Here is a 56,006-nt window from a genome sequence, read left to right on the forward strand (position 1 = left end):
TGGTTGCGGGGACAGGATTTGAACCTGTGACCTTCGGGTTATGAGCCCGACGAGCTGCCAGACTGCTCCACCCCGCACTCGAATTATAAGGGCAAACGGGCGGCTTAGGCAATAGCTATCTCAACTTCGCCTGCAATAGAGCCATTTAATTTCAAAGTCCGGCCAATTGCCGATTGGCATTGTGTCCGCCCGTCACGCCACACAGCGCGCAATCGGTGTACAGTAAGCGTTACACTAGACATCCATTTTCCTAAGCCTGCCCATGAAATTCTGCTCCGAATGCGCCCATCCTGTCAGCCTGTCCATTCCGGAAGGCGACAACCGTCCCCGCTATGTGTGCGCCAACTGCGACGCCATCCATTACCAGAACCCGAAAATGGTGGTCGGCTCGATTCCCGTCTGGGAAGAGGATGGCCAGTTGCAGGTCTTGCTGTGCAAGCGGGCCATCGAGCCGCGCCTCGGCTACTGGACCCTGCCGGCCGGCTTCATGGAAAACGACGAAACGACGTCCGACGCGGCCGAGCGCGAAACGGTGGAGGAAGCGGGCGCGAATATCGAGCTGGGTCCCCTGTTTTCGCTGCTCAACGTGCAGCGCGTGCACCAGGTGCACCTGTTCTACCTGGCCCGCCTGCGCGACCTCGATTTCGCGCCCGGCATCGAAAGCCTGGACGTGCGCCTGTTTACGGAAGCGCAGATACCCTGGGATGACCTGGCCTTCCCCACCATCCGCGCCACCCTGGAACTGTTCTTTGCCGACCGCGTGAAAATCCGCGAAGGCGGCAGCTACGGTGTGCATACGGGCGACATCACGCGCCCGATGGCGCGCACGGATGCCGAGTAAGCCCCCATCACCTGCCATTTTTGACGCCGCATGATTCCCTGGCTCGACATCCACACCCCGTTCCCCGACGTCTCGCGCGCCCTCACCGACGAAGCGCCCGGTCTGCTGGCGGCCGGCGCCGACCTGTCGCCCGCGCGCCTGCTCGACGCCTACAAGCGCGGCATCTTCCCCTGGTTTTCCGAGGGCCAGCCCATCCTGTGGTGGAGCACCGATCCGCGCATGGTGCTGATGACGGAGGACTTCAAGGTGTCCGACAGCCTGGCCAAGGCGATCCGCAAGGTCGAGCGCAGCGCCGCCACGGACGGACGCTGGCAGCTGCGCTTCGACGGCGATTTCGACGCCGTCATGCGCGCCTGCGCGGCGCCGCGCAAGGATGGTCCGGGCACCTGGATTTCCGACGACATCATCGCCGGCTACACGGGCTTGCACAAGCTGGGCTATGCGCACTCGTCGGAGCTGTGGCTGGACGGCGAACTGGTGGGCGGCGCGTATGGCGTGTCGATCGGGCGCATGTTCTACGGCGAATCGATGTTCGCCCGCGTTTCGGATGGCTCGAAGATCGCGCTGGCGCACCTCGTGCGCTTTTTGCGGGCGCACGGCGTGGCCATGATTGACTGTCAGCAAGAAACGAAACACCTGGCCTCGCTGGGCGCGGCGCCCATTTCGCGCGCCCGCTTCCTGGCCCATGTAAGGATCGCCATTGAAGCAGCGCAAATCACCGATTGGCATGCTGCGCCGCCGGCGTAAAAAAGCTATGATATCTCCAGGCACACCGCCAGGCACATTTCGATTGCTGCGGACAGACCAGACAGGATCAGCATGACGCACCTGAACGAACTACCGTTTGCCACCCTGCAGTTCTACACGACGGCACCGTATCCGTGCAGCTACCTGGACGATCGCCAGGCCCGCTCCCAGGTGGCCACGCCTTCGCACCTGATCAACAGCGACGTGTATTCGGAACTGGTGCGCAACGGCTTTCGCCGCAGCGGCATTTTCACCTACCGCCCGTATTGCGACGGCTGCCAGGCCTGCATCCCCGTGCGCGTGGTGGCCGGCGAGTTCACGCCGAACCGCAACCAGCGCCGCGCGTGGAGCCGGCACGCCGACCTGCAGGCGGGCGTGGCCACCCTGTCCTTCCTCGACGAGCACTACGAACTGTATCTGCGCTACCAGAGCACGCGCCACGCGGGCGGCGGCATGGACCAGGACAGCCGCGACCAGTACGCGCAATTTTTGCTGCAAAGCCGGGTCAACACGCGCCTGGTGGAGTTCCGCGATGCCGAAGGCACGCTGCGCATGGTCAGCATCATCGACGTGCTGGCCGACGGCCTGTCATCCGTCTACACATTCTTCGATCCCGACGTGCCGGGCGCCTCGTACGGCACCTACAACGTGCTGTGGCAGATCGCCCAGGCGCAGGAACTGGGACTGCCCTACATCTACCTGGGCTACTGGATCGCGCAAAGCCCGAAGATGGCCTATAAAATCAACTTCAAGCCGCTGGAAGCGCGGATCAAGGGGCAGTGGGTCGTCCTGTAAAATCGGGTAGGTCGGATTAGCGGCGGTACACCGCGTAATCCGACACTGCAAAGCCAACAATGGTGTCGGATTACGCTGCGCCTCGGCGGCGCCGCTAATCCGACCTACGCCTTGTTACCTGCTCTTGTCCGGAAACACCGGACGTGCCGGCCGCACGGGCGGATTCTTCGCCAGTTCGGCCTGGATCACCTCGATCGCCTTTTCCAGCTGGGGATCGCGGCCGGCGATGACGTCGGCCGGCGTTTGCTCGACTTCGATATCGGGCGGCACGCCTTCGTTTTCCACGCCCCAGCCGTTTTCGCGCGTCCAGAACGCCAGGTTCGGCGCCGTGATCGTGCCGCCATCCATCAGCACGGGGAAGCCGAGGATGCCCACCAGGCCGCCCCAGGTGGCCTTGCCGATCAGCGGGCCCATGTTGTTCTTGCGGAACATCCACGGCAGCAGGTCGCCGCCCGAGCCGGCCGTCTCGTCGATCAGCATGGCGCGCGGCCCCTGGATCGAGGCGGACGGCGTCTTCATGTCGGCGCCGTAGCGCATGGTCCACCAGGCGATTTCCTTCTTCTGCAGGATCTCGATGTAGTAATCGGCCACGCTGCCGCCGCCATTGAAACGCTCGTCGACGATGATGGCCTGCTTGTCCGCCTGCGGGAAGAAGTAGCGCTTGAAGTAGGTGTGGCCCAGGCCAGCCGTATTCGGCACGTACACGTACGCCACCTTGCCATTGGTGGCCGCATTGACCTTGCGCATATTGCCTTCGATCCAGTCGCGGTTGCGCAAGGCATCTTCCGTCGGCACGGGCACCACGGTGATCGTGCGCGCGCCCTTGCCGTCGGCCGATGGTCCCACGGTCAGGTCGATGGCCTTGCCGGCCGTGTTTTCGAAGGCGCTGTAGATATTCGTCGGCGGCGCCAGCGGGCGGCTGTCGACGGCCAGCAGGTATTCGCCCGCCTTCACGTTCAGGCCCGGCTCCGTCAGCGGCGCGCGCAGGGCCGGATTCCAGTTCAAGCCGCCATACACCTTCTTGAAGCGGTAATGGCCGTCGCTCACTTCGTAATCGGCGCCCAAGAGTCCCCCCGGCACCTTCTTCGCCTCGATGAAATCGTCGCCGCCACCGCCGCGGTGGTGGCCAACGGCCAGTTCGCTGCACATCCACTGGATCAGGCGGTTCAGGTCCGCGCGGCTGGACAACTCGGGCAGGAAGACGGCGTACTTGTCGCGCATGGTCTTCCAGTCCACGCCATGCATGCCCGGGTCATAGAAATAATCGCGATTGATGCGCCACACTTCATTGAAAATCTGCGCCCACTCGGCGCGCGGATCGGCTTTCACTTCGATGGCGTCGACCTTGATCTTGCCTTCGCCCGGCGCCAGCAGCTTGCCCGTGGCAGACCCCATGGCCCAGTTGTCCTTCTGGCGGTACAGCAGCTTCTTGCCATCGGCCGATACTTCGAAATCATCGGCTTCCGCCACCACGGTTTCCGCCTTGCGCTCCTTCAAGTCAAAACGCTGCACGGCCTTCTTGCCGTCGCTTTCGCGCAGCAGGAAGATCTGCCCGGCGGCGCCGGCGGTCAGGCTGGAAAACTGCGCGGCCGGCAGCGGCAGGTCGACGATGCGCGTGGCGATGCCGTCGAAATCGATGTGGATCGGCACCACGGGCGCCACCGCCACTTTCGGGTCGTCGCGGCCCGTCTTCGGATCGATCTTCGGATCGATCTTCGGCTCGTTCTTCGGCTCCGCTTCCGCCTTCGCCGTGTCTTTCCTGCTCTCCGCGCCGGCGGCCTTTTCCTCGTCGCTTTCCTTGATCAGCGGCGACGGCAGGTCGCGCCGCAGCACGGCCATCCACACGGTGCGCGTCACCAGGTTGTCTTCGTTCTGCTGCGAGAACCAGTTGTTGCTGGGGCCCGCATTCGTCGACGCGAAGAAGTACAGGTATTTGCCGCTCTTGTCGAACACGGGCTGGGCCACGTCGGACAGGCCATCGGTCACGGGCATGGACTTGTTCTGCTCGACGGAATAGATGTAGGCGCTGCGCGTGTAGGTGGGCGAATTGAGCGTGTAGGCCAGCCAGCGCGAATCGGGCGCCCACGCGGCGCGCATGCTCTTGTCGACGCCATACATCGGCTCCGTGGCGATTTTTTGCACCTTGCCGTTGCCGATGTCGATCACGTACATGCTCCAGCCATTGTCGGCAAACGCGATCTTCCTGCTGTCGGGCGACCAGACGGCGTTGTCATAGAAGCCGCTGCCATTGAGCTTGAACTTGCGCACGGCGCCCTTGCCGTCCTGCGCGCGCACATGCAGCTCGTATTCGCCCGACTCGTCCGAGAAATACGCGACGGAGCGGCCATCGGGCGACCAGATCGGCGTGCGCTCGTGGGCGCCGGCCGTCTGCGTCAGGTTGCGCACGTCGCCCTTGTCGGCGGGGATGGTGACGATCTCGCCCCGGTATTCGAAGGCGATGCGCGCGCCCGACGGCGAAATCGAGGCGTCGCGGATGTATTTCGCGTTCTTCACCCAGCGGGCGCGCGTCTGTCCCAGGTCGCTGGCCACGCCGATGGTCAGCTTGCGCGCCTGGCCGCTGGCGATGTCAAACGAGTGCAGATAGCCGGCCTGCTCGTAGACGATGGTGCCGTTCGCGGCCGACGCGTTCAGCACGGGGAAATCCTTGTGCCGCGTCAGCTGGCGCACGGCTTTCGTCTTGACGTCGTAGGCAAACAGGTTGAATTCGCCGTTGCGGTCGGAGCGGAAGTACACGGTGTCCTTGATCCACATGGGGTCGACGTCGTTCGAGCGCGTGGTCGGCTGGGGGATTTTTTCGATCGACTTGTCGCTGGACGAAAACAGCCACAGCCAGGAATTGGTGCCGCCCCGGTAGCGCTTCCACTGCTTGAAGGCAGGCATCAGCGGGTTGTAGGCGATGCGCTTGCCATCGGGCGAATACGTGGCGCGCGACGCGTTCGGGATTTCCAGCTGCGTTTCCACGCCGCCCGCCACGGGCACCGTAAACAGCTTCTGGAAGCGGTTGTTGAAGGCGGCGCGGGGCGAAGTGAACATCACGGCCTGGCCATCGGGCGTGAACGATTGCGCCAGGTCGGCGCCCGGGTGGAAGGTCAGGCGGCGCGGCACGCCGCCCGCCGCCGCGATCACATACACGTCGACATTGCCGTCGATGTTCGCGCTATACGCGATCAGGCTGCCGTCGGGCGAAAACACGGGGTTCGATTTGTCGCCCAGGTCGGAAGTGAGACGCCGCGCGCCGCCGCCGTCGAGGTTCGATAGCCATACGTCGCCCGCATAGATGAAGGCGATGTGGCGGCTGGAGACGGCCGGTTCACTCAGCATGCGGGTGTCCTGCGTATTGGGCAAGGCCAGGGCCGGGTGGCTCAGCAGCAGTGCGCTGGCGGCCGCGATGGCGGTCAGGATGCGTGTCTTTTTCAATCGATGTCTCGCTTATGAAGTGAAGGGAACAGGGAAGAAACAGGAAAGTCCGCGGCCGGATGCGAATTAGCAAGGACTCAATATTGCATCAGACCAACAAGAACTATACACCCGGCAGCCGCGCGGAACACGGTAAAATACGGCACTTATTTCGCGCGCCGCCAGCCCTTCCCGGCAGCCCGCATACCTACTCAAAGCGCCCCATGTCTGAAAAATTCCTGTACTCCCTCGCCCGTCCCCTGCTGTTTTCGATGGATGCCGAAGCGGCCCATCATTTCACCTTGCCCGCCCTGAAACGCGCCAGCGCGCTGGGCCTGACGAAGCTGGCCGGCAAACCGGCGGCGGACCCGCGCACGGTGATGGGCATCACCTTCCCCAATCCAGTAGGCCTGGCCGCCGGCCTGGACAAGGATGGCGCCTACATCGACGCGCTGGCCGACCTGGGTTTCGGCTCGATCGAAGTGGGCACCGTCACGCCGCGCGCGCAGGCGGGCAATCCGCAACCGCGCATGTTCCGCCTGCCGCAGGCGCAGGGCATCATCAACCGCATGGGTTTCAACAATGGCGGCGTGGACGCGTTTGTTGCCAACGTGCAGGCGTCGAAGTTTTACCAGGAACGCGCCGGCGTGCTGGGCCTGAACATCGGCAAGAACGCCGACACGCCGATCGAGCGGGCGGCCGACGACTATCTGCTGTGCCTGGAAAAAGTCTACCCCTACGCCAGCTATGTGACGGTAAACATCTCGTCGCCGAACACGAAGAATTTGCGCCAGCTGCAGGGCGCGTCGGAACTCGACGCCCTGCTGTCGCAACTGAAGGACGCGCAGGCGCGCCTGGCGGACAAGCACAAGCGCTACGTGCCGCTGGCCCTGAAGATCGCCCCGGACATGGATGGCGAGCAGGTGAAAAGCATCGCCGAGTCGCTCACGCGCCACCAGATCGACGGCGTCATCGCCACCAACACGACTCTGTCGCGCAGCGCCGTCGAAGGCATGCCGCACGGCGCGGAAGCGGGCGGCCTGTCGGGCGCGCCCGTGTTCGAATTGTCGAACAATGTGATCCGCCTGCTGAAAGCGGAACTGGGCGACGCCTTGCCCATCATCGGCGTGGGCGGCATCATGCAGGGCAAGGATGCTTTGGCCAAGTTCGAGGCGGGCGCGCAACTGGTGCAGCTGTACAGCGGCCTGATTTACGCCGGTCCCGCCCTGATCAAGGATTGCGCGCGCGCGCTGCGCGGCAAACAGGCGGCATGATAGACAAGGTCAGACTCGGTTCCAGCAGCCTGGAAGTGAGCGGGATCTGCCTGGGCACGATGACCTTCGACGAGCAGCTTAGCGAAGCCGAAGCGCACAGCCAACCCGACTAGGCGCGCGGCGTCAACTGCATCGATATGGCGGAAGCGGTAATGCGAGGTGCCTGGAAAACGCCAGGGTAGCACTGATTCATTCAATTTCTGGAAATTTGCCGCTTTAGAAATCCCAAACCCCTACATGAATTTCAAGCGAAAATCCGAACGAATCAGCCACTCACTCAGCGTTCCAGGTCCTGTTCGCGATGGGCGGTGCGGTGGCAGAGGGAATACCAAGTTCTCCTTGCCGCCAAGCCAGGCATATTCTTTTCCAGGCATCACCGCCACATTATAAACACATTCCACGTTCAAAAAATCATCATTAATGAAGGGGAGCTGCCAGTGATTCTTCCGTTGCAACGGTACCTATGATGAGTTGAGGCTTTACGTTAGGCCTGGCAAGACGTTTTGCGTAGCCACTGGTCGTAGGGTCTTTATAATTTCTCCCTACTACAAGCTTAATTGCCGCCCAATCATTATGATCTTTAATGACACCTCCTACCGCATGATCAGAAATAAATTTTTGATAAGTAGATGTTTCTTTCATATTATTTGCATTCCAATCGCCATAGACGCCCGGATCCGCACCACGTCCGATATAGGCATTTTCATCGACAGCATATTCATCTAAACTACCTCCACTTCCATCCGAATAATCAATCTTCATATTCGGGGTACTGCAAGGACCATTAACCAAATTACAAAGTCCAAATGAACCTTGCCTATAATATCCAGGCACAGCATAATTGTAGCCAACTATTTGATTACCGATACGTATTGCGTTGACATTTGTAGAGTAGTTATTCCGCGAATGATAGAAACGCTCCAGTACACCAATCTCTTTGGCCGAAGATGGCAATCCATTAAGCTGATACAAATAATTCATGACACTAAAATAATTTGGTTTACGGTGATCATGAACGTCGCCCCCATGACGTAATCCAAGCGTATGGCCCAATTCATGCATGATCGTGCTAGCCTGGGTATTTATTCGAAAATTAAGATACTCCTGACCTGCAGGAAAGGCGCCAGGAAGCAAGTCTGTCATTGTCACCTGAAATTTATTTCCAGGAAGTTCGGCAAGGCCAGAAGCAGTTGAGACCGTAGGTTTATTCTTGCTGGCCATTAAAGCATATCGAAAGATCGCTCTGCGACGTACATCCACGGCACTGGAATAGGCATATAAATTTTTGCAGCCTGATTCAAGTGCGTTAAGACCATAAACAGAATCAGCAAGTGGTGATGTAAGTTGAGTGCAGGGATCAAGGCGCTGCTCATGCGATACATTACCAGACAAATTATAATTTACCGCATCAAACGTCGGGGAGAACTTATTTCCAGCATCAAAATGCACAGAAATCTTACGCTGATTCGCCTGAAAAGCATCTACAATATTTTTTAGTGCGGCGCTCTGCAAGTCGATGATTGGATTGCTCGGATCCAGCATATAGCCGATGTGAATAAATAGATCTCTTTGCCCCGGACGCGCGCCCATACCATACAAGTCCAGGCCCGCAAAAGTTCCACCATTGACCTTCGCGGAATCTGGAATCCCATCTTTATCACTATCCGTTGCAGTTCCGTCCACGTCGTTTTTGCCGCCAGGGGTGGGAAACCCCACCAAGGTCCAGTCATTGTTTGTACCCGTTGTCCTGAGTTTATTGCTCAGTCGCACTATTGACGCACTGTTATGATCAAGGGGATCGAACGAGAAACTTACTTCATGGGTTATTCTTTCCGGGAACGCTGCGACATTTTCTACACTCTTAACGCTGCCATTATTCCAGAAATTGGCCGTCACCGGACTAGTCATTTCCGTTCCAAATCGGACAAAATCGGCCGTTTTCACATTATTGGCATCTGTTGCATCAAGTAGTTCCACAAAGCCAGTCGCATCGGTCCAATAAGGAACATACTTTCCTGTAGCGTCAATAATATAGGCGTGGCCTGTCTTATTGGCTGTAATATATTGCTGTTCGGCATCGGTCAAGCCCGTATAATCTCTTCCTGCCAAGACAAAATACCCGCCTGCAGGAATCATTATTTTCGGCAGGTTAAATATCACAGGCACCGGGCTTACGTCTATGGAGGACAATGAATTTTTGTACAATTGGGAGTAGTTAGAAACATTCAGCCCCCCTGATCGCAACTTGTAGGCACTCAAATCAATTGCTGTGCTCGAGTTATTATATACCTCAAGCCATGCGGAACCCTTATCGCGTCTATAGTTTGCGGCAACTTCGCTGATTAACAATCCTTCTTTTGCGGCAATAGGTGCACCCCGGGCAGCTAGTTGCGATTTAACTTGAGCTCCCGGCTCCGCTCCTTTTTCAGCATCGCCTCCGCAGCCGTTTAAAATACCGGCAATGGCAAATACCGTACAACTCATGAGAAATACTCTCAGTTTAATCATTTCATTTCCTTTTTTTACTTATATGAAATTAAATTTAAAACCTTCACCTCAACCCGGCGCCATTCCTCCTTTCATTTAAGATACTTTAGTATTGCGTGTGAAATTCCAAGGTCAAAATTTCAATATGCGACGTAGGGACCTACCGTACCGGCAGCGTCCATTCCTTCAATCGCAGTGTAGACTGTACGGCCAAAGAAAAAAGAAAGTCCCCAGATAAAATCCCTAGCGTCTACGCCTATTCCGGTTTGCTTACCAAACACAGTACTGTTTCCCGTAGCCACATCAAAATTAATAGAACCGCTGCGTCCGTTGGCTCCGGTATTGACCGCACTACGACTCAAGCTGGAACTCGGGCAGTAAAATACCAACATTCTGGCTGCATTGTTGCAAACAGCTATGGCGGGATCGTCGAAAAATAAAGCATTCGAACCTGTATCAAAATATCCTTGCAATACTCGCCCCTGATATACTGTTTCAAGATTTCCCACACTGCTTAAGGTATAGATGTTGGCGCTACCCAGAGAATTATTTGATTGTGTGCCGATGCCAAAAGTCAAAAGGCCGGTAGCACTGGCAACACCCTTGGCATCAATTTCTGGCAATTGCAACACTATGCCATTGTTATTTTTTTGAAATGATGCGACTGGATTGCTTACCTGCTTGGCTAACGGCATCGCCGTGGATCTGCAATCTTGGTCCGAGCAGGCGTAATACCATCCCTCTACATTGCGATCGGCGCAATTCGCTCCGCAATCCTGCACGAATGACGCGACGCCAAGCACCCCATTGGCATGAAAAGTTTCCACGGTGTTTTGTGGGTTTAGGGCACTGGAGCAGCCACTAGGTACAGAGGGAAAGGTATTATCGCCAATGATCTGTATTGGAATGTTGCGGCCGACCTCGCCAGCCATACGCACATCTGCCTGTTTCACGGAGCCCCAACTGTAACCATCGGCAAATTTGGTGCACTCTGCGATAGGTCTGCCTTCTGTATTAAGCATCGCTGGCAGCGGTACATTTGCAGCGAATGCCGAGGAAATTATTCGCAGACCGATTGAGCCTGTATCAAGCAAGATATGATCAATCGTTTGACATTGCGTGGAACTGCCAGGCACGCAAACAGTGATTGAAACGTAGGGCGTATTGATTGCATTGATTGATTTTCCAGAAATCAAGGGGCCGCTATCGACCACCACTGCAACGGTGTTTGCGGGAAGTTCAACGGTATTTGTGGATGGCGGCGCCGTGTTCCCAACGCGATTTTCGTTACCGCAAGCCTGCAGCAGCAGGAACAACGCTAATATCAGGAAGCGCATTATTTTCTTCCTGTTAGCGAATATCGTCTGAAGTCACGCCTTGCGGCAGCAGGCCCGGCACATATGCACTTCCAGCGAACGAACGCATATGACCTCCGGAACGGAGTACTAATTGGTCGGACTGAATTGCAACACCACGCTGACCTGATTTCCGCTGGCTAGCGGCAAACGCATATTGATCGGCATAGCTGCCCAGCAACTGTCGCAGGTCTGGCATGTTTGGCCCTTGCCAGCTGACAGCGAATACAACATTACCGGCATTGATGTATTCCCGCACCGTAGTGCCTGATTGGTCTATTTTTTCGTTAATCGCATAATTGCGATAGTTGCTCATGCGGCCGCTAACCTTGGACTGCGCTCCATTTCCCGCTTTAGCGTTACTAGCCGGCGCGACCACAGGAGCACCTAGCGTCGCAAATGCTGGCGTCGATTGCAAAAACAGCGACACACATGCGGGCCCGGAAAATATAAAAAACTTCATAGATTCGACTTTTCCTGAATATTGTTATGGATCGCCGCGACCACTCTGAACGCGGTGTATATTTTTATCCAAAAAATTAAACTTCCACGGATATTGCGCGCCTTGTCAATGTTTCCGATCTGCGGAATTTCTGATTAATTTCGTTTTTCCTTTTAAAGCCCCACGCAAGTATTTTTTTCAAAACCACGCTCATTGAATTATTTAAATAAACCGAGTTTTGAAATTATTAATTAATTAGCGTATTGAATTGTCGAATTCCAAATAATTTCCGCCAATCGGCACCATTAATTGTCATTTGAGCACTTACAGACTAATGTGAAGTTGGCATCAAAAAAATAGGACCAGTCCTATTTTTGATCTCTAGCGGGGCTCTGTTGCACAAATCCTACGCGGCGTTGCCTGAGTCAACGTTCAGGAAGAGTGTCAGGATGAACACACCGGCCAAACCGAAGCGCTACTCGAAAAGCCTCCCCAGTTCCGGCATGATGTCGTCGGAGCATTTCTGATCTCCCCTGGCCGTGATGGGCAAGCTGAGCGACCAAAGCAAGATCGTCCACATCGGCGTGTCGAACGAGGCGCCGTGAGGCGTGTGCGAATACTTCAAGCAAGCCGAGCTGAAAGACTTGCCGCGCATCGTTTCCGTCCAGAACCTGTACAAGCTGACGCACGCCATGTCGAGACGAGCTGCTCGATGGCAGCTGACGGCGAAATACCTCTGCCATCATCGGCGTCACCAGCGTGTAACAGTGGCGGCAGAATATGCACGCGCATCCAGTCGCGCTGTCGCCGGAACTGGCGGGGACGGTGAACGCCACCTATGCCAGTGCGCCTAATCCGGGGCAGCAGGCGCCCGGCTCTCCTATACATAGTCGCTTTTATACAACAGCTGCCAATTTACTGCTGTGCAGCATTGCGGCCTTGCCTTGCCCGGCCGTATGCTGGAAACGAGGCCATATGCGCTACGCGCACCATGTTGACGTCTTTCAGATATTTATTGCATATCGATAGACAGAACGATTCGTAAGCACGCCGCGTGCCCACTGTTAATCTGATTGCATCACCGGACCGCCATGGTCCGCGCAACCACCAACCGAAGAGATATCGTCGATGAGTTCAAGCAACGCCCGCTCCCAGCTTCCCGCCCTCCCCGTAAAAACCGTCATCGCCGCCAGCCTGGTCGCCTGCTTCAGCCTGCCGATGCAGGCGCAAGCGCAGCAAGAGCTGCCGGCCGAAGGCGAATTGCAATCGGTGGTGGTCACCGGCACCTTCGCCAAGAACCGCCGCACCATCGATTCCGAATCGCCGATCGACATCCTCACTTCGCGCGACCTGCAAAGCACGGGATCGGGCGAACTGGCCACCGTGCTGGCGCGCCTGCTGCCGTCGCTGAACTTCGCCCGCGCCACGGGCGCCGACGCCAGCGACGCCGTGCGTCCGGCCCAGTTGCGCGGCCTGTCGCCCGACCAGACCCTGGTACTGGTGAACGGCAAGCGCCGCTACACCTCGGCCGTCGTCAACGTCAATGGTTCGCTGGGCCGCGGCTCGGCGCCCGTCGATCTGAACGCCATCCCCTTGGCCGCCATCGACCACGTGGAAGTGCTGCGCGATGGCGCCGCGGCCCAGTACGGCTCCGACGCGATCGCCGGCGTGATCAACATCATCCTGAAAAAAGGCGCGGCCGGCGGCGATGTCGAAGTGGGCTATGGCCAGACGCAGGAACGCGACGGCAAGCAAAAATCCATCAAGGGTTCGGCCGGCTTCGCCCTGGGCGACGACGGCTGGGTGCGCGTCTCGGCCGAAGTGGCGGAACGCGACCCGACCAACCGCGCCGGCGCCGACTTCCGCAATCCGCTGGAGCCGCGCTACGGCAAGGTCAACCAGCGCTATGGCGACCCGGAAAGCAAGCCGGCAACGATTTTCCTCAACAGCGAATACCGCATCAGCGACAATCTCGACTGGTATGCCTTCGGCAACTACGGCAAGCGCGACACCTCGGCCGCCGCCACCTGGCGCACGGCGCTGATCCAGGATTCCAACACCAAGGTGTACTCGCAGCGCACGCCGATCTTCCCGGAAGGCTTTTTGCCGCTGCAAAACAGCACCCTGACGGACCAGTCCTTGGTGACGGGCTTGCGCGGCGAAGCGGCCGGCTGGCGCTGGGATGCCAGCCTCAATTACGGCAGCAACAAGTTCGAACTGGACCTGGACAATACGGTCAACCAGGCGCTGGGCGCCAACAGCCCCACGCATTTCTATGCCGGCTCGCTGAAGAACGAGCAGACCGTGTTCAACCTCGATGCGGCACGCGAATTCCCCGTCGCGTTCTTTTCCGGTCCGCTGACGGTGGCCGTGGGCGCCGAGGCGCGCCATGAAAAGTACACGATCGGCGCCGGCGATGAAGCGTCGTACACGGGCGGCGGTTCGCAAGGCTTTGCCGGCTTCCGTCCTGTCAACGCGGGCAGCCACTCGCGCCACAACGAGTCGATCTATGTGAACCTGGAAGCGGAAGCGACGAAGAAACTGTCGGGCGGCGTGGCGTTGCGCCATGAGCGCTACAGCGATTTCGGCAGCACCACCTCGGCCAAGGGCTCGGCCCGCTATGCGTTCACCGATGCGCTGTCCCTGCGCGGCACCGTGTCGAGCGGCTTCCGCGCGCCATCCTTGGCGCAGCAGTACTACACCATCACCACCACCAACTTCCAGGTCATCAACGGCAACAATACGGCCATCGAGACGGGCACCTTCGCCGTGAATACGCCGCAGGCGCGCGCCCTCGGAGCGCAAGACCTGAAGCCGGAAAAGGCCCGCAACTACAGCCTGGGCCTGCAGTTCCAGCCCAGCCGCAACTTCACCACGACGGTCGACGCCTACCGCATCGACATCGACAACCGCATCCTGTTCTCGGCCAACCTGGCGCTGAACGACAAGCTCAAGGCCCAGCTGGCGACGCAAGGCTCGACCGTGGGCGCGGCGCGCTACTTCACCAACGCCGTCGATACGCGCACGGAAGGCGTGGACATCGTCAGCACCTACCGCATCGACCTGCAGGACAAGGACCGCCTGGACCTCACCGTGGCGTACAACCACAACAAGAGCACGGTACGGAAAATCGCCGACAATCCGGCCATCCTGACGGCCAACAACCTGAAACTGATCGACCGCCAAAGCATCGACCGCATCACGGTGGCGTCGCCGAAGGACAAGTTCAGCCTGGCCGCCGACTACGGCTTCGGCATCTGGAATGCGCACGGCGTCGTGACGCGCTACGGCAGCTTCACCGTGCCGCAAAACGACGTCAAGCTGGACCAGACGTATGACCCGCAATGGGTGCTGGACGTCTCCGGTTCCGTGAAACTGGGCAAGAACTGGCGTCTGGTGGCCGGCATCGACAACGTCACCAACCGCTATCCGGCGCAAGTGACGAGCGCGGGCAACCTGAACGTCAACGGTACCCAGCCGTACAGCATCTTCGCGCCGAACGGCTTCAACGGCCGCTATTACTACGCCAAGGCTGGCTATAGCTGGTAAATCCCCCCCTGCCATGCAAAAAGCCCGGAACGCATCGCGTTTCCGGGCTTTTTTTCATGCTTTAGCACAAGCGCCCGCAGGCGCCTCAGGCTCAGGCGCGGCGGCGGCGCGCGACAAAACCGACCAGGCCCAGGCCCAGCATCAGCATGCCGTAGGTCGCTGGCTCAGGCACGGCCGATACCGAACTGTAGGCGCGGAAATTGCTCAGGCCGCGCGGCAGGTTGGCAATGCTGAAAACCGTATTCGCGGCCAGCGGCGTGTCCCAGTGGAACAGCAGTTCGCCACGGCCATAATGCACGGCCAGGTAGTCGAAGCTGGAGTTGACGGTGAACGAACCGGACTTGCCGCTTTCCAGGTCGCCCTGGGCGGCAAAGACCAGCGAGCCGGTACCGCTGGAAGGCAGACCAAACTTGCTGCTGACCAAGCTCTGGATGGCGGCCGCGCTTTGCGCGCCGGACGGGTTGGCGCCGTCATAGACCCAGACCGAGTCCGCTGCCACGCTGCCGTAGGTGACGGTCTTGCCGCCCACCGAGAAGCCGCTCATGGCGGGATCGGTGATTTCCACCCAGCTTGCGGCCTGGGCCAATGGCGCCAGGAAAGCCGAAACGCTCAGGCACAGACCCAGCAGCGCATGTTTAGTCGTATTCATAATTTCCCCTATTGATAAATTTCAAAAATTACAACGTTGATTATATTTTTGTTATATTTCTTTGCGATTGGACAAAAGATATCATTCAAGAAACCAAAGTGCAATAAAAGAAACAAATTTTACCATTGGCATTTTCAATCGGCCCCATCAGTTTCTTACCGAGAACGGCTATCACGGGGCGTGCTACCATCCTTGCCGCGACCGGACGCCGCTTCAGGAAGCAAGATTGTTGTAGATCGGCACATCCCAAGCGGTGGTGTAGCCCTGCGGCAACCAGCATGAAGGAAGGCGTGGTCATCCTGACACGCAATCGGCTACCATGGGTTCACTCTTCTTGATATCGGATAACCATGCCCAGCTGGCACCTGGCCGACGCAGCCGACCTGGCGGCGCGCGCCCCCTCCACCATCTATAAATCGCCGCCCGAGGCCATCGCCCACAACACGCAACCATGCATGGCGGTGGACGAATGACGACAGATGAACTGAAGGAATTTTGCGCGGCCCTGCCCGGCGCGCAAGCCGTACTGTACGGTGCGCCGTCGAACATCCTCATGTATGAGGTAAGCGGCAAGAAGTTTGCCTATTTCAAGACCAGCGCGCCGGAACAATGGCGCTTCAGCCTGCGCGTCAGCGCCGGGCGCTTCATCGAACTGACGGACATGCCGGGCGTGAAACCGGCCCGCTACATGGGCCGCTTTCACTGGATCACCATCGTCGACGTGGCGCGCTTCCCGGCCGATTACCTGGCGGAACTGGTGCAGGATAGCCATGCGCGCGCCGTGGCCAGCCTGACCCGCGCACAGCGGGCCGCGCTGGCTTAAAGAGCGTCCTCGCCCGCCATGGCGCGGTCGATGTCTTCGCGCGTCAGGTCCGGCGCCAGCTGCAGGATGAACTCGTAGGCGTAGGCGCGCAGGTAGGCGCCGCGGCGCACGGCCAGGCGCGTCGTATTGGTGGCGAACAGGTGCGATGCTTCCACGGCCCGCAGCCCCTTGTCGCGGCCATGGTCGAAGGCCATTGAGGCGACGATGCCCACGCCCAGCCCCAGCGCCACGTATTGCTTGATGACGTCGGAATCCATGGCCGTGAGGATGATGTCGGTCGTCACGCCCGCCTTGGCGAACGCATCGTCGATATGGCCGCGGCCCGTAAAACCCTTGTCGTAGGTAATCAGCGGGTATTTCGCCAGGTCTTCCAGGCGGATCGGCGAATGTTCGAGCAGCGGATGGCCGTCCGGCACGACGATCAGATGGCTCCAGCGGTAGCACGGGAACGACACGAGGTCGGGGAACTGGCTCAGGCCTTCCGTGGCGATGCCGATATCGGTCTTGCCCGAGAGCACCCATTCCGCGATATGTTCCGGTGCGCTTTGCTGCAGCGCGATGCGCACCTCGGGGAAGGCGGCGCGGAAACTCTGCACCACTTTCGGCAGCGCATAGCGCGCCTGCGTGTGCGTGGCCGCCACCGACAAGGTGCCGCTGGTCTGGCCGCTGTATTCGAGGCTGGCCTGCTGCAGGTTTTCCGCCTCGATCAGCAGGCGGTCGACGATTTTCAAAATGCCCTTGCCCGGTTCCGTCAAGCCCGTCAAGCGCTTGCCGTTGCGCTCGAAAATCACCACGCCCAGCTCGTCCTCGAGTTCGCGGATCTGCCGGCTCACGCCCGGCTGCGACGTGAACAGGGCATTCGCCACTTCCGTCAGGTTATAGCCGCGGCGGGCCGCTTCGCGGATCGAACGCAGTTGTTGAAAGTTCATATATTTTCAGCCTTTAGGTTCTTGTTGGTTCAACGAACACGTGGAGGCGTTTCGGGCGGACAACCAGCGTTTCGCCTTCCTTCAGCTGCAGATGGGTAAAACGCTCGTTCGACATCACCGCTTCGATCAGCTCGCTGTTATCGACGCGCTGCAAATCCAGCTGGGCCAGCGGGCCGATCGCATGGGCGCGGCTCAGCTTCACCACGATGCCTTCGGCGCCCTGCGTGTAGCGGTCGATTTCCAGGTCGTGCGGACGCACATAGGCCGTGCCCTTGCTGTCGCTCACGCCCGCGTAATCGGGCACTTCGAAGCTGGCGTCGCCGGTCGCCATCACGCCGTCATGCACGCGGCCGTGGAACAGGTTGACGTTGCCCAGGAAGCCATACACGAACGGCGAGGCCGGGTGGTTGTAGACTTGCTCAGGCGAACCCAATTGCTCGACCGTGCCCTTGTTCATCAACACGACCTGGTCGGCCACTTCCAGCGCCTCTTCCTGGTCATGCGTCACAAAAATGCTGGTGACGTGCAGATCGTCATGCAGGCGGCGCAGCCAGCGGCGCAATTCCTTGCGCACCTTGGCATCCAGGGCGCCGAACGGCTCGTCGAGCAGCAGCACGCGCGGCTCGACAGCCAGGGCGCGCGCCAGGGCGATACGCTGGCGTTGTCCGCCCGACAGTTGCGGCGGATAGCGGTCGGCCAGCCAGTCCAGCTGCACCAGTTCCAGCAAATCTTTCACTTTACGGCGGATCTGGTCTTCCGACGGGCGCTCGCTGCGCGACTTCACGCGCAAGCCAAAGGCCACGTTCTCGAACACGGTCATGTGCTTGAACAGCGCATAGTGTTGAAATACGAAACCGACTTGCCGCTCGCGCACGTGGCGGTTCGACGCGTCTTCCGCATCGAGCAGCACCTGGCCGCTGTCAGGGTGTTCCAGACCGGCTATGATGCGCAGCAAAGTCGTCTTGCCGCAACCCGACGGGCCCAGCAGGGCCGTCAGTTCGCCGGCGGGAAAGTCCAGCGAGATATTGTCGAGGGCGACGAAATCACCGAAACGTTTATTGATGTTTTTAACTGCGATGGTCATATCAGTGCTCCGTGGAACGTAAGGCGGAATCGTCGGCGTCGCTCTCGTTCAAACGCCACTCAATAAAGGCTTTCAGGGCCAGAGTCACCAGCGCCAGCAGGGCCAGCAGGGAGGCGACGGCAAACGCGGCGGCGAAGTTGTACTCGTTGTACAGAATCTCCACCTGCAGCGGCATGGTGTTGGTTTCGCCGCGGATGTGGCCGGACACGACGGACACGGCGCCGAACTCGCCCATGGCGCGGGCGTTGCACAGGATCACGCCATACAGCAGACCCCATTTGATATTTGGCAAAGTCACGCGGCGGAATGTGTTCCAGCCCGAGGCGCCCAGCACGATGGCGGCCTCTTCCTCTTCACTGCCCTGCGACTGCATCAGCGGGATCAGTTCGCGCGCCACGAACGGGAAGGTAATGAAGATCGTCGCCAGCACGATGCCGGGCACGGCAAACAGGATCTTGATGTCGTGCGCCTGCAGCCACGGGCCGAACCAGCCCTGGGCGCCGAACATCAGCACATAGATCAGGCCGGAAATCACGGGCGAGACGGAGAACGGCAAGTCGATCAGGGTCAGCAGGATGCTCTTGCCGCGGAAGTCGAACTTGGCGATGCACCAGGAAGCGGCCACGCCGAAGACCAGGTTCAGCGGCACGGCGATGGCCGCCGTGATCAGGGTCAACTTGATGGCGGAAATCGCGTCCGGATCGATGATGGCGGCGATATACGCTTCCCAGCCCTTCTTGAACGCTTCGGCAAACACGGCCACCAGGGGCACGATGAGGAATGCCGTCAGGAACAGCAAGGCGATGGTGATCAATACCGTGCGCACCCACAACGGTTCCAGCACGACGGGGCCGACATTCGGCTCGAAGCGGCGCGCTTTTGGCGGCGCAGTGTCCACGCCAGCGGCGGCAGTCGTATTCGTACTCATGATTTCTTCGCCTTTCCGCGCGTCCATGCTTGCAGCAGGTTAATCGTCAACAACAGCAGGAAAGACACCACCAGCATCACCACGGCGATGGCCGTGGCGCCTGCGTAATCGTATTGCTCCAGCTTGGTAATAATGAACAGCGGCGTGATTTCCGACACCATCGGCATGTTGCCGGCAATAAAGATCACGGAACCGTACTCGCCCGTGGCGCGGGCAAATGCCAGCGCAAAGCCCGTCAGCAACGATGGCAGAATCGTGGGGAAGATGACGCGGATAAACGTTTGCAGGGAATTGGCGCCCAGGCTGGCGGCCGCTTCTTCGAGTTCCTTTTCCGCGTCTTCCAGCACCGGCTGCACGGTGCGCACGACAAATGGCAAGCCGATGAAGGTCAGCGCCACCACCACGCCCAGCGGCGTGAACGCCACCTTGATGCCCAGCACGCCTTCGATGAACTGGCCGAACCAGCCGTTCGACGAATACAGGGCCGTCAGGGTGATGCCGGCCACGGCCGTCGGCAAGGCGAACGGCAAGTCGACGAGCGCGTCGATGATGCGCTTGCCGGGAAACTTGTAGCGCACCAGCACCCAGGCCAGGATGCCGCCAAACACCACGTTCAGCAGGGCGGCGATCAGCGAGGCGCCGAACGTCAGGCGGTATGACGCCATCACGCGCTCGGACGTGACGGCGCTGAAGAAGGCGTCCCATGTCATGGTGAAGGTTTTCAGGAACACCGACGACAAGGGAATGAGGACGATCAAGGCCAGGTAAAAGAGCGTGAAGCCCAGTGACAGCTTAAACCCCGGCATGACCCGAAACGGCGCTCCGCGCGCCTTGGGCGGCGCTAGTGTTGCTTCAGACATGGATACCCCTTCTTATTACATTTTTGAGTTATAGGGCGCAATAATCACATGCAATCGTTATAAAAAGAACTAACCATTTCTCATTTGCTTAGATGGATTTTGCATACTTGCCAGCAGAATCTGCAGGCGAAAAAAAACGCACCGGCGAGGTGCGTTTTTGTGGAAACAAGAGTGCCGAATAAAACGTTCAGGGCTAGGCGCGTTGCCGAAGACAGTACGAATGTACGGCGAGGCAATGCAACAACGCCATGGACGTTTTTTCGGTGCTCTTACTTGTTCGGCTGCGGCGTCAAGCGCAAGTATGGCTTGGCGGCCGTAAAGCCCTTCGGATATTTCTGCTTGATCACCTCCGGGTCTTGCACGGTCAAGGGAATGATGACGTCGTCGCCATCCTTCCAGTTGCCGGGCGTGGCCACCGTGTAACCGTCCGTCAGCTGCAGGGCATCGATGACGCGCAGGATTTCATTGAAGTTGCGGCCCGTGCTGAGCGGATACGTGAGGATCAGCCGCACTTTCTTGTTCGGGTCGATGATAAAGACGGAGCGCACGGTGGCCGTGACGGACTGTTCAGGGTGGATCATGTCGTACAGCACCGACACTTTCTTGTCGACGTCAGCGATGATGGGGAAGCCCACCACCGTGTTTTGCGTCTCTTCGATATCCTTGATCCAGCTCTTGTGCGACTCGGCCGCGTCCACGGACAGGGCGATGGCCTTCACGTTGCGCTTGTCGAATTCCGGCTTGAGCTTGGCCGTCAGGCCCAGCTCCGTCGTGCACACGGGCGTAAAGTCGGCCGGGTGGGAAAACAGCACCACCCAGGAATTGCCCGCCCATTCGTGGAACTTGAGCGGGCCGATCGAGCTGTCTTGTTCAAAATCAGGGGCGACATCGCCCAGGCGTAAAGTCATCGTGATCTCCTTGAGAGGTTGTGTGGCAGGATGTTCGTCGTATCAGGCTGCCTGACGGTGGCGCTTGTCGCTTTGCGCCAGATCAAACAGCGTTTGCAGTTGCGCCTGGCCGTAGACCCAATCGCCAAGGCGCGACTCCGCGTTGATATGGCCCAACGCACCGCCATCAATATACTTGCAATTCCAGCGCCGCGCCCACTGCGCCGCGTGTTCGGCCGTCATCCACGGGTCCGTCTGGCTGGCGATCAGGATGCCGGGGCAAGGCAGCCGCTTTTGCGGCAATGCCTTCGCCACGCCAAACTTGTCGGGGTCGGCCGGCCCCACCAGCAGCACGCCGGCCACGCCCTGCGGGTCGCGCGCCAGGCTGTGCGCCGCCGTCAGGCAGCCGAAGCTGTGGGCGACGATCAGGGTAGGACGCGCATCCTGCCGCCGCACCTGGTCCAGGCGCGCCGACCAGGCGGCCAGGTCAGGCGCGTTCCAGTCATCCTGCTCGACCCGCTCGAATTGCGGATACAGGCGCTGCCAGCGGCTCTGCCAATGCTCGGGACCGCTGTTATGCAAGCCCGGCACGATCAGTACCCGGTAGTCGGAAAAGCTGCGCAGCGCCATGATGGTTCCTTTTAGTAACGGTCTGGCAATCGTGCCATCCGGTATTACTTAGGCTGGTAGATCTGGTCGAAGATGCCGCCGTCGGCAAAGTGCGCCTTCTGTGCCGCCGTCCAACCGCCGGCCACTTGCTCGATGGTGAACAGGTTGACCTTGGCGAACTGAGACGCGTATTTCTTCGCCGCCTTGTCCGTTGCCGGACGGTAGTAATTCTTGGCGATGATGTCTTGCGCTTCGTCCGTGTACAGGTAGTTCAGGTAAGCCTCGGCCACCTTGCGCGTACCATGCTTGTCGGCAAACTTGTCGACGACGGCGACGGGCGGCTCGGCCAGGATGCTGACGGACGGCGTGACGATGTCGAACTTGGTCGGGCCCAGTTCCTTGACGGCGAGATACGCCTCGTTTTCCCAGGCGATCAGCACGTCGCCGATACCGCGTTCGACGAAGGTAGTGGTGGCGCCGCGCGCGCCGGAATCGAGCACGGGCACGTTTTTATACAGTTTGCCGAGGAAATCCTTGGCCTTCGCTTCGTTGCCGCCCGGCTGGCGCAAGGCGTAGCCCCAGGCTGCCAAATGGTTCCAGCGGGCGCCGCCCGAGGTTTTCGGATTCGGCGTGATGACGGACACGCCCGGCTTGATCAGGTCGTTCCAATCCTTGATGCCTTTCGGGTTGCCCTTGCGCACCAGGAAGACGATGGTCGAGGTGTAAGGCGAGCTGTTGTGCGTCAAGCGTTTTTGCCAGTCGGCGGCCAGCAGCTTGTGCTCGGCCAGGGCGTCGATGTCGTAGGCCAGGGCCAGCGTGACGACGTCCGCTTCCAGGCCGTCGATGACGGCGCGCGCCTGCTTGCCGGAGCCGCCGTGCGATTGCTTGATCTTGACGTTGTCGCCCGTCTTGCCTTTCCATTCCTTGGCAAACGCCGTATTCACATCCTGGTACAGCTCGCGCGTCGGGTCGTACGACACATTGAGCAGGGTGATATCGGCAGCCTGCGCCGTTTGCAGAATGGCAAACGCGCTGAGGGCGGCGGCAATGATGATTTTTTTCGACAGCATCTAAGATCCCCGTATGGTTGAACTTTCAGAGCCACCAGATTACGGCGCAACGGCCGCAAAGAGAACGAAGCGTTTCGCCGTTCGATATGCGATTTTCGCATATCGAGGCCGCGCAACGGGGATTTAGTGCTTAATAAAAACGGTTGAACAGCACCACAGACCACGTGGCGAAAGCCAGGATACACGTGAGCAGCACGGCGGCGCTGCCGAAGTCCTTGGCGTTTTTCGACAGCGGATGGCGCTCGAGCGAAATGCGGTCGACCACGGCCTCGATTGCCGAATTGATCAGTTCGACGATCAGCACCAGCAGCAGCACGCCGATCAGCACCAGTTTTTCAAACGCGGAGATGCGCAGCAGCAAGGCGATCACGGTGCCGACGAGGAACAAGCCCAGTTCCTGGCGGAACGCGTGTTCGTGGCGCCAGGCCGCTTTCAAGCCGTCGAGCGAATAGAAAAAGGCGGAAAAAATCCGTTTCAAGCCGCTTTTGCTCTTGAATTCATTTACAGGTTGCATAGTTTTCCATGATTCAAAGTCCATCCAGCCGCCAATTATGACGGCCAACATGAGAATTGTGACAATTTATTCGCTGAATATCTCGGAACATTTCACTATTTTTTCACATCATGGTATAAAGATGCATGAATACTGCATTGCACCAAATCCATCATGAAAATTGAACCGGTCGCAGCCCCGAAGACGACGATCCAGGTGATCGAACGCATGGTCGCCCTGCTCGATGCCCTGGCCAAATATTCCGACCCGGTCAGCCTGAAGGAATTGTCGAAAGTATCCGGCCTGCATCCCTCGACGGCGCACCGCATCCTCAACGACATGGTGCTGACGCGCTTCGTCGACCGCATCGAACCGGGCACCTACCGCCTGGGCATGCGCCTGCTGGAACTGGGCAATGTGGTGAAAAGCCGCCTCAGCGTGCGCGAAGCGGCGCTCGATTTCATGCGCCAGCTGCACAAGAAAACCCAGCAGACCATCAACCTGTCCGTGCGCCAGGGCGACGAAATCGTCTACATCGACCGCGCCTTTTCCGAGCGCTCAGGCATGCAGGTGGTGCGCGCCATCGGCGGCCGCGGCCCGCTGCACCTGACCTCGACGGGCAAGCTGTTCCTCTCCGTCGACGAACCGAAAGCCATCCGCGCGTATGCCACGCGCACGGGCTTGGCCGGACACAACAAGAATTCCATCACGGATCTGCAAAAGCTCGAGCGCGAGCTGAGCCTGGTGCGCGAACGCGGCTATGCGCGCGACAATGAAGAGCTGGAACTGGGCGTGCGCTGCATGGCCGCCGGCATCCGCGACGACTCGGGCAAGCTGATCGCCGGCCTGTCCATTTCCGCCCCCGCCGACCGCCTGCAGGATGAGTGGCTGGTGGACCTGGTCGAGACGGCGAACCAGATTTCTGTCACACTGGGATTCATTCCCCAGGAGTAAAGAGACAGGGCAGCAACGCTGCCCTGAATACCTTATCCGCCGGGCAGGCTCATATTGGCGGGTTTCAATGCCTCCAGCCACTTGCGCATGCGTCCCGCATCGGCCGTGCGCGACTGTTTCCCCTTGGAATCAAGGAAGACCATGATCACGGCCCGTCCTTCGATGACAGCCTGCATCATCAGACAACGTCCCGCCTCATTAATGAAGCCCGTCTTTTGCAGGCCGATTTCCCAGCCCGGATTGGCCACCAGGTGATTCGTATTGCCAAACTGCATGGGCTGGCCGCTGGCTTCGACGATGGCTTTCGGGTCCGTCGAGTATTCGCGCAGCAGCGGATGGCGGAAGGCGGCCATGGCCAGCTTGCCCAGGTCGCGCGCGCTGGCCACGTTCATTTTCGACAAGCCGCTGGAATCGACGTAATGCGTATCCATCATGCCCAGCTGGCGCGCCTTGCTGTTCATGGCGTCGACAAACGCCGGCAAGCCGCCCGGATAATTGCGCCCCAGCGCAGAGGCGGCGCGGTTTTCCGAGCTCATCAGGGCGATGTGCAGCATATTTGCGCGCGTCAATTGCGAACCCACTTTCAGGCGTGAGCTGCTGAACTTGGCGCGGTCGACGTCCTCGTCCGTAATCGTCAGCACTTCATCCATGTCCTGGCGCGCTTCGACCACGACCAGGCCCGTCATCATCTTGGTGATGGAGGCGATGGGCAGGGCGACATTGGAATTCTTTTCAAACAGCACTTCCGAATTGGCCTGGTCCAGCACCAGCGCCACGCTCGACTTGAGGTCGAGCGGATCGCGCGTCAGGTTCAGGCCGGCCAGGTCACCCATGGTGGGCATCGGTGCGGCCATGGGCACGGCCACGCTGCTGACTTTTTGATAGATGACCTTGCGTTTGCCGCGCACCATGACGACCCGGCGCACGCTCTTTTCGCGCGGCGCGGCCGTCGCGCCCTTGCGCAGCACGACCTTGACTTTCTTGGTGTTGTGTTTCTTCGCGGCTGAGGATTTGCCGTTCGCATCCCTGGCGTGCACGGCCGCAGCCGGCGCCAGTGCAAACAGCAGGGAAGCCAGGACACCCAGCGCCAGTTTAAACTTAGCCATTCGATAATTCCCCGTGAAGCTGTTGCCTTATTGCAGTGTAGCGAAATGCAGAGTAATCGCAAGCCCATTTAACAGTTGGGACAGTATTTATTGCAGCAATGAAATACAAACCGTTGGCGATCCGCAAACAAGCTCATCCTTAAGCGGCTGTTTGCCGGTGCCCATCGCTGGTAATGTCTATTTGTCCATGAATTTAACAAAGCCGGCCAGCGGCTCGCGTTCCGTGCTCAAGCGGTTCTCGATCTTGTCCGGGTCGGCATAGCCGAGGGCCATGCCGCACACCAGCATTTCGCTGGCCGGTATGTCCAGCTCGTCGCGGATGATGTCATGGTAGTGGATGAAGGCCGCTTGCGGGCAGGTATCGAGGCCCCGCGCGCGCGCCGCCAGCATGATATTTTGCAAGAACATGCCGTAATCGAGCCAGGAACCCTGTTCCAGCACCCGCTCGATGGTAAAGATCAGGCCCACGGGCGCATCGAAGAACTGGAAGTTGCGTCCATGCTGGGCCGCCATGCCGGCCGTGTCGCCCCGCTCCAAACCCAGCAGTTGGTACAGGTCCAGGCCGATCTTGCGGCGGCGTTCGATGAACGGCGCCGTCCACTGGCGCGGGTAATAGGTATACGACGCCGTGCGCGCGGGCGCATCGGGCGCCTTCGGCGCATCATAGGCGGCCAGGATGCGGCGCGACAGGCGCTGGCGCGCCTCGCCCGACAGCACGTACACTTTCCACGGCTGCATGTTGGCGCCCGAAGGCGCGCGCGCCGCCACTTCCAGGATGCGCGCGATATCGTCCTGCGCCACCGGCGTGGGTAAAAAGGCGCGGATCGAACGGCGCGACAGAATGACGGCGTCCACGGCTTGCTGCGCCGACGGTGTTTCCAATGCGTGCTTGCTCACTGCCCTGCTCCCTGCTATTTCTTGACGACGAATACCACGCCGACCACGGCCACCAGCATGCCGGCGATGCCCAGCATATTAAACGCTTCGCCAAACATCAGCCAGGCCATCACGGCCGTCGTGGGCGGCGTCAGATACAGCAAGCCCGTCACTTTCGTCGCGTCGCTGCGGCGGATCAGGGCGAACAGCAGGAAGATGGCGCCGATGGACAGCACGAGTACCGACCACAGCAAGGCGCCGATGAAATTCGCCGTCCATTGCACGTTGCTGAAATGCAGGTCCAAGCCTTCGTAATACAAGGCGAATGGCAACACCACGATGATGGAAGCGGCAAACTGCACCACCGTGCCGGTGCGCAAGTCGAACTGGGGACAGTGGCGTTTTTGGTACATGGTGCCGGCCGTCATCGACAGCAGGGCAAATACGCACAGCAGCACGCTTTCCACCGTCAGGCCCACGAGGTTGATCTTCGCATACACGACGAGGGCCACGCCCAGCAAGCCGAAGAACAGGCCCAGCCACTGGCGCGGACGCACGGATTCGCCGATCAGGGGGGCGGCGCAGGCCGTCAGCACGGGCTGCATGCCGACGATCAGGGCCGACAGACCGGCCGGCATGCCCAGCTTGATGGCGCACCAGACGCCGGCCAGGTAGCCGGCCTGCATCAGGATGCCGGCCACGGCGATCTGGCGGAACTGCCCCACGGGCCATGGCGCGCGCAACAGCAGCACCAGGGGCAGCAGGATCACCAGCACGCCCAGGAAGCGCAGCAGCAAAAAGGTCAGCGGCGGCGCGTACGGAAGGCCGAACTTGGCGACGATAAAACCTGTGCTCCATAACAACACGAAGAAGGCGGGCAAGGCCATCGGTGTCGCAGTGGTCAGGAAAGTGGCTTTGCCGCTGGCGCCAGCCGCGGCGGGAAGATTGGACATGGTATCAACTCGGGAAACGGGATCGGCACCGGGGCGCTGCGCCAGTGCGGGAGGCAAAGTCTAGCATGCTGCGCCGCGATCGTCCCCGCCCCCCCCTGGAAACGCTAGTTTAGGTTCAAACCATTGACACCTAGAAATCAAATATTTCTCTTTAGAAACAACGGCTTTTGATGCAAATCTATTCAATTGTTGCATCGCACAAGAATCGCTTGACTTCGTTTTTTTTCGCCGTAGAATAGGGTTTGTTGCGTTGCACAATTCTTGTTCAGCTTGAAAAATTTAGATTCACCTGCTTTCCCAAACGGTACACGCAGCATCAAATTAACCAGATTTCGATTTTTTGGAGATTTATATGTTTTCAATTCCTGAGCAATTTTCGTCCGCTACCAAAGCCAACCTGGAAGCCCAATTCGCCCTGTTCTCGTCGCTGACGGGCAAAGCCTTCGAAGGCATCGAAAAGATCGTCGAACTGAACCTGACCGCCGCCAAGGCAACGCTGGAAGAATCGACCGCCGCCGCCAAGCAATTGCTGTCGGCAAAAGATCCACAAGAATTCTTCTCGCTGAGCGCCGCTCAAGCGCAACCTAGCGCCGAAAAAGCCATCGCTTACGGCCGTCACCTGGCTGCCATCACGTCGGGCACCCAAGCCGAGTTCAGCAAAGCAGCTGAATCGCAGATCGCTGAAACCAACCGCAAAGTCCTGTCCCTGGTGGAAGAAGTCACCAAGAACGCGCCAGCCGGTTCGGAAAACGCCGTCGCCATCCTGAAAAGCGCCATCGGCAACGCCAATGCAGGCTACGAGCAGTTCTCGAAAACCAGCAAGCAAGCCGTCGAAGCCATCGAAGCGAACCTGACCTCGGCCGTGAACCAGTTCACGCAAGCGGCTGAAAAAGTCGTGCCGCGCGCTGCCGCCAAGTAATTCCTGCGCGACCGCCAAGGCGGTCCGCTAGTAATCCTCGGGGGTTACTTTAGTACCAGCTCCTCCAGGCATCCATCCCGCACTTCCCTGACGGATGCCATTATGCCCCAGCCCAGCTGGGGCATTTTTTATGCGCTTTTACTTTCCCGCCCTTACTCCCCCAGATACGCCGCCTTCACGCGCGGGTCGTCGAGCATGGCCGCCGCGTTGCCGCCCATGGTGACCAGGCCGGAATCCATCACATAGCCGCGGTGCGCCGCCTGCAGGGCCAAACGGGCATTCTGTTCGACCAGCAGGATCGTGATGCCTTCGGACGACACCTTGCGGATCACCTCGAAGATTTTCTCGACCATGATGGGCGACAAGCCCATCGATGGCTCGTCGAGCAGCAGCAGCTTCGGATGGCTCATCAGGGCGCGCGCCATGGCCAGCATCTGCTGTTCGCCGCCCGACAGGGTGCCGGCCATCTGCGCCGCCCGCTCCTTCAGGCGGGGAAAGACGTCGAACCACTTGGCAATGTCATCCTCGACGCCGGCCATGTCCGTGCGCGTGTAGGCGCCCATCATGAGGTTTTCACGGATCGACATGCGCGTAAACACGCCCCGCCCTTCCGGCACCATGGCCAGCTTCCGCTCCACCAGGTGAAACGACTTGCTCCCCTTGAGCGATTCGCCCAGGTAACTGATCGTGCCTTCGACTTTGCATGCAGGCAAGGTGCCCGTGATGGCTTTCAGGGTCGTGGTCTTGCCGGCGCCGTTCGCGCCGATCAGGGCGATCAGTTCGCCCTCATTGACTTCCAGGTCGATGCCTTTCACCGCCTTGATGCCGCCGTAAGCCACGTGCAGGCCCGCCACCTTCAATATATTGCTCATGCGTGCGATCCCCCCAGATAAGCCTCGATGACGGCCGGGTTTTGTTGTATTTCGGCCGGCAAGCCTTCGGCGATGCGCTTGCCATACTCGAGCACCGTGATGCGGTCGCACAGTCCCATCATCAGTTTCACGTCGTGCTCGATCAACAGCACGGTCTTGCCTTCGGCCTTGATTTTCACCAGCAATTCGCGCAAGGCCAGCTTTTCCGTCGCATTCATGCCGGCCGCCGGCTCATCCAGGGCCAGCAGTTGCGGATCGGTGGCCAGCGCGCGGGCGATTTCCAGGCGCCGCTGGTCGCCATACGACAAGAAGCGCGCCGTGCGGCTTGCGAACTGGGCGATGCCGACGAAGTCGAGCAATTCCATCGCCCGCCGGCGGATGGACGCCTCTTCCTCGCGCGCCGCCTTGTGGCGGAAGATGGCGCCGAACACGCCCTGGTGCGAGCGCACGTGGCGTCCCACCATGACGTTTTCCAGCGCCGTCATGTCGCCAAACAGGCGGATGTTCTGGAAGGTGCGCGCAATGCCCGCCTTGGCCACCTTGTGCGGCGCGGACGGCGAATACGGCTTGCCGGCCAGCTCGAAAGTGCCCGTGTCGGGCTGGTACAGGCCCGTGATCACGTTGAAGAAGGTGGTCTTGCCGGCGCCGTTCGGGCCGATCAAGCCGTAGATCTGGCCTTGCCGGATGGTAATGCCCACGTCCGTCAACGCCTGCAGGCCGCCGAAACGCTTGTTCACGCCGGCGATATTGAGAATGATCTGTTCGCTCATGGTGCGTTCCCTCCCTTAAGCGGACACGACGCCGGTGGATTTATTCGGCTGGTCGACGTCGTGGTCGGGCCGGTCTTCGTGCTTCGGCGAGGGCCACAGGCCGGCGGGACGGTTGAGCATGATCAAGACCATGGCCAGGCCGTACAGCAGCTGGCGCAGCACTTCCGCCTCGATCACCACATGGCCGAACAGCGCCTGCTGGGCCGGTTCCACCACGTGGCGCAGCACTTCGGGAATGGATGCCAGGATCACGCCGCCCAGGATGACGCCGGGGATGTGGCCGATACCGCCCAGCACCACCATGGCCAGCACGGCGATCGATTCCGTCAAGGAAAACGATTCCGGCGAGACAAAGCCCTGGAACGAGGCAAACATGGCGCCGGCCACGCCGCCGAACGAGGCGCCCATGGAAAAGGCCAGCAATTTCACGTTGCGCGTATTGATACCCATGGCCTTGGCGGCGATCTCGTCTTCGCGGATGGCGACCCAGGCGCGGCCCAGGCGCGAATGCTGGAGGCGCTTGGTGACGAACACGACAGCGATGCACAGGAAGAGGAACAAAAAGTAATACGCATTCACGGACGGCATGGAAAAGCCGCCCAGCATCACCGTGCTGTTGCTGCCCGCCTCGCCCGCCAGGTTGACGCCGAAGATGCGGATCGGGTCGATCAGATTGATGCCTTGCGGGCCATTCGTGAAATTGATCGGGTCGTTCAAATTGTTCATGAAGATGCGGATGATCTCGCCAAAGCCCAGGGTCACGATGGCCAGATAGTCGCCGCGCAACTTGAGCGTCGGCGCGCCCAGCAGGGCGCCGAACAGGCCGGCCACCGCGGCGGCCAGCGGCACGATGAGCCAGATCGACAAATGGATGCCGTTTTCACGGATTTCCGGCCCCATCAGCTGCACCAGCGTTTCGCCCAGCACGGGATATTGATTCACCACCGATTCGAGCAGGATGGCGAACTGGGGCGAGGCCAGCAAGGCCGTCAGGTAGGCGCCCACGGCGTAGAAGGCGATGTAGCCCAGATCGAGCAGGCCGGCGAAGCCGACGACGATGTTCAGGCCCAGGGCCAGCATGATGTACAGCAAGGCCATGTCGATGATGCGCACCCATGAATTGCCGAACTGGGCGGCAAAAAACGGAAACACCACCAGCAGCGCGGCTAGGCCCAGCATGCCGGCGTAGGCTTTGGTCGGATTTTTCTTAGCGTCGAAATCGAGTAATGCCATGATTTAATCTCCCAGTGTCACATCAGGCACGGTCGGCCACGCGTTCGCCCATGATGCCGGACGGGCGCAGGGTCAGCACGATGATCAGCACGACGAAGGCAAAGATATCCTGGTAGTGGCTGCCCAGGAAGCCGCCCGTGATGTCGCCGATATAGCCGGCGCCCAGGCTCTCGATAATGCCCAGCAAGATACCGCCCAGCATGGCGCCGTAGATATTGCCGATGCCACCCAACACGGCCGCGCAAAAGGCCTTCAGGCCGGGGATGGCGCCCATGGAAAATTGAATCGAGGCATAGTTGGCGCCCCACATCACGCCCGCCACGGCCGCCAGCGCGGCGCCGATGGCAAAGGTGGCGACGATGACCTTGTCGGAATCGACGCCCATGAGGCCCGCCACGCGGGGGTTTTCCGCCGTGGCGCGCATGGCGCGGCCCATGCGCGTTTTTTCCACCAACAACACCAATCCGCCCATCGACAAGGCGGCCAGGGCCAGCAACAGCACTTGCGTCTGAGAAATCACGGCGCCGCCTATGTTGATGGGGTCGGTCGACAGCAATTGCGGGAAGGGCAAGGGATTGCGCGTCCAGATCATCATGGCGAAGGTTTGCAAGAGGATGGAGACGCCGATGGCGGTAATCAGGGGGGCGAGGCGGGGAGCGTTGCGCAGGCGGCGGTAGGCGACCCGCTCGATGATGATGTTGACCAGAATACAGATGGGAATGGCGCCGAGGATGGCGGTGGCCAGTTTCAGATAGCCGGGCCAGTCCGGCACATAGATGCCCAGCAGCTTGAGAATGCTCAAGCCCACCATGGCGCCGATCATGAGTACGTCGCCGTGGGCGAAGTTGATCAGGTTCAGCACGCCGTACACCATGGTGTAACCGAGGGCGACTAAGGCATACATGCTGCCCAACACCAAGCCGTTGATGATCTGCTGGATGAATGTATCCATGATTGCCCTATCAAATATGCATTTTTCGGGAACAACTTCCACCGGAATATGTCGCTGATACAAAAACGGCACCGGAGGAAGAATTCCTGCAGTGCCATCCCTGGACCGTTCTCACCAGCATGGTGCACGCACTCAAAATGGGCGTGACCTTGCTTAGTCATAACGACAACATATTCAAGCTTGAGGCAATCATAACGATCTTTTGCAAAAACTAAGCTTGGAATAAATCGATCATTTCCGAATTAAATTCGGTTTTGAGGTAACTCCTCATCGATACTCAATCGTCCCGCAGGCTCAGGCGACGTCGCGCTTGATGCCATCGAGGCCTTTCGGCATCGGGAAGGTGACGGCTTCCTGCACGCCGTCGAGGGGCCGCACGCTCTTCACGCCGCACGCTTTCAGGCGGTCGATGACGGCTTGCACCAGCACCTCGGGCGCCGAGGCGCCAGCCGTCACACCCACGCGCAGCTTGCCTTCCAGCCAGGCGGGGTCGATCTGCGAGGCATTGTCGACCATGTAGGCAGGCGTGCCCATCTTCTCGGCCACTTCGCGCAGGCGGTTCGAATTCGAGCTGTTCGGGCTGCCCACGACGATCACCACTTCCACTTGCGGCGCCATGAATTTCACGGCTTCCTGGCGGTTGGTGGTGGCGTAGCAGATGTCGCCTTTTTTCGGCTCGGCGATATTCGGATATTTCGCTTTCAAGGCCGCAATAATGTCGCTGGTGTCGTCAACTGACAACGTTGTTTGCGAAACATAGGCCAGGCGATCCGGATTGGCGACCTGCAATTTCGCCACATCTTCGAGCGTTTCCACCAGATGCATGCCCATATCCGCCTGGCCCATCGTGCCTTCCACCTCCGGATGGCCGTCATGGCCGATCATGATGATCTCGCGGCCTTCGCGACGCATCTTGCCCACTTCCATGTGCACCTTGGTGACGAGCGGGCAAGTCGCGTCAAAAATGCTCAGGCCGCGCGATTCCGCCTCGGCGCGCACGGCTTTCGACACGCCATGGGCGGAAAACACGAGCGTATTGCCAGCAGGCACGTCATCGAGGTCGTCGATGAAGATGGCGCCCTTGTTGCGCAGATCGGCCACCACATAGGCGTTGTGGACGATTTCATGGCGCACGTAGATCGGTGCGCCAAATTGCTGCAAGGCGCGTTCGACGATTTCGATCGCCCGGTCGACGCCAGCGCAGAAACCGCGGGGCTGGGCCAGTAACAGTTCTTTATCCATCGCTATTCCTTACAGGACCGAAATGAGCTTGACTTCAAAACGCAGCGGCTGGCCCGCCAGCGGATGATTGAAGTCGAACAGGGCGGAGTCCTCGCGCATTTCGCGCAGCACGCCGGCAAAGCGGCCGCCGCCCGGCGCGGCGAAGTCGACCAGGTCACCGATCTTGTAGTCGGCACCGGGCACGGAGTTTTCGTCCAGGGTCGCGCGCGAGACGGATTGCACCAGCTCGGGATTGCGCTCGCCGAAGCCTTCGCCGGCCGCCAGCTCGAACGTCTGGTGCGTGCCTTCAGGCAAGCCCAGCAAGCGCTGCTCGAGGAACGGCGCCAGCTGGCCCTGTCCCAGCATCAAGGTCGCAGGATTGCCGCTGAAGGTCGTGACAATATCAGTACCGTCAACAGTAGCAAGACGATAATGCAGGGTGAGGTAAGCCGCTTCGGTGACGACTGCTGGTTGCTCGTTGGACATAGTAGTTTTCAAGTAACTGGTGCAAAACGATATTGTAAGCCACACTGAGCCAGCGCGCCCCATGCCATCTCGGCGCGGCCATGCTTTTGTCAAAAAACATGGCCGCGCAACACATCCGACGTCTGATCAGCGAATCAGACGTTGACGTAGGTCAACCCGCCAGGCGTGCTGGCATGATTGCCGAAGCCCGAACTGTCTTCCAGGTTGCCATCGAGCTTCCAGCGTCCCACGGGCCGGTTCACGATGCCATATTGGCCATAGTCATACACTTCCTTCGGCGTCAGCACGCGGTCGTACAGGATGACGTCCGACAACTGCCAGGCGGGCGCGCCCTGCTCCAGCGCATGCACGTTACGGCCGATCACCAGGGGTGTACCCATAGCGTTCACGAATGGCTGCGACATCTTATTCCCTTGGTACATGAGAAAATCGTCGACGTACAGGCTGATCGAGCCATCATGCTTGACGGTGTAAGTGCAGCGCAGCCAGCGGTTGGCGATATCCACTTCCACACCGTGGCCATTGTTGTTCGAGCTCACGGCATTTCCCCCCCATAACTGGAGGTAGGTGCTCAGATAGTTTTGCGTAGTAATAAACTTTTGCAGCAGCGCCCAGCCTTTGCTATTCGATTGACGCTTGATGAAAGCATGGTCGATATCCTTGGTCGAGGTTAAAGCCTGCTGCCGGATGCAATACGACAGCGAGAAATCCGCACTCTCGTAGCGCAAGGACGACGGCACGGTGAGCAACAGGCCAGGCTGGAACTGCAAGGTCTTCGTCACGCCGAAGCAGGGCGTGGGCGGCGCCGGCCGCATGGCGTCTTCGCCCCGCAAGGCGTCCCAGACCGCCTTGCGTCCGTTGCTGTAGGCCGGTGTCTCCACCAGGTTCAGACCTTCGTCTTCCATCGGCTTGCCCCCATTCCAGTCCCAATAGCACGCCAGTTGCACGCCCGTACGGCGTATGGCGCTCAGCAACGCGTGCAAGTTGTCTTGCCGCTCGGAATCTTGCAACGCCAGCTCTTGCTTTTTCGACAGGCAAAAGCTGCCAAGGTAATACGGTTTGCCCAAGTTCTTGGCCGCGCGCTGCATCACTTGCAGATAAGCGAGCGAAGACGAAACGAAATCGGATGGCAAATCCGCGCCGGCAGTCAGGCCGCTGCTGACATATTCGTTACCCGGGAACAGGTTTTCGCAAAGACAGTCGACCGGATCCGGATTCAGGAATGGCAGGGTTTCCGAGACGTATTGCTGCAAGGAGCCTTGACGGGGCGAAGTATGGGCAATGCCCGCATTGCCGGACGAAATCATGCGGGCCAGGGCATCGTTGTCGCGCAGCAATTGCGCCGTCTCCTGGATGATTTCGCGGGTGACATTCAGGTCAATCTCGGTCACGGCCATCAGTTCCTGCGCAGCCATCCAGGCGGCGATGCCGGCGTGGTTGCTGTAGCGTTGCGCAAAAGCCTGGGCAAAGGCACGCATGTAGCGGCGTGTTTTCGACTGTGGATTGATCAGTGCGAGCCGCGCGGCTGCGGCCTGCTCGTCTTTGGTAGCGCCCTCAGGGCCCGCTTCCCCCACCAACTGCGGCACGGCGTAGGGATTCCAGAATGGGCAGGCGATGATGCCGATGCCATTGGCCAGCGCGCAATCGAGCAGCGTCTGTACCGCAGCCCAGTATCCGGGCTTGATATTGAGCGCGGTTAGCGTATTGTCGGTTGCGAACTTTGGCTCGCCCACAACATAGCCCCAGTTCCAAGTGCCAGCCTTGCCATTGAAAGGCGCCAGCATCACCTGGATGTACTTGAAGCCATTGGCGGCAAGATACGGCAAATCGGTGCTGTAATCGGGATACATCGGGTCCGGAACGAGCGGTGCGGTGTCACTCCAGTTACGGTGTTCCAGATACGCGTGCGAATTGAGGCCGATGCCGCTGACCTTGCCCGTATTGACGCCGGCGGCGTTGAACTCTTGCATGACTCCATTGATAACTTTGATGTACGGCATGACTACTCCTGTCAAACAAGTGGAAGACATCGAGTTCAGGGCCCTGACTCCCCGCCGCTGCAACTTGCATGGAATGCAACGGCAGGCAAATGATAGCGCTTGAAAATGGCCGGGCCGGGCATCTTGGCTTTTGTTTTTTTACCATGATCTGACAGGAAGACGAGCTAGCGCAGCATGGCCGCCCGGGGAAGGCGCGACAATCGTCGGCAGGCGCCACGACGAGCTGGGCGCGACGGGGAGGCAGCATGGGCATCAAGGATTGGCCGGCCGGCGAACGGCCGCGCGAGCGCCTGATCGAGGATGGCGCGCAGTCGCTGTCGGACGCGGAATTGCTGGCTGTGTTCCTGCGCACGGGCGTGCGCGGCAAGAGCGCCGTGGAGCTGGCGCGCGACACGGTCGAGCACTTCGGCTCCTTGCGGGGCCTGTTTGGCGCCAGCCTCGTGAGTTTTTCCGCCGTGCACGGCATGGGCAGCGCCAAGTTCGCCCAGCTGCAAGCCGTGCTGGAGCTGGCGCGGCGCGCCATCATCGAGGACTTGCAGGCCGGGCAAGCCCTCAATTCGCCGCAGGCCGTCAAAGATTATCTGCGCCTGACCCTGGGCCACCTGGCGCATGAAGCATTCCACGTGTTGTTTTTGGACGTCAAGAACCGCCTGATCGCGACCCAGGAAATGTTTCGCGGCACCCTCACCCACACCAGCGTGTATCCGCGCGAAGTGGTGAAACAGGCGCTGCTGCACAACGCGGCCAGCGTCATGCTGGCCCACAATCACCCGTCCGGCACGCCGGAACCGAGCGAATCGGATCTATTGCTGACGCGCGCGCTGGTGCAGGCCCTGTCGCTGGTGGACGTGCGCATCCTCGACCATTTCGTCGTGGCCGGACGGCACGTGCATTCGTTCGCGGAACACGGCCAGATCTAGGCCAATACCGCCCTGGCCGCAGTTAACCATGTGTAAACAAGGACATACGTGACAGCAGCGGGACGCTTATCTAACAGTAAACAGCGCTGTTTACCAGTGCTTTCCCCTAGGGAGAAGGGTAAAAGTCAAATTGTTAAATAAATCCAATACAACATGACACAATTGTTTTTCGCAAGTCATTGATAAATCTGCTTATTTTGGATATACTCTCGTTTTTCCAATTTGGAATATCTTTAAGGAGTGCGCCATGGCACGTGTTTGCCAAGTCACTGGGAAGAAGCCGATGGTCGGCAACAATGTTTCCCATGCAAACAACAAAACCAAACGTCGTTTTTTGCCTAACTTGCAGAATCGTCGTATTTTTGTTGAATCTGAAAACCGCTGGGTCTCCCTGCGTTTGTCCAACGCCGGTCTGCGCGTCATCGATAAAGTCGGCATCGACGCCGTATTGGTCGATATGCGCGCTCGTGGCGAAAAAGTCTAATTAGCAGAATAAGGGAGCTATCATGGCAAAATCAGGCCGCGACAAAATCAAGTTAGAATCGACCGCCGGTACGGGTCACTTCTACACGACTACCAAAAACAAGCGTACGACGCCTGCGAAAATGGAGATCATGAAATTCGATCCTAAAGCACGCAAGCACGTCACGTACAAAGAAACCAAGATCAAGTAATTGATATTGTGTTCTGTAAAAAGAGCCGCTCCGATGAGCGGTTTTTTTTCGCCCTGATTTTCATCTCGCCGCTCTCCCCTTGTGCCGGGACGAAAAAAAGGCCCTGGAAATCAGGGCCTAGATATGGCGCAACAATTTACTCAGGCATAGCTGCGCAGGCGCAAGGAGAAATCCTGCAGCGACTTGATGCCCGACGCTTCGGCGCGCGTGCACCAGTCTTGCAGCTTCTGCAGCAACTGTTCCCGCGTAAAGTGCGAGCGCTCCCAGATGGCGCCCAGTTCCACGCGCATGTGGTGCATGGTTTCCAGTGCCTTGCTGTGCTGGAACAGTTCCGACAGCTGCTCATGGTGCGCATCGGCCAGTTTGCCCGGTTCGCGCTGCATCAGCTTGCGCGACGACTTCAGGAAACGCTTTTCCAGTTCCGCCTTGTGCTTCAGGTGTTCCAGTTCTTCCTTCCATGCATGCTTGATCGATTTCGCGTACTTGGCCATCACGTCGTAGCGGTTGGCGATGACCGATTGCAAGGTGTCGAAGTCCGCTTCCAGCTTACCGTGAGAGAACTTCGGCGCCGGCGCCAGTTTTTTGACCTTGGCCAGGCCCAGCATTTCCAGCGCGCGGATATACGCCCAGCCGATATCGATCTCATACCATTTCGACGACAGCTTGGCCGACGTCGCATACGTATGGTGGTTGTTATGCAACTCTTCGCCACCGATCAGGATGCCGAAGGGAATGATGTTGGTGGCCGCGTCGGCGCAGTCGTAGTTGCGGTAGCCCCAGTAGTGGCCGATGCCGTTGATGATGCCAGCCGCCGTGATGGGGATCCACATCATTTGCACGGCCCACACGGAAATGCCGATCACGCCGAACAACACGAAATTGATGACGAACAGCGAGACCACGCCCAGCCAGCTGTATTTGGTGTACAGGTTGCGCTCGATCCAGTCCGTCGGCGTGCCGTGGCCATATTTCGCCATGGTTTCCATGTTCTTCGATTCAGCGCGGTACAGCTCGGCGCCTTCCCAGAACACTTTCTTGATGCCGCGCGTCACGGGGCTATGCGGATCTTCTTCCGTATCGCACTTGGCATGGTGCTTGCGGTGGATGGCCGCCCATTCCTTGGTGACCTGGCCCGTCGTCAGCCACAGCCAGAAACGGAAGAAATGGCTGGGAATGGCGTGCAATTCCAGCGCCCGGTGGGCCTGGTGGCGGTGCAGGTAGATTGTGACGCTGGCGATCGTGATGTGGGTGACCACCATGGTGTACAGGAACACTTGCCATGCGGACAGATCGGTAATGCCAGTGGCCATGAACTGCAAAACGTCGTGTAAAACGGAACTCAATGTCATTACTGCTACTCCAAGTGGACAGGGCGTGCGCACGGTCGCTCCAGTGACTCTGGAGGTCCGGCAGAGTTAATTTTAGGCGTGATTGTACGCCCTAATGGGTGCTATCAGGCAAAATCGGAGGCAGGCAGCGAGGTTATGGCTGGGTGCCGGATGGCGGGGACTCACCGTCTGCCGCGCTGGCGAGCGGGGCAGGAGGCGTACCAACAATACGCAATTCGCGTTGCGGAAACGGTACAGTGACCTTATGTTCCTGCAAGGTGCGCCAGATGGCGCGGTTCACATTCGACTTCACGCCGCCGGTGCCGTTTTCCGGATCCGCGATCCAGAAGCCGATCTGCACATCAAGGCCGTCGGCGCCGAAACGCACGAGCGTCGCCGAGGGCGGATTGCTTTGCGACACACGCGGCACCTTGGCCGTCGCCGCTTCCAGCAAGGGGAAGATGACATCGAGATCCGTTTCATAGCCCACCGACACGGCCGTCGACAGCCACACCATGCGGTTGCTCAGCGACATGTTCTGCACGCCGCCGGAAATCAGCATTTCATTCGGCACGATGGATTCCACGCCATCGCCACCCAATAACACAGTATAGCGCGTATTGATCTGCGTGACCTTGCCCGTAAATTGACCCACCGTGATCATGTCGCCAATGGTGAGGCTGCGGTCGAGCAGGATGATGAAACCGGACACAAAGTTCGCGGCGATCTTTTGCAAGCCGAAGCCCAGCGCCACGCCGAAGGCGCCGCCGAACACGGACAGCACCGTCAAGTCGATGCCCACCAGCGACAGGCTGACCAGCACGGAGACAAGGATCAGCACGGCGCGGCCCATGCGCGACAGCACCACGCGCAGGGAGGTGTGCAAGCCCTGCATTTTCATCAGGCGCTCGTCGAGCGAGGTGCCGGCCCACATGGCCAGCACCAGCAGCACGGCGACGGAAATAGCGGCTTGCAAGATGGCAGCCACCGACACCTTGTTGCGCCCCAGCGGCACGACGATGCTTTCCAGGAAAGCATGCAGTTCCGGCCACAGGCCCGTGATGTACAGGGCCATGCCGGCCCACACCACCACCGTGAAGATTTTTTCCAGCAACAACATGGTGGGGCTGACGTTGCCATGGTGGGCAAAAATGCGGCGCAGCACATAAAAACCGAAGCGCACCAGCGCCATCGAGGTGCACAGGGGGATGGCAATGCTGAGCAGGTTCACCGACTGGAACTTGGCCAGGAAATGCTGCGCAATGCCCAGCAGCATGGCCGCCAGCACGGGCGTCAAAATGCGGATGAAACTGTCCGTGCGCTGCAGGGTTTCCGGCGTGGCGGGCGTGGCCGCCGCTTCCGCCCGTTTGTGCAGGAACACGCGCAACTGCCGCACCAGCAGCCAGCTCAGCGCCAGGCAGGCGACGATGACCAGCGCCTGCCACAGGATGGCCGGTTGGCGGAAATCATCGACAAAATCAGTGATCAGGTTGAGCAGCGGGGTTTCATTCATGGCGGATGCGGTCCGGAAGGTGGGGCGAAGGTGGTACGGATGGGGAGTGCTCCCATGCCGCCAGGCGGGCTGGCGGCATTGAAGGCCGCCGCTGCAGGGTGCAGCGGCGGCCCGTGACAGGCTTACTCGGCTGGTTCAGCGTCAACGTCGTCGGCCGGTTTTTCATCGGCGTAGACTTTTTTCGGCATGACCTTGCGCTCGAACACGGCGGCGAAGAAACCGTCGGTCTGGTGCAGGTGCGGCAGCAGTTTCAGGTAGTCGCCCATTTCCAGCTCGATCTTCTGTTCGGCCAGCACCTTGCTCATCGGCACCAGCGTGAAGTCGGGGTTGGCAGCCAGGAACTGTTCGGCGATCTGATCGTTTTCTTCGTTCAGGAAGCTGCAGGTGGCGTACACGAGGCGGCCGCCGCCCTTCACCAGGCGCGCCGCGCCGGCCAGGATGGCCGCCTGCTTGGCTTGCAGCTCAACGATGGAATTCGGTTGTTGGCGCCATTTCACGTCCGGATTGCGGCGCAGGGTGCCCAGGCCGCTGCATGGCGCATCGACCAGCACGCGGTCGATCTTGCCGGCCAGGCGCTTGATCTTGGCATCGCGCTCATGCGCGATCTGCACCGGATGCACGTTCGACAGGCCGCTGCGGGCCATGCGGGGTTTCAGCTTGGCCAGACGCTTTTCCGACACGTCGAAGGCGTACAGACGGCCCGTGTTGCGCATCAGCGCACCCAATGCGAGGGTCTTGCCGCCTGCGCCGGCACAGAAATCGACCACCATCTCGCCGCGCTTGGCGCCGACGATCTGCGACAGGATCTGGCTGCCCTCATCCTGCACTTCGATGGCGCCGCTCTGGAACAAAGGCAGGTTTTGCAGCGAAGGCTTCTTGATGACGCGCAAACCCAGCGGCGCATAGGGCGTCGGCGTGCTGAGGATAGGCGCTTCGGCCAGGGCCAGCATGACGTCGTCGCGCGTGGCCTTGAGCGAGTTGACGCGCAAGTCCAGCGGCGCCGGCGCGTTCAGCGCATCGGCCAGCTTCATGGTTTCCGCTTCGCCGAACTGGGCGATCAGCTTATCGAACAGCCAGGTCGGCATATTGGCGCGCATGTTCGCCGGCATCAGGCTGCGGTCGATCTGCGTGATGCGTTCCAGCCATTCCACTTCCTCTTCCGTCAAGCCGCCCAGTGAGTCGGCGCCGACGGCTTCGGCCAGGCCGAGGATGGTCAGACGGCGCATGGTCGGGCCGCTGCCCGCTTCGGCGAAGTCCGTGAAGAACGATTTGTTGCGCAGCACGGCATAGATTCCTTCGGCGATGGCGCCGCGTTCGCGCGAACCGAGGCGCGGATGGTCGCGGAAATAGCGCGACAAGGTGGTGTCGGCCGGGGCCGTGAAACGTAAAATTTCGCGCAATACTTCTTCAGCATTGGCAAGTATCGCTGGTGGCAATCTCATTGTTATTCTTCCTGTAATATTTTATTGAGGGTCCACGCGGACCTGGCCATGCTCGAGCGACAGTTTATCGTCAATGAACAGGCGGATGGCGCGCGGGTAAAGCAGATGTTCCTGTACCAGCACGCGCGCCGATAAGCTGTCTTCTGTGTCGCCAGGCAAGACGGGGACGGTCGCGCTCGCCACGGCCGGGCCATGATCGAGCTCGGCTGTTACGAAATGCACGGTCGCGCCGTGTTCCGTCACACCCGCCTCGAGCGCCTGGCGGTGCGTCGCCATGCCAGGGAACAGCGGCAGCAGCGACGGGTGGATATTGAGCATGCGCCCCGCGTAATGCTCGACGAAGGGCGGCGTCAGGATGCGCATGAAACCGGCCAGCACGACCAGGTCGGGGGCGTAGCCGTCAATCACGGCTTGCAGCGCCGCATCGAACTGTTCGCGGCTGGCATAATCCTTGTTGGCAACGACGGCCGTCGCTATCCCATGTTGCGCGGCAAAAACCAGTCCCTGGGCATCGGCCCGGTTACTGATGACGGCGGCAATACGGGCTGGCCACTGCTCGGCTTGCGCCGCGCGCACGACCGCTTCCATGTTGCTGCCGCGTCCGGAAATGAGGATAACGATATTTTTCATAGCGCGCATTGTACCCGCTATGGCGATGCGAACCAAGAAAGGCCGCTATTATTGTTGCGGCGCAACATACCTGCCGGGCCGCCGCCGCAGCCGGATTGCGCCGCCCGACGAGGGCATAAAAGGCTGACTTGACGACGCCTCGACGTGAGTAGGCGCTTACTCGAACGAATAGAAGACGCGGAACGGGACTTTCTTCTCGGCCCAGTAGTCGGCCGCGTCGCGGAACACGTCGAGCAGGATCTCGCGCGCTTCCTTGTCAAATTTTTGCGTATTTGGCAATTGCTCGAGCACCACCAGGAAGCCCGTCTGCGTGCCCGCCTTGAACATGGTGTCCGTCAGGCACAGGCGCAGGGCATCGAAATTCTTCGCCAGGTTTTTCGGAAACAGGAAGGCTTCCGCAATAATGCCGATGACTTGTTGTTTGGTCTGTCCAGCGTTGCAATGCGCATATAAAAAGTGCTGCCCGAGACGGATCGCCTCGTCTTGTAATTCGGTCACGCGAAAGGCACGGATGGACTGGACAAGGTTGGGCGGCACGGTTAGTAACAAACTCATTTTTCCCTCAAATCGACCTGTTATGTATGGATTTTTTCTAGCTGCTCTTCTTATTGCATCCCCGCACGCGGGTCAATGCGCACGCGGTGATTCGATCTGTATCAACTTTTATGCGATTCAGTGCGATTTTATATAAGCCATACGCGTATTAGGGTAACGTGTTGTCCTGCATGAATCAACCCGAATATGATGTCAAACGCAAGATTTGTTACAAACCGCTGGTTTCAAGTCACTTCAACATCTTGTATCGATTGAAAGTGCATGTTACAGACTGTGGGGCAAGGGGCTTGGGCTGTTACATTTTGTTGCCATGCGAAACACTTGCCCGGGCCTGGCGGGATTACTATAGTCCCAAGTTGTAAAAAATACCCTGAAAGATTCTCTAGATAACGAGGTTACAAATGAACTTGCAAGCCAAATTGATGATGTCAGCCCTTTGTATCGGTGCATTGCCACTCGCCCAGGCCGCCGACTTTGAAGATTTCGGCAAGGTCGTGCGCGTCGTGCCGCAAGTGGAACAGATCAACCGTCCACGCCAGGAATGCCGTACGGAATACGTGCAAGTGCAGGCACCGCCGCAACAGCGCAGCGCTGGCGGCTCCATCGTCGGCGGTATCGCCGGCGCCCTGCTCGGTAGCCAGGTCGGTGGCGGCAATGGCCGCACGGCCGCCGCCGCGGCGGGCGCGATCGCCGGCGCGGTCGTCGGCGACCGTGTCGACAACCAGAACAATTACCAGGGCGGCATGCAGGAACAAGCCGTCAAGCAATGCCGCCAGGTCGACCACTGGGAATCGCGCAACAATGGCTACCAGGTCACCTACGACTACCGCGGCCGTAACTATACGAGCATCATGTCCTACGATCCGGGCGAGCGCATCCGTCTGCGCGTCTCGATTGAACCAGCACAGCAGTAACGCTTGACATAAGCTGCTGCGCGTCGGCATAGGCGGCCTGCGATGCTCACCGGCTCGGCGCCCCCGTACTAAGCACGGTTGCGCTTCTCGGCCACCTCTGCCTTCCGCTCGCGACGCTTCTGTCAGGCGTTCTTACTCAGTATGAAAATGCCGGCCCCATGTCGTTCTCATGGGGCCGGCATTTTTTATGGCGCTCCGGCACGGGCTATAATGCGGCACACTTTCAGGCCGCCTTATGCTTATCAAACGAAAATCCATCGAACAAGTCGAATCCTCGCGCCCTGCGCGCAAGCCCCGCTACGCTCCTGTCACCCTGTCAGAAATGGATGGCGTGCGCTATCTGCATTTCGGCACGGAATGGGTGCAGGGCGCCATGCGCATCCGCAAGCCGGACTGGCCGGAGCTCGAATACGCGCAGCAGATGATGGCGTGGATGTTGTGGATCGAGCAACCGCAGCGCCTCGCCCAGCTGGGCCTGGGCACGGCCGCGCTGACCAAGTTCTGCTACCGCCAGTTCCCGCAGGCACAGGTCGAGGCCATCGAACTGAACCCGTCCGTCATCACCATCTGCGCCTCGATGTTCAAGCTGCCGCCCAACGACGAGCGCCTGCACGTGCGCGAGATGGACGCGCTCGACTACGTCAACGATGAAGCCAAGCACGGCACCCTGGACGCCCTGCAAGTGGACCTGTACGACGCCACGGCGCGCGGTCCCGTGCTCGACAGCGCCGATTTCTATGCCGCCTGCTGCGCCTGCCTGGCGCCGCACGGCATCATGACGGTCAACCTGTTTGGCGACCACCCCAGCTACGCAAAGAACATCAAGGCGATGAAGTTTGCGTTTGCACAGGTGATCTGCCTGCCGGAAGTCCATGATGGGAACGTGGTGGCGATCGCGTTCAAGACGAAAGTGGCGCTCGATGCCGACGCGCAAGCCGCCTTGCTGGAACGGGCCAAGCAGATCGTCGCCGAGACCAAGCTGCCCGCCAAGACTTGGGTCAAGGGCATCGCCAGCACCCTGTAAGCGCCGGCACGCCCACGCAGGCCGGCAGCCATGAAAGGCGTCGGCCATGCCCGCTTCCCCTCCTCAGTCTCCCGACACGCCGCTGGAACTGCCGCAACTGCTGGCCTGGCTGCAGGAAGACGGCTTGCTCGACGCGGCGCAAGCGGCCGCCATCGCCACCCAGGCCGCCCTGCTGCCGGCGCCCGCCTTGCACCCGCTGTGCGGCATCGCCCATGGCGCACTCACGCTCGATACCCTGTGCGCCTGGCTGGCGCAACGCGCAAGCCTGCCGTATCTGCGCATCGATCCCCTGCACATCGATTTCAGCCAGGTGGCCGACGTCATGACGGCCGGCTATGCCGCCCGCTTCAACATCCTGCCCGTGGAAAGCACGCTTGACCGCATCGTCATCGCCACGGCCCAGCCCTACGCGCTCGCTTGGCAGGCGCAGCTGGGCAACCTGGCGCCGCGCAAGCTGAACCTCGTCATCGCCAACCCGCTGCACATCGCCGATGCCATCGCGCAATTTTTCAGCCTGGCCAGTTCCGTCAAGGTGGCCCGGCAAGCATCCACGCAAGACCTGGCGCTGCGCCACAATTTCGAACAATTGGTGGAACTGGGGCGCAACAAGACCAGCCTCGACGCCAACGACCAGCATGTGGTGCGCATCGTCGACTGGCTGTGGCAATACGCATTTGCCCAGCGCGCGTCCGACATCCATTTGGAACCGAAGCGCGACGCGGGCCTCGTGCGCCTGCGCATCGACGGCCGCCTGCACCAGGCCTACCAGCTGCCGCCCGTGGTATTGCTGGCCATGACGGCGCGCATCAAGTTGCTAGGGCGCATGGACGTGGTGGAAAAGCGCCGCCCGCAGGATGGCCGCATCAAGACGCGCAATGCGCAGGGCCAGGAAGTCGAGCTGCGCCTGTCGACCTTGCCCACGGCCTTCGGCGAAAAGCTCGTCATGCGCATCTTCGATCCGGAAGTGGCCGTCAAGAGCCTGGCGGAACTGGGCTTTCCGCCCGCCGATGCCGAACGCTGGCGCCAGCTGACGGCGCGCACGCACGGCATCGTGCTGGTCACGGGTCCCACCGGCTCGGGCAAGACCAGCACCCTGTACAGCACCCTGAAGGCGCTGGCCGGCAGCGAAGTCAATGTGTGCACGGTGGAAGACCCCATCGAAATGGTCGAGCCGGCCTTCAACCAGATGCAGGTGCAAACCCAGGCCGGCATCGAACTGTCGTTTGCCGATGGCGTGCGGGCGCTGATGCGGCAAGATCCCGACATCATCATGGTCGGCGAGATCCGCGACCTGGCCACGGCCGAGATGGCCATCCAGGCGGCGCTGACGGGCCACCTGGTGCTGTCGACCCTGCACACCAATGACGCGCCCTCGGCCGTCATGCGCCTGCTGGAACTGGGCTTGCCCGCCTATCTGCTGGAAGCCTGCCTGATCGGCGTGCTGGCGCAGCGCCTGCTGCGCTGCCTGTGTCCGGCCTGCAAACAACCGGGCGCCGCCCCGGACGACGCGTCATGGCAGCGCCTGACGGGCGGCCAGCTGGAACGCCCCCGCGCCATGTACCGCCCCGCCGGCTGCGCCCAGTGCCGGCACAGCGGCTACCTGGGGCGCGCCGGCATTTATGAACTGCTGAGCGTGACGGAAACGTTCGGCCAGCTCATCAAGGCGGGCGCCGACCTGCACGCACTGCGCCGCCAGAGCATCCTCGACGGCATGACGCCGCTGCGCCTCGCCGGCGCCCGCAAGATCATCGATGGCACGACCAGCATCGACGAAGTACTGAAGCTCACGGCAGCCCTGCATTGAGCCATCTTCAATTTCGTGCAGGAATGCTTTGCATTCTTTTTCAACTGATATATAATGCGGCCTCTTTCGGGTCGTTAGCTCAGCTGGTAGAGCAGCGGACTTTTAATCCGTTGGTCGCAGGTTCGAATCCCGCACGGCCTACCACGAATGCGCAGTACTAAAAAGCCTATCCTCACGGATGGGCTTTTTGCGTTTCCGGCCCCGCGGTTATACTGGCGCTTCGTCTTGCCAGCCCAGAAAGAACCGCATGAAACTTGCCGCCGCCCTCCTCCTGGCCACCGCCTGCCTGTCCGCCCAGGCACAGTCGCCCATCGTGCTCGACGGCCAGTACAGCCTGCGCACGGACGAGATGAGCCTGGAAATCATCGGCAACCGCGTCTGTTTCGCGCCCGACAAGGCGCAATGGGGGCGCTTGCCCCGCCCTGCCGCCACGCACGATGCGTGGTTTTGTTTCAGCAACGATGCCCAGGCGCGCCGGCTGCTGCGCGTGCCCGCGCGCCAGGCCGACAATTGCGGCTGGCAGGCGCGTGCGCGCATCGTCATCGATACCTATCAACCCTACGTCGAGCAAGGCGACGGCAACGACATGGCGCGCCTGGCCTCCGTGGTCAAGGTGGCGCAGCCGAACGCCATCGCCTGCGAATAAATCAACCGAGTTCGTATTCCTGCAGATAGCGGGCGAACAAGTCACCATCGGCCAGCGGACACGCAAACCCCGCGCCCCAGTCGGCCAGCAACAGCTGCTCTTTCAAGGGCAGCAGCAACAGTTGCGGCATGCCGTCGCTGCACCACAGGTCGCACACGATGCCCTGCTCGTCCAGGCCCGCAAACAATGTTTCCGTCTTGTCGCCGCCAAAGGCCAGCACGTTCCTGCATTCCACGCGGTAACTGCTGTAGCCCGTGTAGACGGCGTCATACGGCGGCAAGGCATCGGCCAGCGCCAGGCGCAGCTGCTCGGCCGTCAGGCCCAGCGCGCGCAATGGCGACGGCGGCGCCTCGGGCACGTACATGTCCGTCCAGCCGGCGCCGCTGCGGTGCGCATCGGCGAACGCCTGCTGCTCGCCCATCTGCGTCAAACAGTGCTGCAAATTATCCAGCGGCAGCAGTTCGATCATGCAGAAATCGTCTTCGTGATAATAGGCTTCCCGCATGCGTCAATTCTCCAGCAAGTCTTGCAATTGCGCGTTGCGTCGCGCCGTCAGCAGGCCGGCCCAGGTCTCGCTCGTCACGGACGGATAGCGCACGGCGCCAAAATTCATCCAGGCATCGCGGTACGCGAGCCACAGGCGCTGGGTGGCGCGGATGCCATCCTTGCCCACGGCACCCGCATGGCTTTCCGCCGGCTTTTTCATCAGCTTGCCGTAGATGGCGTTGAGTTCCTTGTCGAGCGCCGCCGCCTGTTCCTTGGACATGCTGGCCGGCAGCTTGCCCGCTTCGTATTCGCGCAAATCGTGCGCCAGCAGATCGAGCTCGGCCGTGCGGGCGGCGATGCTCAGGGCGGCCCGTGCCGTGCCGCTCAAGTCCGTTTCGTTGGCCGCGCGCGCGTCGGCAAACTTGCTTGCGGCCGCCTGCAGTTTTTGCAGCGATGCTTGCGCCACGGCCGGCATGCTTGCGCTGACCTTGCCTGTCGCCTGTGCACGCACTCTTTGTTTCTGCCGCGCATCGATGGCGCTGCACACGCCCATCATGTAGCCGCTGGTGATGTCGTCGCACAAGTCGATCATGCCGCGCCCGCTGGCGTTAATCTGCTGCAAGTGTTCGATGCGGCCCTGCATCTCGGCAGGCGCCGCGTCGATGCTGCACGCATACTTGAGCGCCAGCAACGGGTCTTTCTGCACGCCCTGTCCATTCTGGTACAGCATCATCAGCACGGCACTGTTCTGCGTGACCATCGCGCAATGGCGCGCGGGACGCCAGTCGGCGGGCTTGGGCGAGGACATACTCTTGGTATCGTAATACAGGTCCGTCGCCTGGCATTGCTGCAAGGACGCCACTGCCGACGGCGCCGGCAGGTCGGCCGGCGGCGGCGCCGCATCCTTGACCTTCAGGCAGCCCGCATACCAGGCCGTGCTTTCCGCCTGGCCCACGCCCATGGCGCTGGTGTTCGGGTAGGGTGCGGCGGCGGCGGCAAAAACCGGGGCAGCCAGCAGACAGCTCGCGCCCAGCAAGGCCGTTTTCAATAAGGGTAGACAAATTTTCATGTTCTATCAGCGCCAGCGTGAGTAAAGCGGCAAGTTTAACTGATCGGATACGCGCTGCCCGCCCGATACGCGCCCCTCCCGCCTGGTAAGTAACGGTTCATGGCCTTGGCAGTGGCCGAATCGATGGGCAATAATGTTGCCCGCTGTACTTTTTTCACTACTCCGGACCACGCCCATGACCTCACCCCGTCTTCGCCGTTCCCTCGGCTCCCTGCTGATCGCAGCGGCCTGCGCCTCGCTGGCCCACGCCGCCGATACCAAGGCCACCACCTCAGTTGCCGCCACGCAAACGCAAGCCAGACACGCCATCACGCATGAAGACGTGTGGCTGATGAAACGGGTGGGCGCGCCCGTCGCCAGCCCGGACGGACGATGGGCCGTGTTTTCCGTCGTCGACAGCGCTTACGACAACAAGGAGCAATGGTCGGATCTGTGGATCAAGTCGCTGCTTGATGACAGCCCCGCGCGCCGCCTGACGTATTCCAAGGGCGGCGAAAGCGCCGTGGCCTGGTCGCCGGACAGCCGCCAGCTGGTGTTTGTCGCCAAGCGCGACGGCGATGAAGCGGGACAGATCTACCGCCTCGACGTGGCCGCCGGCGGCGAAGCGCAACGCCTGACCTCGCTCACCCTGGGCGCGCGCATGCCGAAGTGGAGTCCGGACGGCAAGCAATTGCTGTTCATCAGCGACATCTATCCAGGCAACAAGACGGAAGCCGACGTCAAGCAAAGCGCGAAAGAGCGCAAGGAGCGCAAAGTCAGCGCCCGCTCGTATGAAACGACGGCACCGCGCTACTTCGACAAATGGCTGACGGACAAGCAGGTGCGCCTGTTCATCGTCGACGCGCAGCCGGAGTCGATGCCGCGCGACATCCTGTCGGGCACGCAACTGGTGACGCTGCCGGGCTTTGGCGGCGGCCAGGGCGACGAGGGGCAATCCTTGGACGCCGTCTGGACGCCGGACGGCAAGGCCGTCGTCTTCAACGCGGCCAGCAACCGCGACGCGGCCCAGCGCGAAGCCGTCTATTCGCAGCTGTACTTGCTGCCCTTGGCCGGCGGCGAAGCGCAGCGTTTGACGCAGGACAAACATAGCTACGGTGCCCTGAAATTTGCGGCCGATGGCAAGACCCTGTTTGCCTTGAGCGACGCGCAAACGCCCGGTAAAGTGTATGACGTGAAACGCCTGGCCAGCTTCGCCTGGCCGATGAGCACCCCTGCGCCAACGATATTGACAGCCAAGCTGGACCGTTCGATTTCGCGCTTCGTGCTGCCCGAAGGCGGCAAGCGCGTCATCTTCAGCTATGAACATGCGGGCCTGGAAAAGCTGTACTCGATCGACGCCAAAGGCGGCGACGTGCGCGAAGAGCCGTCCTTGCCGACGGGCACCATCAACTCGCTGAGCAGCGGCGGCAAGGCCCTCGTCGGCGTGTGGGAGTCCGCCATCAATCCGCCGGAAATCTATGCGTTCAACGGCAAGCAGCCGAAACGGCTGACGGCCTTCAACACGGACAAAGCGGATAAAATCGACTGGCAGGCACCCGAGCACTTCTGGTTCACGACGGCCGACGGCCGCCGCATCCACAATATGCTCGTCAAGCCCGCCAACTTTGACCCGAACAAGAAATATCCGCTGTTTACCGTCATCCACGGCGGCGCCGCCAGCATGTGGCGCGACCAGTTCGTGCTGCGCTGGAACTATCACTTGCTGGCCAAGCCAGGTTATGTCGTGCTGCTGACCGACTACAAGGGTTCCACCGGCTATGGCGAGGAATTCTCGCGTTCGATCCAGTTCGACCCCTTGAAAGGTCCGGGCGATGAAGTCAACCAGGGCGTCGATGAAGCCATCAAGAAATATCCGTTCATCGACAGCACGAAACTGGCCGCCGGCGGCGCCAGCTATGGCGGCCACCTGGCCAACTGGCTGCAGGCAACCACCACGCGCTACAAGGCCATCGTCTCGCACGCGGGCGAAATGGATTTGATCATGCAGTGGGGCACCAGCGATGGCGGCTTCGGCCGTGAAACGAATGCGGGTGGCCCCGTCTGGTCGAACCTGCCCGTGTGGCGCGACCAAAGCCCCGTCATGCAAGCGGGCAACCACGAAAAAGGCACGGGGTTTACCACGCCCATCCTGATCACCGTGGGCGAGCTCGACTACCGCGTGCCGGCCAATAATGCCTTGATGAACTTTGCCGTGCAACAACGCCTGAACGTGCCGGCGAAATTGCTGGTCTTTCCGGACGAAAACCACTGGATCTTGAAAGGCGAGAACAGCCGTTTCTTCTACAGCGAAGTCGAGGGCTGGCTGGCAAAGTATCTGAAATAATCGTGCTGCACGCTTCTTGAAAGGCCAGGCTCCGCTCACGCGGGCCTGGCTTTTTTCATGCGCTCTGGACGGCGGCCACGGCCGCCTTCTGCCGCTGGATCGCCAGCACCAGCAGCGCCGCCAGCAGGCAGGCGGCGCCGGCCGCGAACAGGGCCGGATTGTAGGTCAGCATCAGGGTGCGGATGCGGCCCGCGCCGTACGCGGCCACGGCGGCGCCCAGCTGATGGCCCGCGAAGATCCAGCCGAACACCATGCCCGCCCGCTCCCGGCCGAATGTGGCGCCCACCAGTTTCACGGTCGGCGGCACGGTGGCGATCCAGTCCAGGCCGTAGAACATGGCGAACAGCGACAGGCCGTACAAGGTGAATTCCGAATACGGCAGCCAGAACAGGGACAGCCCGCGCAAACCGTAGTACCAGAACAGCAGTTTGCGGTTGTCATAGCGGTCCGACAGCCAGCCGGACAAGATCGTGCCGAACAGGTCGAAGGCGCCCATCATGGCCAGCACGGAGGCGGCCGGTACGGCGGACAGGCCCGAGTCGCCGCACAGGGAAATGAAGTGCGTCTGGATCAGGCCGTTGGTGCTGAGGCCGCAGATGAAGAAGGTGCCGAACAGTATCCAGAAGGTACGATTGGAAGCCACGCTGCGCAGGATCAGAAAAGGCGTGGCGAACGTCATGCTTGCCGCCGGCGCCGCCGCCAGCGGCGTGGCCGGGTCGGCGCCATACGGACGCAAGGCCACGTCCTGCGGCCGGTTGCGCATGCACAGGAAGGCCAGCACGGCGACGAGCGCGCAGCTGGCAAACACGGGCATGACGGCCGTGCGCCAGCCGAAGTGCTCGATCAGCCAGGCGCCCACGGGCAGGAACAGCAACTGGCCCGTGGCCGAGCTGGCCGTCAGCACGCCCACCACCAGGCCACGGTGCGTCTCGAACCAGCGGTTGGCCACCACGGCGCTCAAGACCAGCGCCGTCATGCCCGAACCCAGCCCCAGCAGGATGCCCCACAGGGCCACCAGCTGCCAGAACTGCGTCATGCGCGTGGCCAGCAGCATGCCGGCCGCGATCAAGCCCAGGGCCACACAGATGACATTGCGCAAGCCGAAGCGCTCCATCAGGATGGCGGCAAACGGCCCCATCAAACCGAACAGCACGAAACGCACGGCCAGGGCCGAGGAAATCTGCTCGGCATCCCAGCCGAACTCGCGGCTCAGCGGCTGCATCAGCGCGCCTGGCAAGCCCAGCGCGGCAGACGACGTCAGGGCCGTGAGGAAGGTGATGGCGACGATGACCCAGGCGAAGTGGATGCCGCGCCGCTCCAGCCAGCGCGAAAAGGGAAGAGAAAGCATGCTGTCCTCGTGAGAAAAAGTGGATGCCGATCACCACTCGCCGGCCAGATTTCCCATGTTATATTACGATCATAATTTATACAAGCAAAAAAAATGGAGCCGCCCGCCCTCCGCATGCGGCTCCATTCCCTGTGTCGACGCTGGCACAAAGTGCGTTTACTTCACCTTCAAGCCATTCTTCACATCCGTCACGCCTTCCACGCTGCGGGCCAGGTCGGCGGCTTTCTTTACTTGCGCCTGGGAAGGCACGAAGCCGCTGAGCATGACGACGCCATTCACCGTTTCCACGTGCACGTCGAGCGCCTTCAAGTCGTTGTCCTTGACGAGGTCCGCCTTGATCTTGGTGGTGATGACGGAGTCGGACATGGCCGTCTTGGTGCTGCCGGCCGCATTGCGCGCCACGCAGGCGGCCTTGGCCGTCGCATCCATGGCGTCGCAATTTTCCTTCGTGGTCGCGGGCGGATTCTGCGCCACGTTGGTGCCGGCCTTGGCGCCCGTATTGGCGTCGGCCAGCGCGGCCGTCTTCGCCGCCTTGGCATCGTTCATGCACGTGGTTTTATCGGCGCCCGTGCGGTCGCCGCACTTGGCCTTGGCCAGGTCATACTCGGCATTGGCGACGTCCTTGCGGGCCTTGCTCAGCTCGCGCGGCGTGTTGCGGTATTGCGCCACGGCATCCGATTCGGCCTTGGCGCGCGCCACCTTGGCTTCTTCCACGCAGACTTTTTTCGCGTTGCCGCTCTGGCTGTCGCAGGCGGCCTTGGCCTGCTTGTAGTCGGCCGATGCCTTGTCCGTCAAACTCTTGTACGAGGCATCCTGTGCATACGCGGGCGTGGCGGCAAGCAGGGCGCTGGCACTGGCGGCCAGCATGAGTGCGATCATTTTGTTCATGATGGTTCCTCTCTGGTTAGTTGATGCCCAGATTAGACCCCTGCCGCGCGCAAAGCTCCGTGCGACAGCACACGCTGACACGCCATTCAGGCAAAAACTCACTGTCCTTTGTCGCCGCTCAAGCCCTTCCGCCACAATACTTGCGCCTGTTCAAATGGTGAAGCGGCCCCATCAAATGCGCCTGCGCCATCGGCCAGCGCCAGCCAGCCTTGCGTGGCGTGGGAACTGCCTACACCGCCGCCCGCGGCTTCGCCAGCCGCGCGCACGCCGCGCATCCAGGCCAGCACGTCCTGGTACTGGCCGGGGTGGCGTCCATGCATCCAGGCCAGGGCGACCAGATCCGCATAGGCCTCTTCGCGGCGCGTCTCGCGCAGCTCCTGCGCCAGCGCGGTCAACTTGCCCTGTTGCATGCTGCGCGGCTCGACAAAGCCGCGTGGCAAGGCGTGCCAGTCGCCCTGCGCATAGCGCCGGCAATGGCCGATTTCATGCGCCGTCATCGCTTCCAGCATCAGGCTGTGGCGCGTGGATGGCACGCCCTGCAAGACACTGTCCGCCTGCGCATTGCCGCGCAAGGACAGCACCAGCTTGCAGCGCCCCCCTTCGTAGCCCAGCGCCAGCGGCACGGCGCCGGGCGCATCCTGGGGCTGCACGATGATATCGACGGGCAAACCTTGCGCGCGCGCAAACGCGATGACGGGCTGGCCCGCCTGCAGCCAGCGGGTTTCCAGATCGGTCAGCACGGGACCAGCCACGGCGGGCAAAACGATGAGCAAGCTCATCAGCAAGAGCGGATTCAACATGGGATAGGCGGGAAGAAAAGAGGATTTACCACTGCAGAGTAAGCGGTGGATATATTTCCACAAGGAAAAACTGGCAACTTTTCGCAAATAAAGACGAAAAAAAACCGGTGCGCAAGGCACCGGCTTTTCCGACTGATAATAATCAAGGTCAGCTTACTTCTTCGCCGCCTTATCCAGCGCGCGGGCCGTGACGAATTCCGGGCGGATATCGTTGGGCACGGCCTTCATCTTGTCGAGCGCCACCTGCACCTCCGGGCGGATGACCACGTACTTGCTCATCATCGCTTGCGCGCGCGCATAATCGCCCGTCGCCTCGATGGTCAGGAATTCGCGGTCCAGGTCGATCACTGCCTGCTTGATCTTCGCAAAATCGACGCCGAACTTGCCGTCGCCCAGCGAGACGAAACCGCCCTTGTCGAGGATGTAATTCATCTGGATGGCCATGCCGCGCGCATGCGAATCCGTCAGGCCGAAATGCAGCGTGCGGAAACCGGAAGCAAGGAAGGTGTTGTACAGCTTGCGCTCGGCCGCCTCGCCCTGGCCCAGGGTGTCGTTGAGTTGCCCCTTGTCCATCATGTAGCGCAGCGCGAACAGGCCCGTGATGTCCGCCTTGGCTTCTTCGATGGTGGAATAGGCTTCCTTCAAGTCCTGGCGCGGCGTCGATGGCTTGCCGTCAACCACGGTGGCGTGCGGGCCCAGGCCGTGCATGATTTCATGCGCGAGGATGTGCTTGAAGAAAGAATTGAAATCGACGTCCTGCTGCGCCTCGGGCGTAAGCACCAGTTTCGAGATCGGCGTCAGGGTGGCCTTGAACTTGGCTTCCTGCACGTTTTTCAGCATCACGCGCTTCGAGCCGCGCGCGCTGATGATGCGCTCGTCATTGGGCAGATTGTAGGCGGCCGTCTGCACGGCCATGTTGCCGTCGCCGGCGCCATACACCTGGTTGACCACCACCATCGGTGCCAGCGCGCCCACTTTCGGGTTGCGGTACCGGGCGTCGAGCGGCAGGTTGTCTTCCAGCTCCTGCATGTGTTTGGCGAAGAAATTGAGCTTTTGCGTCTCCGCCTGGTCGCGGATGTTCACGTAGGCTTCGAACGCGGCCTTGTAGCCGAACAGTTCATCGTTGTACGTTTCATACGGGCCGATGGTGATGTCGACGGGCGAATCGAGGTCCATCCAGGCGAAGTCGGACGGTAAATAGTCGTTGTCGAGGAAAGCCTTGGCGCGCAGGGTCAGAAATTTCTTCAGGGAAGCATTGTCCGTGGCGGCCGCCGCTTCATCGAGCAATTTGGCCAGCTGTTTCAACTCCACCTTGTACTCGTCCGAATACTTGACGGTCTGGTATTTGCCATCCTTGCCCGCGCGGATGGTGGTAAAAAACCATTGCGCCTGCTGCTTGTCGTCCGCCGGCAAGCCGTTCATCCATGTTTCCAGGCTGGCCTTGGTGGCGCCCTGCGGATAGAAATTGCCCGCTTCCGGCTTGTGCGCGGGAATGGCAATGCCCGCATAGCTGGCCGGCATGAACGAGGCGTGCGCGTCGAGCACCGACCATGGCCCCTTGTTGATCCAGAAATAGTTCAGACGGGCCTGGCCCAGGGCCGACTTGTCCTTCTTCAAAGCCGCCCACAGCGCTTCATTGCCGGACCAGCGCTGGCGCAGCTGCAGCACGTCGACCAGCTTGGCCGCTTCGACCAGCTTGGCGATGGCCTGGCGGTCGCCCGCGGACAGGTGGGTGACGTCGGCCGTCAGCGCGACGGGTACGTAGCGGGCGCTCATGGCCGTCAGTTGTTGCGCGGTGGCCGGGGTCGCTGGCGTTGCGGCGCAGGCGCTGCCGACGGCGGCAGCCATCAGCAGGGGAATCAGGAGTTTTTTCATGGAGGTCTCGGTTGGATTTTTCTCAGGCGCGGATGGCGCGTTACCGCTTTCTTGTTCAGCCTGCGATTGTCCCACCTGCCCCCATGGCATGGCAAGCGGCTTACCAGACCTTGTACACCTGCCCAGTCTGCGCCCCTTCCACGCTGCGGCTGTAGGCCAGGGCCACACGGCTGGCGGCGGCCGGCT

General features: G+C 60.4%; 51 protein-coding genes, 2 tRNA genes and 1 pseudogene (1 of these 54 running past the window's edge). 18 read left to right on the plus strand and 36 right to left on the minus strand.

Annotation, left to right across the window (positions count from 1 at the left end):
* Positions 1–77, minus strand: a tRNA-Met gene (locus AC07VH_RS19790).
* 185 nt (positions 78–262) lie between these two features.
* Between AC07VH_RS19790 and AC07VH_RS19795 the strand changes: the two genes are divergently transcribed.
* From AC07VH_RS19795 to AC07VH_RS19805, 3 genes are all read left to right on the plus strand, one after another.
* Positions 263–841: an NUDIX hydrolase gene (locus AC07VH_RS19795; protein ID WP_475414603.1), complete on the plus strand. Its 579-nt coding sequence runs from the start codon at positions 263–265 to the stop codon at positions 839–841.
* Positions 842–871: 30 nt separating this feature from the next.
* Positions 872–1,588, plus strand: a complete 717-nt coding sequence (aat, locus tag AC07VH_RS19800) for a leucyl/phenylalanyl-tRNA--protein transferase (protein ID WP_494787742.1) — start codon at positions 872–874, stop codon at positions 1,586–1,588.
* Between the two features lie 72 nt (positions 1,589–1,660).
* Positions 1,661–2,383: an arginyltransferase gene (locus tag AC07VH_RS19805; RefSeq protein WP_475418118.1), complete on the plus strand. Its 723-nt coding sequence runs from the start codon at positions 1,661–1,663 to the stop codon at positions 2,381–2,383.
* 114 nt (positions 2,384–2,497) lie between these two features.
* Here the strand turns inward: AC07VH_RS19805 and AC07VH_RS19810 are convergent, their stop codons facing one another.
* A complete protein-coding gene (locus AC07VH_RS19810) occupies positions 2,498–5,821 on the minus strand; it encodes a S41 family peptidase (protein ID WP_494787743.1) in 3,324 nt (1,107 codons plus the stop codon).
* A 203-nt stretch (positions 5,822–6,024) separates the two neighbouring features.
* On the opposite strand from AC07VH_RS19810, the gene AC07VH_RS19815 reads away from it, so the two are divergent.
* The gene (locus tag AC07VH_RS19815; protein WP_494787744.1) at positions 6,025–7,074 is read left to right on the plus strand and encodes a quinone-dependent dihydroorotate dehydrogenase; all 1,050 of its coding nucleotides are present in this window, start codon (positions 6,025–6,027) and stop codon (positions 7,072–7,074) included.
* A gap of 417 nt (positions 7,075–7,491) precedes the next feature.
* Here AC07VH_RS19815 and AC07VH_RS19820 read toward each other — a convergent pair whose 3' ends face one another.
* From AC07VH_RS19820 to AC07VH_RS19830, 3 genes are all read right to left on the minus strand, one after another.
* The gene (locus tag AC07VH_RS19820) at positions 7,492–9,582 is read right to left on the minus strand and encodes a lamin tail domain-containing protein (protein WP_494787745.1); all 2,091 of its coding nucleotides are present in this window, start codon (positions 9,580–9,582) and stop codon (positions 7,492–7,494) included.
* Between the two features lie 119 nt (positions 9,583–9,701).
* The gene (locus AC07VH_RS19825) at positions 9,702–10,898 is read right to left on the minus strand and encodes a DUF3443 domain-containing protein (protein WP_494787746.1); all 1,197 of its coding nucleotides are present in this window, start codon (positions 10,896–10,898) and stop codon (positions 9,702–9,704) included.
* A gap of 13 nt (positions 10,899–10,911) precedes the next feature.
* Positions 10,912–11,379: a DUF2844 domain-containing protein gene (locus tag AC07VH_RS19830; protein ID WP_494787747.1), complete on the minus strand. Its 468-nt coding sequence runs from the start codon at positions 11,377–11,379 to the stop codon at positions 10,912–10,914.
* 1,107 nt (positions 11,380–12,486) lie between these two features.
* On the opposite strand from AC07VH_RS19830, the gene AC07VH_RS19835 reads away from it, so the two are divergent.
* Positions 12,487–14,907, plus strand: a complete 2,421-nt coding sequence (locus AC07VH_RS19835) for a TonB-dependent receptor plug domain-containing protein (RefSeq protein ID WP_494787748.1) — start codon at positions 12,487–12,489, stop codon at positions 14,905–14,907.
* Between the two features lie 91 nt (positions 14,908–14,998).
* Here the strand turns inward: AC07VH_RS19835 and AC07VH_RS19840 are convergent.
* A pseudogene (locus AC07VH_RS19840) lies at positions 14,999–15,094 on the minus strand (FxDxF family PEP-CTERM protein); the annotation flags it as partial.
* Between the two features lie 812 nt (positions 15,095–15,906).
* Here AC07VH_RS19840 and AC07VH_RS19845 point away from each other — a divergent pair.
* Both AC07VH_RS19845 and AC07VH_RS19850 read left to right on the plus strand, forming a co-directional pair.
* Complete coding sequence (locus AC07VH_RS19845) at positions 15,907–16,029, plus strand: hypothetical protein (RefSeq protein WP_475414707.1); 123 nt, start codon at positions 15,907–15,909, stop codon at positions 16,027–16,029.
* Entirely contained in the window at positions 16,026–16,379 is a 354-nt protein-coding gene (locus AC07VH_RS19850) for an MmcQ/YjbR family DNA-binding protein (RefSeq protein WP_494787749.1), read from the plus strand. Before AC07VH_RS19845 ends, AC07VH_RS19850 begins: the two co-directional genes overlap by 4 nt.
* Here the strand turns inward: AC07VH_RS19850 and AC07VH_RS19855 are convergent.
* The 8 genes from AC07VH_RS19855 to AC07VH_RS19890 form a co-directional block, all read right to left on the minus strand.
* On the minus strand, positions 16,376–17,308 hold the full coding sequence (locus AC07VH_RS19855) for a CysB family HTH-type transcriptional regulator (protein WP_494787750.1): 933 nt from the start codon (positions 17,306–17,308) through the stop codon (positions 16,376–16,378). The genes AC07VH_RS19850 and AC07VH_RS19855 overlap by 4 nt on opposite strands.
* Before the next feature lie 13 nt (positions 17,309–17,321).
* Positions 17,322–18,392, minus strand: a complete 1,071-nt coding sequence (locus AC07VH_RS19860; RefSeq protein ID WP_035821525.1) for a sulfate/molybdate ABC transporter ATP-binding protein — start codon at positions 18,390–18,392, stop codon at positions 17,322–17,324.
* A gap of 1 nt (position 18,393) precedes the next feature.
* Positions 18,394–19,320 carry a sulfate ABC transporter permease subunit CysW gene (gene cysW / locus AC07VH_RS19865; protein WP_494787751.1) on the minus strand — a complete coding sequence of 309 codons (927 nt, stop codon included), beginning with the start codon at positions 19,318–19,320 and terminating at the stop codon, positions 18,394–18,396.
* Complete coding sequence (gene cysT, locus AC07VH_RS19870; protein WP_070224513.1) at positions 19,317–20,126, minus strand: sulfate ABC transporter permease subunit CysT; 810 nt, start codon at positions 20,124–20,126, stop codon at positions 19,317–19,319. The genes cysW and cysT overlap by 4 nt, the downstream gene beginning before the upstream one ends.
* A 323-nt stretch (positions 20,127–20,449) precedes the next feature.
* Positions 20,450–21,088, minus strand: coding sequence for a peroxiredoxin (locus AC07VH_RS19875; RefSeq protein WP_475414712.1), 639 nt, complete (start codon positions 21,086–21,088; stop codon positions 20,450–20,452).
* Positions 21,089–21,130: 42 nt separating this feature from the next.
* Positions 21,131–21,697: an RBBP9/YdeN family alpha/beta hydrolase gene (locus AC07VH_RS19880; RefSeq protein ID WP_475414713.1), complete on the minus strand. Its 567-nt coding sequence runs from the start codon at positions 21,695–21,697 to the stop codon at positions 21,131–21,133.
* Positions 21,698–21,741: 44 nt separating this feature from the next.
* On the minus strand, positions 21,742–22,746 hold the full coding sequence (locus AC07VH_RS19885) for a sulfate ABC transporter substrate-binding protein (RefSeq protein ID WP_494787752.1): 1,005 nt from the start codon (positions 22,744–22,746) through the stop codon (positions 21,742–21,744).
* A 130-nt stretch (positions 22,747–22,876) separates the two neighbouring features.
* Positions 22,877–23,260 (minus strand): diacylglycerol kinase, encoded by a 384-nt coding sequence (locus AC07VH_RS19890; protein ID WP_494787753.1) that lies wholly within the window; start codon positions 23,258–23,260, stop codon positions 22,877–22,879.
* 153 nt (positions 23,261–23,413) lie between these two features.
* Here AC07VH_RS19890 and AC07VH_RS19895 point away from each other — a divergent pair, with 153 nt between their 5' ends.
* Positions 23,414–24,193, plus strand: coding sequence for an IclR family transcriptional regulator (locus AC07VH_RS19895; RefSeq protein ID WP_152250343.1), 780 nt, complete (start codon positions 23,414–23,416; stop codon positions 24,191–24,193).
* 32 nt (positions 24,194–24,225) lie between these two features.
* On the opposite strand, the gene pbpG is transcribed toward AC07VH_RS19895, so the two are convergent.
* The 3 genes from pbpG to AC07VH_RS19910 form a co-directional block, all read right to left on the minus strand.
* Complete coding sequence (pbpG, locus tag AC07VH_RS19900; protein WP_475414715.1) at positions 24,226–25,299, minus strand: D-alanyl-D-alanine endopeptidase; 1,074 nt, start codon at positions 25,297–25,299, stop codon at positions 24,226–24,228.
* 177 nt (positions 25,300–25,476) lie between these two features.
* Positions 25,477–26,196 carry a nitroreductase gene (locus AC07VH_RS19905; protein WP_494787754.1) on the minus strand — a complete coding sequence of 240 codons (720 nt, stop codon included), beginning with the start codon at positions 26,194–26,196 and terminating at the stop codon, positions 25,477–25,479.
* Positions 26,197–26,210: 14 nt separating this feature from the next.
* Positions 26,211–27,128 (minus strand): DMT family transporter, encoded by a 918-nt coding sequence (locus AC07VH_RS19910; RefSeq protein WP_475414717.1) that lies wholly within the window; start codon positions 27,126–27,128, stop codon positions 26,211–26,213.
* A 352-nt stretch (positions 27,129–27,480) separates the two neighbouring features.
* Between AC07VH_RS19910 and AC07VH_RS19915 the strand changes: the two genes are divergently transcribed.
* Entirely contained in the window at positions 27,481–28,047 is a 567-nt protein-coding gene (locus AC07VH_RS19915) for a phasin family protein (protein ID WP_034747490.1), read from the plus strand.
* A 152-nt stretch (positions 28,048–28,199) separates the two neighbouring features.
* On the opposite strand, the gene AC07VH_RS19920 is transcribed toward AC07VH_RS19915, so the two are convergent.
* From AC07VH_RS19920 to AC07VH_RS19950, 7 genes are all read right to left on the minus strand, one after another.
* The gene (locus AC07VH_RS19920) at positions 28,200–28,919 is read right to left on the minus strand and encodes an ABC transporter ATP-binding protein (protein ID WP_494787755.1); all 720 of its coding nucleotides are present in this window, start codon (positions 28,917–28,919) and stop codon (positions 28,200–28,202) included.
* Complete coding sequence (locus AC07VH_RS19925; protein ID WP_475414719.1) at positions 28,916–29,689, minus strand: ABC transporter ATP-binding protein; 774 nt, start codon at positions 29,687–29,689, stop codon at positions 28,916–28,918. The genes AC07VH_RS19920 and AC07VH_RS19925 overlap by 4 nt, the downstream gene beginning before the upstream one ends.
* A 15-nt stretch (positions 29,690–29,704) precedes the next feature.
* Positions 29,705–30,922 (minus strand): ABC transporter permease subunit, encoded by a 1,218-nt coding sequence (locus AC07VH_RS19930; protein ID WP_494787756.1) that lies wholly within the window; start codon positions 30,920–30,922, stop codon positions 29,705–29,707.
* A 22-nt stretch (positions 30,923–30,944) separates the two neighbouring features.
* Positions 30,945–31,874: a branched-chain amino acid ABC transporter permease gene (locus tag AC07VH_RS19935; protein WP_215406552.1), complete on the minus strand. Its 930-nt coding sequence runs from the start codon at positions 31,872–31,874 to the stop codon at positions 30,945–30,947.
* Between the two features lie 294 nt (positions 31,875–32,168).
* Positions 32,169–33,116, minus strand: a complete 948-nt coding sequence (ispH, locus tag AC07VH_RS19940; protein WP_475414721.1) for a 4-hydroxy-3-methylbut-2-enyl diphosphate reductase — start codon at positions 33,114–33,116, stop codon at positions 32,169–32,171.
* A 9-nt stretch (positions 33,117–33,125) separates the two neighbouring features.
* Entirely contained in the window at positions 33,126–33,581 is a 456-nt protein-coding gene (locus AC07VH_RS19945; RefSeq protein ID WP_070224501.1) for an FKBP-type peptidyl-prolyl cis-trans isomerase, read from the minus strand.
* Between the two features lie 134 nt (positions 33,582–33,715).
* On the minus strand, positions 33,716–35,581 hold the full coding sequence (locus tag AC07VH_RS19950) for a LamG-like jellyroll fold domain-containing protein (protein WP_494787757.1): 1,866 nt from the start codon (positions 35,579–35,581) through the stop codon (positions 33,716–33,718).
* Between the two features lie 245 nt (positions 35,582–35,826).
* Between AC07VH_RS19950 and radC the strand changes: the two genes are divergently transcribed.
* From radC to rpmG, 3 genes are all read left to right on the plus strand, one after another.
* A complete protein-coding gene (gene radC, locus AC07VH_RS19955) occupies positions 35,827–36,501 on the plus strand; it encodes a RadC family protein (RefSeq protein ID WP_475414723.1) in 675 nt (224 codons plus the stop codon).
* Between the two features lie 247 nt (positions 36,502–36,748).
* Positions 36,749–36,985 (plus strand): 50S ribosomal protein L28, encoded by a 237-nt coding sequence (gene rpmB, locus AC07VH_RS19960; RefSeq protein WP_010400928.1) that lies wholly within the window; start codon positions 36,749–36,751, stop codon positions 36,983–36,985.
* A gap of 22 nt (positions 36,986–37,007) precedes the next feature.
* Positions 37,008–37,175, plus strand: coding sequence for a 50S ribosomal protein L33 (gene rpmG / locus AC07VH_RS19965; RefSeq protein ID WP_010400929.1), 168 nt, complete (start codon positions 37,008–37,010; stop codon positions 37,173–37,175).
* A gap of 140 nt (positions 37,176–37,315) precedes the next feature.
* Here the strand turns inward: rpmG and AC07VH_RS19970 are convergent, their stop codons facing one another.
* From AC07VH_RS19970 to AC07VH_RS19990, 5 genes are all read right to left on the minus strand, one after another.
* A complete protein-coding gene (locus AC07VH_RS19970) occupies positions 37,316–38,524 on the minus strand; it encodes a DesA family fatty acid desaturase (protein WP_475418350.1) in 1,209 nt (402 codons plus the stop codon).
* 133 nt (positions 38,525–38,657) lie between these two features.
* Complete coding sequence (locus tag AC07VH_RS19975) at positions 38,658–40,016, minus strand: mechanosensitive ion channel family protein (protein ID WP_475414725.1); 1,359 nt, start codon at positions 40,014–40,016, stop codon at positions 38,658–38,660.
* Between the two features lie 122 nt (positions 40,017–40,138).
* On the minus strand, positions 40,139–41,458 hold the full coding sequence (locus AC07VH_RS19980) for an RsmB/NOP family class I SAM-dependent RNA methyltransferase (RefSeq protein ID WP_475414726.1): 1,320 nt from the start codon (positions 41,456–41,458) through the stop codon (positions 40,139–40,141).
* A 21-nt stretch (positions 41,459–41,479) separates the two neighbouring features.
* Positions 41,480–42,088, minus strand: coding sequence for a phosphoribosylglycinamide formyltransferase (gene purN, locus AC07VH_RS19985; protein WP_489630004.1), 609 nt, complete (start codon positions 42,086–42,088; stop codon positions 41,480–41,482).
* A 156-nt stretch (positions 42,089–42,244) separates the two neighbouring features.
* Positions 42,245–42,643, minus strand: coding sequence for a barstar family protein (locus tag AC07VH_RS19990; RefSeq protein ID WP_034747450.1), 399 nt, complete (start codon positions 42,641–42,643; stop codon positions 42,245–42,247).
* 401 nt (positions 42,644–43,044) lie between these two features.
* Here AC07VH_RS19990 and AC07VH_RS19995 point away from each other — a divergent pair, with 401 nt between their 5' ends.
* The 5 genes from AC07VH_RS19995 (at position 43,045) to AC07VH_RS20015 (ending at position 47,031) form a co-directional block, all read left to right on the plus strand.
* A complete protein-coding gene (locus AC07VH_RS19995; protein ID WP_034785134.1) occupies positions 43,045–43,557 on the plus strand; it encodes a glycine zipper 2TM domain-containing protein in 513 nt (170 codons plus the stop codon).
* A gap of 235 nt (positions 43,558–43,792) precedes the next feature.
* Positions 43,793–44,581 (plus strand): class I SAM-dependent methyltransferase, encoded by a 789-nt coding sequence (locus AC07VH_RS20000; RefSeq protein ID WP_489630003.1) that lies wholly within the window; start codon positions 43,793–43,795, stop codon positions 44,579–44,581.
* Between the two features lie 46 nt (positions 44,582–44,627).
* On the plus strand, positions 44,628–46,385 hold the full coding sequence (locus AC07VH_RS20005) for a GspE/PulE family protein (protein WP_494787758.1): 1,758 nt from the start codon (positions 44,628–44,630) through the stop codon (positions 46,383–46,385).
* 68 nt (positions 46,386–46,453) lie between these two features.
* Positions 46,454–46,529, plus strand: a tRNA-Lys gene (locus tag AC07VH_RS20010).
* Positions 46,530–46,632: 103 nt separating this feature from the next.
* Complete coding sequence (locus tag AC07VH_RS20015; RefSeq protein ID WP_494787759.1) at positions 46,633–47,031, plus strand: hypothetical protein; 399 nt, start codon at positions 46,633–46,635, stop codon at positions 47,029–47,031.
* 1 nt (position 47,032) lies between these two features.
* Here the strand turns inward: AC07VH_RS20015 and AC07VH_RS20020 are convergent, their stop codons facing one another.
* Positions 47,033–47,536 carry a hypothetical protein gene (locus AC07VH_RS20020; RefSeq protein WP_494787760.1) on the minus strand — a complete coding sequence of 168 codons (504 nt, stop codon included), beginning with the start codon at positions 47,534–47,536 and terminating at the stop codon, positions 47,033–47,035.
* 3 nt (positions 47,537–47,539) lie between these two features.
* Positions 47,540–48,586 carry a lysozyme inhibitor LprI family protein gene (locus tag AC07VH_RS20025; protein ID WP_494787761.1) on the minus strand — a complete coding sequence of 349 codons (1,047 nt, stop codon included), beginning with the start codon at positions 48,584–48,586 and terminating at the stop codon, positions 47,540–47,542.
* 175 nt (positions 48,587–48,761) lie between these two features.
* Here AC07VH_RS20025 and AC07VH_RS20030 point away from each other — a divergent pair, with 175 nt between their 5' ends.
* On the plus strand, positions 48,762–50,909 hold the full coding sequence (locus tag AC07VH_RS20030) for a prolyl oligopeptidase family serine peptidase (protein WP_494787762.1): 2,148 nt from the start codon (positions 48,762–48,764) through the stop codon (positions 50,907–50,909).
* A 55-nt stretch (positions 50,910–50,964) separates the two neighbouring features.
* On the opposite strand, the gene AC07VH_RS20035 is transcribed toward AC07VH_RS20030, so the two are convergent.
* The 5 genes from AC07VH_RS20035 to AC07VH_RS20055 form a co-directional block, all read right to left on the minus strand.
* Positions 50,965–52,257: an MFS transporter gene (locus AC07VH_RS20035; protein WP_494787763.1), complete on the minus strand. Its 1,293-nt coding sequence runs from the start codon at positions 52,255–52,257 to the stop codon at positions 50,965–50,967.
* A 156-nt stretch (positions 52,258–52,413) separates the two neighbouring features.
* On the minus strand, positions 52,414–53,145 hold the full coding sequence (locus AC07VH_RS20040; protein ID WP_494787764.1) for a BON domain-containing protein: 732 nt from the start codon (positions 53,143–53,145) through the stop codon (positions 52,414–52,416).
* 98 nt (positions 53,146–53,243) lie between these two features.
* The gene (locus AC07VH_RS20045) at positions 53,244–53,945 is read right to left on the minus strand and encodes a hypothetical protein (RefSeq protein WP_475414736.1); all 702 of its coding nucleotides are present in this window, start codon (positions 53,943–53,945) and stop codon (positions 53,244–53,246) included.
* A gap of 153 nt (positions 53,946–54,098) precedes the next feature.
* Positions 54,099–55,820, minus strand: a complete 1,722-nt coding sequence (locus AC07VH_RS20050; RefSeq protein WP_494787765.1) for a dipeptidyl-peptidase 3 family protein — start codon at positions 55,818–55,820, stop codon at positions 54,099–54,101.
* Positions 55,821–55,920: 100 nt separating this feature from the next.
* Positions 55,921–56,006, minus strand: the end of a protein-coding gene (locus AC07VH_RS20055) for a short chain dehydrogenase (protein ID WP_474292532.1). The gene runs 514 nt beyond the window's last position; the window shows 86 of its 600 coding nt (coding positions 515–600); its start codon lies off the right edge, out of view; the stop codon is at positions 55,921–55,923.

This window comes from Janthinobacterium sp. GW821-FHT03C10 (genome assembly GCF_059420865.1).

Excerpts from the sequence above, each read along its gene's own strand:
- AC07VH_RS19920 (WP_494787755.1), bottom strand. The coding sequence starts at position 28,919 with ATGAGCAATATATTGAAGGTGGCGGGCCTGCACGTGGCTTACGGCGGC.
- AC07VH_RS19805 (WP_475418118.1), top strand. The coding sequence starts at position 1,661 with ATGACGCACCTGAACGAACTACCGTTTGCCACCCTGCAGTTCTACACG.
- AC07VH_RS19980 (WP_475414726.1), bottom strand. The coding sequence starts at position 41,458 with ATGAGATTGCCACCAGCGATACTTGCCAATGCTGAAGAAGTATTGCGC.
- AC07VH_RS20045 (WP_475414736.1), bottom strand. The coding sequence starts at position 53,945 with ATGTTGAATCCGCTCTTGCTGATGAGCTTGCTCATCGTTTTGCCCGCC.
- AC07VH_RS20020 (WP_494787760.1), bottom strand. The coding sequence starts at position 47,536 with ATGCGGGAAGCCTATTATCACGAAGACGATTTCTGCATGATCGAACTG.
- AC07VH_RS20040 (WP_494787764.1), bottom strand. The coding sequence starts at position 53,145 with ATGAACAAAATGATCGCACTCATGCTGGCCGCCAGTGCCAGCGCCCTG.
- AC07VH_RS20000 (WP_489630003.1), top strand. The coding sequence starts at position 43,793 with ATGCTTATCAAACGAAAATCCATCGAACAAGTCGAATCCTCGCGCCCT.
- purN (WP_489630004.1), bottom strand. The coding sequence starts at position 42,088 with ATGAAAAATATCGTTATCCTCATTTCCGGACGCGGCAGCAACATGGAA.
- AC07VH_RS19990 (WP_034747450.1), bottom strand. The coding sequence starts at position 42,643 with ATGAGTTTGTTACTAACCGTGCCGCCCAACCTTGTCCAGTCCATCCGT.
- aat (WP_494787742.1), top strand. The coding sequence starts at position 872 with ATGATTCCCTGGCTCGACATCCACACCCCGTTCCCCGACGTCTCGCGC.
- AC07VH_RS19845 (WP_475414707.1), top strand. The coding sequence starts at position 15,907 with ATGCCCAGCTGGCACCTGGCCGACGCAGCCGACCTGGCGGCGCGCGCC.
- AC07VH_RS19825 (WP_494787746.1), bottom strand. The coding sequence starts at position 10,898 with ATGCGCTTCCTGATATTAGCGTTGTTCCTGCTGCTGCAGGCTTGCGGT.
- cysT (WP_070224513.1), bottom strand. The coding sequence starts at position 20,126 with ATGCCGGGGTTTAAGCTGTCACTGGGCTTCACGCTCTTTTACCTGGCC.
- AC07VH_RS19795 (WP_475414603.1), top strand. The coding sequence starts at position 263 with ATGAAATTCTGCTCCGAATGCGCCCATCCTGTCAGCCTGTCCATTCCG.
- AC07VH_RS20015 (WP_494787759.1), top strand. The coding sequence starts at position 46,633 with ATGAAACTTGCCGCCGCCCTCCTCCTGGCCACCGCCTGCCTGTCCGCC.
- AC07VH_RS19970 (WP_475418350.1), bottom strand. The coding sequence starts at position 38,524 with ATGACATTGAGTTCCGTTTTACACGACGTTTTGCAGTTCATGGCCACT.
- AC07VH_RS20030 (WP_494787762.1), top strand. The coding sequence starts at position 48,762 with ATGACCTCACCCCGTCTTCGCCGTTCCCTCGGCTCCCTGCTGATCGCA.
- AC07VH_RS19885 (WP_494787752.1), bottom strand. The coding sequence starts at position 22,746 with ATGCTGTCGAAAAAAATCATCATTGCCGCCGCCCTCAGCGCGTTTGCC.
- rpmG (WP_010400929.1), top strand. The coding sequence starts at position 37,008 with ATGGCAAAATCAGGCCGCGACAAAATCAAGTTAGAATCGACCGCCGGT.
- AC07VH_RS20005 (WP_494787758.1), top strand. The coding sequence starts at position 44,628 with ATGCCCGCTTCCCCTCCTCAGTCTCCCGACACGCCGCTGGAACTGCCG.
- AC07VH_RS19950 (WP_494787757.1), bottom strand. The coding sequence starts at position 35,581 with ATGCCGTACATCAAAGTTATCAATGGAGTCATGCAAGAGTTCAACGCC.
- AC07VH_RS19815 (WP_494787744.1), top strand. The coding sequence starts at position 6,025 with ATGTCTGAAAAATTCCTGTACTCCCTCGCCCGTCCCCTGCTGTTTTCG.
- AC07VH_RS19860 (WP_035821525.1), bottom strand. The coding sequence starts at position 18,392 with ATGACCATCGCAGTTAAAAACATCAATAAACGTTTCGGTGATTTCGTC.
- rpmB (WP_010400928.1), top strand. The coding sequence starts at position 36,749 with ATGGCACGTGTTTGCCAAGTCACTGGGAAGAAGCCGATGGTCGGCAAC.
- AC07VH_RS19975 (WP_475414725.1), bottom strand. The coding sequence starts at position 40,016 with ATGAATGAAACCCCGCTGCTCAACCTGATCACTGATTTTGTCGATGAT.
- AC07VH_RS19850 (WP_494787749.1), top strand. The coding sequence starts at position 16,026 with ATGACGACAGATGAACTGAAGGAATTTTGCGCGGCCCTGCCCGGCGCG.
- cysW (WP_494787751.1), bottom strand. The coding sequence starts at position 19,320 with ATGAGTACGAATACGACTGCCGCCGCTGGCGTGGACACTGCGCCGCCA.
- AC07VH_RS19820 (WP_494787745.1), bottom strand. The coding sequence starts at position 9,582 with ATGATTAAACTGAGAGTATTTCTCATGAGTTGTACGGTATTTGCCATT.
- AC07VH_RS19915 (WP_034747490.1), top strand. The coding sequence starts at position 27,481 with ATGTTTTCAATTCCTGAGCAATTTTCGTCCGCTACCAAAGCCAACCTG.
- AC07VH_RS19945 (WP_070224501.1), bottom strand. The coding sequence starts at position 33,581 with ATGTCCAACGAGCAACCAGCAGTCGTCACCGAAGCGGCTTACCTCACC.
- AC07VH_RS19855 (WP_494787750.1), bottom strand. The coding sequence starts at position 17,308 with ATGAACTTTCAACAACTGCGTTCGATCCGCGAAGCGGCCCGCCGCGGC.
- AC07VH_RS20025 (WP_494787761.1), bottom strand. The coding sequence starts at position 48,586 with ATGAAAATTTGTCTACCCTTATTGAAAACGGCCTTGCTGGGCGCGAGC.
- AC07VH_RS19995 (WP_034785134.1), top strand. The coding sequence starts at position 43,045 with ATGAACTTGCAAGCCAAATTGATGATGTCAGCCCTTTGTATCGGTGCA.
- pbpG (WP_475414715.1), bottom strand. The coding sequence starts at position 25,299 with ATGGCTAAGTTTAAACTGGCGCTGGGTGTCCTGGCTTCCCTGCTGTTT.
- AC07VH_RS19875 (WP_475414712.1), bottom strand. The coding sequence starts at position 21,088 with ATGACTTTACGCCTGGGCGATGTCGCCCCTGATTTTGAACAAGACAGC.
- AC07VH_RS19910 (WP_475414717.1), bottom strand. The coding sequence starts at position 27,128 with ATGTCCAATCTTCCCGCCGCGGCTGGCGCCAGCGGCAAAGCCACTTTC.
- AC07VH_RS19895 (WP_152250343.1), top strand. The coding sequence starts at position 23,414 with ATGAAAATTGAACCGGTCGCAGCCCCGAAGACGACGATCCAGGTGATC.
- AC07VH_RS19935 (WP_215406552.1), bottom strand. The coding sequence starts at position 31,874 with ATGGATACATTCATCCAGCAGATCATCAACGGCTTGGTGTTGGGCAGC.
- AC07VH_RS20050 (WP_494787765.1), bottom strand. The coding sequence starts at position 55,820 with ATGAAAAAACTCCTGATTCCCCTGCTGATGGCTGCCGCCGTCGGCAGC.
- AC07VH_RS19890 (WP_494787753.1), bottom strand. The coding sequence starts at position 23,260 with ATGCAACCTGTAAATGAATTCAAGAGCAAAAGCGGCTTGAAACGGATT.
- AC07VH_RS20035 (WP_494787763.1), bottom strand. The coding sequence starts at position 52,257 with ATGCTTTCTCTTCCCTTTTCGCGCTGGCTGGAGCGGCGCGGCATCCAC.
- ispH (WP_475414721.1), bottom strand. The coding sequence starts at position 33,116 with ATGGATAAAGAACTGTTACTGGCCCAGCCCCGCGGTTTCTGCGCTGGC.
- radC (WP_475414723.1), top strand. The coding sequence starts at position 35,827 with ATGGGCATCAAGGATTGGCCGGCCGGCGAACGGCCGCGCGAGCGCCTG.
- AC07VH_RS19880 (WP_475414713.1), bottom strand. The coding sequence starts at position 21,697 with ATGGCGCTGCGCAGCTTTTCCGACTACCGGGTACTGATCGTGCCGGGC.
- AC07VH_RS19930 (WP_494787756.1), bottom strand. The coding sequence starts at position 30,922 with ATGGCATTACTCGATTTCGACGCTAAGAAAAATCCGACCAAAGCCTAC.
- AC07VH_RS19835 (WP_494787748.1), top strand. The coding sequence starts at position 12,487 with ATGAGTTCAAGCAACGCCCGCTCCCAGCTTCCCGCCCTCCCCGTAAAA.
- AC07VH_RS19925 (WP_475414719.1), bottom strand. The coding sequence starts at position 29,689 with ATGAGCGAACAGATCATTCTCAATATCGCCGGCGTGAACAAGCGTTTC.
- AC07VH_RS19830 (WP_494787747.1), bottom strand. The coding sequence starts at position 11,379 with ATGAAGTTTTTTATATTTTCCGGGCCCGCATGTGTGTCGCTGTTTTTG.